The 55792-nt window shown below is 68.8% G+C and carries 48 protein-coding genes, 1 tRNA gene and 1 pseudogene (2 of these 50 cut by a window edge); 26 read left to right on the plus strand and 24 right to left on the minus strand.

Features of this window, described 5'->3' with window-relative positions; all coding sequences use genetic code 11:
- From Q368_RS0103500 to Q368_RS0103520, 5 genes are all read left to right on the plus strand, one after another.
- Positions 1–364 carry the 3' portion of a hypothetical protein gene (locus Q368_RS0103500; protein ID WP_029457346.1) on the plus strand. It extends 107 nt beyond the left edge of the window, so the window shows 364 of its 471 coding nt (coding positions 108–471); its start codon lies beyond the left edge, outside the window; its stop codon occupies positions 362–364.
- A 69-nt stretch (positions 365–433) separates the two neighbouring features.
- Positions 434–1711, plus strand: a complete 1278-nt coding sequence (gene trmD / locus Q368_RS0103505) for a tRNA (guanosine(37)-N1)-methyltransferase TrmD (RefSeq protein ID WP_029457347.1) — start codon at positions 434–436, stop codon at positions 1709–1711.
- A gap of 82 nt (positions 1712–1793) precedes the next feature.
- Complete coding sequence (gene rplS, locus Q368_RS0103510; protein ID WP_029457348.1) at positions 1794–2147, plus strand: 50S ribosomal protein L19; 354 nt, start codon at positions 1794–1796, stop codon at positions 2145–2147.
- 99 nt (positions 2148–2246) lie between these two features.
- Positions 2247–2873: a ribonuclease HII gene (locus tag Q368_RS0103515; protein ID WP_029457349.1), complete on the plus strand. Its 627-nt coding sequence runs from the start codon at positions 2247–2249 to the stop codon at positions 2871–2873.
- Positions 2874–3013: 140 nt separating this feature from the next.
- Positions 3014–3436, plus strand: coding sequence for a YraN family protein (locus Q368_RS0103520; protein WP_029457350.1), 423 nt, complete (start codon positions 3014–3016; stop codon positions 3434–3436).
- 104 nt (positions 3437–3540) lie between these two features.
- Here Q368_RS0103520 and Q368_RS0103525 read toward each other — a convergent pair whose 3' ends face one another.
- Positions 3541–3975, minus strand: coding sequence for a hypothetical protein (locus Q368_RS0103525; RefSeq protein WP_029457351.1), 435 nt, complete (start codon positions 3973–3975; stop codon positions 3541–3543).
- A gap of 247 nt (positions 3976–4222) precedes the next feature.
- Between Q368_RS0103525 and Q368_RS0103530 the strand changes: the two genes are divergently transcribed.
- Both Q368_RS0103530 and Q368_RS0103535 read left to right on the plus strand, forming a co-directional pair.
- Positions 4223–4298: transfer RNA gene (locus Q368_RS0103530), tRNA-Phe, on the plus strand.
- Positions 4299–4492: 194 nt separating this feature from the next.
- Positions 4493–4801, plus strand: a complete 309-nt coding sequence (locus Q368_RS0103535; protein ID WP_029457352.1) for a hypothetical protein — start codon at positions 4493–4495, stop codon at positions 4799–4801.
- A gap of 17 nt (positions 4802–4818) precedes the next feature.
- Here Q368_RS0103535 and Q368_RS26575 read toward each other — a convergent pair whose 3' ends face one another.
- Both Q368_RS26575 and Q368_RS0103545 read right to left on the minus strand, forming a co-directional pair.
- A complete protein-coding gene (locus Q368_RS26575; RefSeq protein ID WP_169740587.1) occupies positions 4819–4959 on the minus strand; it encodes a hypothetical protein in 141 nt (46 codons plus the stop codon).
- A 16-nt stretch (positions 4960–4975) separates the two neighbouring features.
- Positions 4976–5251, minus strand: coding sequence for a nucleotidyltransferase domain-containing protein (locus tag Q368_RS0103545; RefSeq protein WP_245611277.1), 276 nt, complete (start codon positions 5249–5251; stop codon positions 4976–4978).
- Positions 5252–5774: 523 nt separating this feature from the next.
- Here Q368_RS0103545 and Q368_RS22915 point away from each other — a divergent pair.
- Genes Q368_RS22915 through Q368_RS0103570 form a run of 5 tightly spaced genes read left to right on the plus strand, consistent with a single transcriptional unit; the run spans position 5775 to position 11160 of the window.
- Entirely contained in the window at positions 5775–6362 is a 588-nt protein-coding gene (locus Q368_RS22915) for a (2Fe-2S)-binding protein (RefSeq protein WP_084158666.1), read from the plus strand.
- Positions 6363–6365: 3 nt separating this feature from the next.
- Entirely contained in the window at positions 6366–8855 is a 2490-nt protein-coding gene (locus tag Q368_RS0103555) for a xanthine dehydrogenase family protein molybdopterin-binding subunit (RefSeq protein ID WP_029457355.1), read from the plus strand.
- A 38-nt stretch (positions 8856–8893) separates the two neighbouring features.
- Entirely contained in the window at positions 8894–9898 is a 1005-nt protein-coding gene (locus tag Q368_RS0103560) for an FAD binding domain-containing protein (protein ID WP_029457356.1), read from the plus strand.
- Complete coding sequence (locus Q368_RS0103565; RefSeq protein WP_029457357.1) at positions 9895–10701, plus strand: cytochrome b/b6 domain-containing protein; 807 nt, start codon at positions 9895–9897, stop codon at positions 10699–10701. The genes Q368_RS0103560 and Q368_RS0103565 overlap by 4 nt, the downstream gene beginning before the upstream one ends.
- A 21-nt stretch (positions 10702–10722) precedes the next feature.
- Positions 10723–11160: a hypothetical protein gene (locus Q368_RS0103570; RefSeq protein ID WP_043784992.1), complete on the plus strand. Its 438-nt coding sequence runs from the start codon at positions 10723–10725 to the stop codon at positions 11158–11160.
- 144 nt (positions 11161–11304) lie between these two features.
- Here Q368_RS0103570 and Q368_RS22920 read toward each other — a convergent pair whose 3' ends face one another.
- Together Q368_RS22920 and Q368_RS0103580 are read right to left on the minus strand one after the other, a co-directional pair.
- A complete protein-coding gene (locus tag Q368_RS22920; protein WP_052360010.1) occupies positions 11305–11847 on the minus strand; it encodes a DUF6790 family protein in 543 nt (180 codons plus the stop codon).
- 61 nt (positions 11848–11908) lie between these two features.
- Positions 11909–12913, minus strand: a complete 1005-nt coding sequence (locus Q368_RS0103580; RefSeq protein ID WP_029457361.1) for a zinc-binding alcohol dehydrogenase family protein — start codon at positions 12911–12913, stop codon at positions 11909–11911.
- Positions 12914–13098: 185 nt separating this feature from the next.
- Between Q368_RS0103580 and Q368_RS0103585 the strand changes: the two genes are divergently transcribed.
- Positions 13099–13464, plus strand: a complete 366-nt coding sequence (locus Q368_RS0103585; protein WP_029457362.1) for a translation initiation factor Sui1 — start codon at positions 13099–13101, stop codon at positions 13462–13464.
- Between the two features lie 704 nt (positions 13465–14168).
- On the opposite strand, the gene Q368_RS23715 is transcribed toward Q368_RS0103585, so the two are convergent.
- The 3 genes from Q368_RS23715 to Q368_RS0103600 form a co-directional block, all read right to left on the minus strand.
- Positions 14169–15461, minus strand: coding sequence for a glycosyltransferase family 4 protein (locus tag Q368_RS23715; RefSeq protein WP_029457363.1), 1293 nt, complete (start codon positions 15459–15461; stop codon positions 14169–14171).
- A gap of 376 nt (positions 15462–15837) precedes the next feature.
- Entirely contained in the window at positions 15838–17019 is a 1182-nt protein-coding gene (locus Q368_RS0103595) for an iron-containing alcohol dehydrogenase (RefSeq protein WP_029457364.1), read from the minus strand.
- A gap of 407 nt (positions 17020–17426) precedes the next feature.
- Complete coding sequence (locus tag Q368_RS0103600) at positions 17427–19391, minus strand: sigma-54-dependent Fis family transcriptional regulator (RefSeq protein ID WP_029457365.1); 1965 nt, start codon at positions 19389–19391, stop codon at positions 17427–17429.
- A gap of 284 nt (positions 19392–19675) precedes the next feature.
- Here Q368_RS0103600 and Q368_RS0103605 point away from each other — a divergent pair, with 284 nt between their 5' ends.
- Positions 19676–20437 carry a glycoside hydrolase family 25 protein gene (locus tag Q368_RS0103605; protein WP_052360011.1) on the plus strand — a complete coding sequence of 254 codons (762 nt, stop codon included), beginning with the start codon at positions 19676–19678 and terminating at the stop codon, positions 20435–20437.
- A 104-nt stretch (positions 20438–20541) separates the two neighbouring features.
- On the opposite strand, the gene Q368_RS0103610 is transcribed toward Q368_RS0103605, so the two are convergent.
- The 10 genes from Q368_RS0103610 to Q368_RS0103655 form a co-directional block, all read right to left on the minus strand.
- Positions 20542–20994: a PPC domain-containing DNA-binding protein gene (locus Q368_RS0103610; RefSeq protein ID WP_029457368.1), complete on the minus strand. Its 453-nt coding sequence runs from the start codon at positions 20992–20994 to the stop codon at positions 20542–20544.
- Positions 20995–21096: 102 nt separating this feature from the next.
- Positions 21097–22302, minus strand: coding sequence for an FprA family A-type flavoprotein (locus tag Q368_RS0103615; RefSeq protein ID WP_029457370.1), 1206 nt, complete (start codon positions 22300–22302; stop codon positions 21097–21099).
- Positions 22303–22348: 46 nt separating this feature from the next.
- Positions 22349–22507 (minus strand): rubredoxin, encoded by a 159-nt coding sequence (gene rd / locus Q368_RS0103620; RefSeq protein WP_009109513.1) that lies wholly within the window; start codon positions 22505–22507, stop codon positions 22349–22351.
- Between the two features lie 256 nt (positions 22508–22763).
- On the minus strand, positions 22764–24785 hold the full coding sequence (locus tag Q368_RS0103625; protein ID WP_029457374.1) for a methyl-accepting chemotaxis protein: 2022 nt from the start codon (positions 24783–24785) through the stop codon (positions 22764–22766).
- Between the two features lie 111 nt (positions 24786–24896).
- Positions 24897–25403, minus strand: coding sequence for a cytochrome c family protein (locus Q368_RS0103630; RefSeq protein ID WP_029457375.1), 507 nt, complete (start codon positions 25401–25403; stop codon positions 24897–24899).
- Between the two features lie 229 nt (positions 25404–25632).
- Complete coding sequence (locus tag Q368_RS0103635) at positions 25633–28629, minus strand: AIR synthase-related protein (RefSeq protein ID WP_029457379.1); 2997 nt, start codon at positions 28627–28629, stop codon at positions 25633–25635.
- Between the two features lie 56 nt (positions 28630–28685).
- Entirely contained in the window at positions 28686–29654 is a 969-nt protein-coding gene (locus Q368_RS0103640; RefSeq protein WP_029457380.1) for a polyprenyl synthetase family protein, read from the minus strand.
- Positions 29655–29664: 10 nt separating this feature from the next.
- Positions 29665–30531, minus strand: coding sequence for an MqnA/MqnD/SBP family protein (locus Q368_RS0103645; RefSeq protein WP_029457387.1), 867 nt, complete (start codon positions 30529–30531; stop codon positions 29665–29667).
- Positions 30524–31321, minus strand: coding sequence for a futalosine hydrolase (mqnB, locus tag Q368_RS0103650; RefSeq protein WP_052360012.1), 798 nt, complete (start codon positions 31319–31321; stop codon positions 30524–30526). Before mqnB ends, Q368_RS0103645 begins: the two co-directional genes overlap by 8 nt.
- 13 nt (positions 31322–31334) lie before the next feature.
- The gene (locus Q368_RS0103655) at positions 31335–32648 is read right to left on the minus strand and encodes a nucleotide sugar dehydrogenase (protein ID WP_029457390.1); all 1314 of its coding nucleotides are present in this window, start codon (positions 32646–32648) and stop codon (positions 31335–31337) included.
- A gap of 116 nt (positions 32649–32764) precedes the next feature.
- Between Q368_RS0103655 and Q368_RS0103660 the strand changes: the two genes are divergently transcribed.
- Together Q368_RS0103660 and Q368_RS27525 are read left to right on the plus strand one after the other, a co-directional pair.
- Positions 32765–32968 carry a DUF2065 domain-containing protein gene (locus tag Q368_RS0103660; RefSeq protein WP_029457392.1) on the plus strand — a complete coding sequence of 68 codons (204 nt, stop codon included), beginning with the start codon at positions 32765–32767 and terminating at the stop codon, positions 32966–32968.
- Positions 32872–33114: pseudogene (locus tag Q368_RS27525) on the plus strand (hypothetical protein); the annotation flags it as partial. The gene Q368_RS0103660 and the pseudogene Q368_RS27525, both read left to right, overlap by 97 nt.
- On the opposite strand, the gene Q368_RS0103665 reads toward Q368_RS27525, so the two are convergent.
- Together Q368_RS0103665 and Q368_RS0103670 are read right to left on the minus strand one after the other, a co-directional pair.
- Entirely contained in the window at positions 33115–33834 is a 720-nt protein-coding gene (locus tag Q368_RS0103665; protein ID WP_084158668.1) for a ubiquinone/menaquinone biosynthesis methyltransferase, read from the minus strand.
- Positions 33827–34021 carry a hypothetical protein gene (locus tag Q368_RS0103670; RefSeq protein ID WP_029457395.1) on the minus strand — a complete coding sequence of 65 codons (195 nt, stop codon included), beginning with the start codon at positions 34019–34021 and terminating at the stop codon, positions 33827–33829. The genes Q368_RS0103665 and Q368_RS0103670 overlap by 8 nt, the downstream gene beginning before the upstream one ends.
- A gap of 326 nt (positions 34022–34347) precedes the next feature.
- Here Q368_RS0103670 and Q368_RS0103675 point away from each other — a divergent pair, with 326 nt between their 5' ends.
- The 4 genes from Q368_RS0103675 to Q368_RS0103690 all read left to right on the plus strand — a co-directional run bounded on the left by Q368_RS0103675 (position 34348) and on the right by Q368_RS0103690 (position 40367).
- Complete coding sequence (locus tag Q368_RS0103675; RefSeq protein WP_029457397.1) at positions 34348–35400, plus strand: hypothetical protein; 1053 nt, start codon at positions 34348–34350, stop codon at positions 35398–35400.
- Positions 35401–35403: 3 nt separating this feature from the next.
- Entirely contained in the window at positions 35404–38049 is a 2646-nt protein-coding gene (locus Q368_RS0103680; protein ID WP_029457399.1) for a c-type cytochrome, read from the plus strand.
- Positions 38050–38179: 130 nt separating this feature from the next.
- Entirely contained in the window at positions 38180–39988 is a 1809-nt protein-coding gene (locus Q368_RS0103685; RefSeq protein WP_162179625.1) for a tetratricopeptide repeat protein, read from the plus strand.
- 25 nt (positions 39989–40013) lie between these two features.
- Positions 40014–40367 (plus strand): hypothetical protein, encoded by a 354-nt coding sequence (locus tag Q368_RS0103690; protein WP_029457402.1) that lies wholly within the window; start codon positions 40014–40016, stop codon positions 40365–40367.
- 120 nt (positions 40368–40487) lie between these two features.
- Here the strand turns inward: Q368_RS0103690 and Q368_RS0103695 are convergent, their stop codons facing one another.
- From Q368_RS0103695 to Q368_RS0103710, 4 genes are all read right to left on the minus strand, one after another.
- The gene (locus tag Q368_RS0103695; protein WP_029457404.1) at positions 40488–41618 is read right to left on the minus strand and encodes a DUF362 domain-containing protein; all 1131 of its coding nucleotides are present in this window, start codon (positions 41616–41618) and stop codon (positions 40488–40490) included.
- 11 nt (positions 41619–41629) lie between these two features.
- Complete coding sequence (locus Q368_RS0103700) at positions 41630–44059, minus strand: mechanosensitive ion channel domain-containing protein (RefSeq protein WP_052360014.1); 2430 nt, start codon at positions 44057–44059, stop codon at positions 41630–41632.
- 43 nt (positions 44060–44102) lie between these two features.
- Positions 44103–44864 (minus strand): RNA methyltransferase, encoded by a 762-nt coding sequence (locus Q368_RS0103705; RefSeq protein ID WP_029457407.1) that lies wholly within the window; start codon positions 44862–44864, stop codon positions 44103–44105.
- A 116-nt stretch (positions 44865–44980) separates the two neighbouring features.
- Positions 44981–46315: a dihydrolipoyl dehydrogenase family protein gene (locus Q368_RS0103710; RefSeq protein ID WP_029457408.1), complete on the minus strand. Its 1335-nt coding sequence runs from the start codon at positions 46313–46315 to the stop codon at positions 44981–44983.
- Between the two features lie 114 nt (positions 46316–46429).
- Between Q368_RS0103710 and Q368_RS0103715 the strand changes: the two genes are divergently transcribed.
- From Q368_RS0103715 to Q368_RS0103740, 6 genes are all read left to right on the plus strand, one after another.
- The gene (locus Q368_RS0103715) at positions 46430–47884 is read left to right on the plus strand and encodes a dihydrolipoyl dehydrogenase family protein (RefSeq protein ID WP_029457410.1); all 1455 of its coding nucleotides are present in this window, start codon (positions 46430–46432) and stop codon (positions 47882–47884) included.
- 38 nt (positions 47885–47922) lie between these two features.
- Positions 47923–49275 carry a glycosyltransferase gene (locus Q368_RS0103720; RefSeq protein ID WP_052360015.1) on the plus strand — a complete coding sequence of 451 codons (1353 nt, stop codon included), beginning with the start codon at positions 47923–47925 and terminating at the stop codon, positions 49273–49275.
- A complete protein-coding gene (locus Q368_RS0103725) occupies positions 49272–50387 on the plus strand; it encodes a glycosyltransferase family 4 protein (RefSeq protein WP_029457413.1) in 1116 nt (371 codons plus the stop codon). The genes Q368_RS0103720 and Q368_RS0103725 overlap by 4 nt, the downstream gene beginning before the upstream one ends.
- Positions 50388–50513: 126 nt before the next feature.
- Positions 50514–54485, plus strand: a complete 3972-nt coding sequence (locus Q368_RS0103730) for a PAS domain-containing protein (RefSeq protein WP_029457415.1) — start codon at positions 50514–50516, stop codon at positions 54483–54485.
- A 64-nt stretch (positions 54486–54549) separates the two neighbouring features.
- Positions 54550–55173 (plus strand): histidine phosphatase family protein, encoded by a 624-nt coding sequence (locus tag Q368_RS0103735; RefSeq protein WP_029457417.1) that lies wholly within the window; start codon positions 54550–54552, stop codon positions 55171–55173.
- Positions 55170–55792: the 5' portion of a glycosyltransferase family protein gene (locus Q368_RS0103740; RefSeq protein WP_029457419.1), read on the plus strand. 520 nt of this gene lie beyond the right edge of the window; the window shows 623 of its 1143 coding nt (coding positions 1–623); it begins with the start codon at positions 55170–55172; the stop codon falls past the right edge of the window. Before Q368_RS0103735 ends, Q368_RS0103740 begins: the two co-directional genes overlap by 4 nt.

Raw genomic sequence — 55792 nt, forward strand, 5'->3', positions numbered from 1 at the left:
GCTGGCCTTCGGCCGGCTGGTTGCCTTGTCGCCGGGCGTCAAGCGCGCCACCTGGGAGGCGTTCGCCGGCGTCGAGGGCCAGACCGTGGTGCGTCTGGCCGCGGAATACGACCCCGCGCGCGCGGCGGCCGGCTGTCCCCCGCCGGAGGCGGGCATGGCCCGCGCGGCGCGCAGCTTCCTCCTCGTCGATCTCGCCGTGACGCCGCAGGGAAGCGTGGACTTCATCGCGGCCAAGGCGCAGGCCTTCAGCGCCGACGGCTATTTCGAGGAATACGACCTGGACATCGGCGTTATCGCCGCCCTGGCGGCCAGGGCCAGGCCCATGCCCTGCGCCGACCTCGCCTTGCCGGGCTACCTGCGCTGAGGGCGCGGCGGGCCGATTTTCCCATGCTATGTTCGCCGGGCGCGCGCCACGGCGGCGGAGGCCTTTTTCGTGCAGTTTTCGGTCCTGACCATCTTCCCGGAATTTTTCGATTCCTTCCTCTCCTGCGGGCTCATGGCCAAGGCGCTCGAGGCCGGCGTGGTGTCCGTGACCCGGATCAACCCGCGCGACTTCGCCACGGACAGGCACCACACCGTGGACGACCGCCCCTACGGCGGCGGCCCGGGCATGGTCATGGGCCTGCCGACGCTCGTTTCCGCCCTGCGCAGCCTGCCCCGTCCGGGCCGCATGCTCATGCTCTCCCCGGCCGGCCGGCCGCTTTCGCAACGCTTCGCGGCCGAACTCGCCGGCGAGGAGGCGCTCACGCTCCTGTGCGGCCGTTACGAGGGCATCGACGACCGGATGTTTGATCTCTTCGACATCACCCCGGTTTCCGTGGGCGATTTCGTGCTCTCCGGCGGCGAATCCGCGGCCGCCTGCCTCATGGAGGCGGTTTCGCGCCTGGTGCCGGGATTCATGGGCAAGGACGCCTCGGCCGAGGAGGAGAGCTTCGCCTCGGGCCTGCTCGAATACCCGCATTACACCCGGCCAGAGGTCTTCGAGGGCCTGCCCGTGCCGCCGGAGCTGCTGTCCGGCCACCACGCGGCCATCGCCGCCTGGCGGCGCCAGCGCTCCCTGGAGACCACGCTTGCCCGGCGGCCGGACCTGTTCGACGCCGTGGCCCTTTCCCGCGAGGATGCGGCCTTCGTGCGCGGCCTGCCCCGGGCGCGTGCCGGACGCAACATGCACCTCGGGCTCGTGCACGGGCCGGTGGTGCTCAAGGACGGGAAAGTCGGCACGGTGTCTTTGACAAACCTTGACGTTCACGATATAGCGCGCGTTTCCCGTACCTACGGGCTCGGCGGGTTCGAGGTGGTGTCGCCGCTTCGGGACCAGCTGGCCCTGGCCGCGCGCATCGTGGCCCATTGGCGGGAAGGGCCGGGGTTGGCCGCCAATCCCGACCGCGCCGAGGCGCTTTCGCTCGTGCGCTTGCACGAAGGGCTCGACGCGGCGCTGGCCGCGGTCACGGCCGACCATGGGCGCGAGGCCGCGCTTGTGGCCACGAGCGCAAAGGGGCCGGCGACCCTGTCCTTTGCCGCGGCGCGGGAGCTTATCGCCGCGCGCCCCACGCTGGTGGTCCTCGGGACCGGGCATGGGCTGGCGGACGAAGTGCTTGCGAGGGCGGACGGGATTTTGCCGCCGCTGCGGCCGTTTTCGGATTACAACCACCTCTCGGTGCGGGCCGCGGCCGGCATCCTCACCGACAGGCTGCTCGGCGACGTTCTCTAGGAACGGCCGGCGGCGAAGAAACGACATTCCAAGGCCGGGGGGACGCGGGGCGTCCGGCGGCCTTACCTGAGGAGAAAGCGTCATGAACGTGATCAAGCAGATTGAAGGGGAGCAGATGCGCCTGGACATGCCGGCGTTTCGTCCCGGCGACACCGTCAAGGTGCACCTGCGCATCATCGAGGGCGAGAAAGAGCGCATTCAGGTGTTCCAGGGCGCGGTGTTGCGGTTGCGCAAGGGCGGGGTGAACTCCACCTTCACCGTGCGCAAGGTGTCCGACGGCGTGGGCGTGGAACGCGTGTTCCCCATGCATTCGCCGTTCATCGAGCGCGTGGAAGTGGTTTCCCAGGGCAAGGTGCGCCGCAGCCGGCTGTACTACCTGCGCAGCCTCCGCGGCAAGGCCGCCCGCATCAAGACCAAGACCGCCTGGGAATCCTAGGCCCCGGCGTTTCGCCGTGGACCTTCGCGGACTCCTTTTCCCGGCCGTCGCCTGTCCGTCGCCGCTTACCCGGCCGGACAGGCGCGGCCGTCTTTTGTCATGTCCGAAAATGATCTCTTCCTGACGGCCGGCGTGGACGAGGCCGGGCGCGGCTGCCTGGCCGGGCCGGTGGTGGCAGGAGCGGTCATCCTGCCCGAGACCTACGACCTGCCCTATCTGACGGACTCCAAGAAGCTCTCCGCCGCAAGGCGCGAGACGCTCGCTCCGGCGATCAAGGCACAGGCCGTCGCCTGGGCCGTGGGCATGGCCTGGCCGGCGGAAATCGACCGCATCAACATCCTGCAAGCCACGTTCGCGGCCATGGCCCGGGCCGTGCGGGCGCTTGGGGCGCCTCCGGGTGCGCTCGTCATCGACGGCAACAAGTGCATTCCGGCCGCGCATCTGGCCATCCTGTCCGCCGCGCCCCGCCAGAAGGCGGTCGTCGGCGGCGACGCCAGCGTGCCGGCCGTTTCCGCGGCCTCGATTCTCGCCAAGACCAGCCGCGACAAGCTCATGGTCGTTTTCGAGCGCCGCTATCCCGGCTACGGCTTCGCCTCGCACAAAGGCTACGGCGCGGCGGCCCATCTCGCGGCCCTCTCGCGCCTTGGCCCGTGCCCCATCCACCGCCTGACCTTTCGCGGCGTCCTGCCCGAAACCTCCCGTCAACTGGGACTACCCGGGCTCTAGTCTATGGGCGACGTCCCCGATCCTCTGGCGCCACAGCAGAGCATCTTTTTGTCCCTTCCAGGGGGGCCGGGGGGGATGATCCCCCCCGGCGGAGAGGCCCAGGAGGGGCCACGCCCCTCCTGGCCGCCGGAGGCGTCCCCATGACCCCGCCTTCACCGTCGCCCACAGCGCCGCATCTCCGCCTCGGACGCGCGGGCGAGGCGGCGGCCGAGACGCTGCTCGCCGGCAAGGGCTTTACGGTGCTTGCGCGCAACTACCGCACGCGCAGTGGCGAGGTGGACCTTGTCTGTCAGGACGGCGGGACGCTGGTGTTCGTCGAGGTCAAGACGCGCGGCGCGGGAAGCCTCGCCCGGCCGGATCAGGCCGTGACGGCGGCCAAGCGCGGGCGGCTCGTGCGCGCGGCTGCGGCGTTTTTGTCCGAGCGCGACTTGTGGGACCGGCCGTGCCGCTTCGACGTGGTGACCGTGGTCGCCTCGGGAAAGGCGCTGACGGCCACGCATCTGCCCGATGCCTTCGTACTGGAGGACGGCATGGGCACGGGGAATTTCTACCAGCCTGGGTAGGGGCGCAACGCACGCCGTGTCCCGGCATGCCGCCGCAAAAAACGCCCCTCGGTCCTTCGGGACTCCACGGGGCGTTTTTTTGCGGGCACGCGCCAGGGCGGCGCTTAATCGTTGACGTCGACTTCGGCGCAGGAGTCGTCTTCCGAGAGGGAGAACGAAGCGGCGGCCTCGAAAATGCGGGCTTCGACGTAGCTGACGTCGGCGTCGTCGCCGGAATCGAGGTCGAAGCAGTAGCCGTCCTTGGAGAGCAGGCCGCCGGGGATGAGGTCGCCGCGCTCGTCGGGGTCGGTGATGGTGTCGGCGTAGAAGCACACGGACAGGAAGCGTTCCCCGTCGAGGGCGGCCACGTCGACCATGGTGATAACGGGGCGTCCACGCGGGGGTTCGGCGCGCAGGCTGTAGCTTGCGGGCGGGCGCGGGACGAAGCTGACGGTGGCTTCATTGAGGCTTTCGAGCACTTTTTTGAGGCGCAGGAAAGCGGCCTTGACCCCGTTGGGGTCGTCTTGCCAGTCGGCGATGAAGGCGTCGAGTTCGGACATGTCGGCTCTCCTCGTGTGGCGTCCCTTAATGAATACAGCAGTATTATTTAAGGGAATTTGGCTAGTTGGAGTGGCTGTGCGCAAGGTGGAAACACGCTTCGCGAACCGCCTGCTAGAGGTAGAACAGGACAAAGAGATAGAAGGATAGCCCGAGAAGGGAAAAAACAAAATCGCTTCTTGGCATGGGGAACTCCAAAAAAAAGGTTGCCAAGCCCAGGGGCGTGGGATAAATACCGTCTCTCGCCGCGCCGAGGTAGCTCAGTCGGTAGAGCAGGGGACTGAAAATCCCCGTGTCGGCAGTTCAATTCTGTCCCTCGGCACCATAGAAATCAAGGGCTTACAGTTGAAAGACTGTAGGCCCTTTTTCTTTTGGCTCATTTGGTCCCGCCCTGGTCCCGCTGTTGAAGGTTCTGGGGAATGAACTGAGGTGAAAATAGCCCAGGCCCGCAGGGATGGAAAGTGGCGGCAATCCCGTGTTAGGTGGCAGGGAAATTTGTTTGAATTTCGAGGAACGATCATGGCAACGATCAAACACGAAACACAGATCTTCATCGGCAAGGTCAGGCGACTTTTCGCGGTCCACTTCCGCAAGGGCTACGTGGCCCGGCAACTGCGCGACCGCCAGGGGGACTGCCACCAGTGCGGGACATGCTGCCACTTCACCATCGCTTGCCCGATGCTGACCCGGGACCATTTGTGCCGCGTGTACGGCAAATGCCGGCCCAAGGCCTGCCGTCTGTTTCCCCTCGACCAGAAGGATATCGATGACGTGGCCCGGTGCGGCGGGGTTTGCGGCTACGGCTTCGACACCCGGGCAAGGCCCTAGGCCGGGGAAATGTTGGTTTAATCCTTTTTGCGCCCCTTGCCCTTGAACAGCCGCCAGTCGAACTTGCGGTGATTGATGCCGGGCCACCAGCGCATGGCGACGATGGCCGCGAGGACCAAGGCAAGATAGATGAGGTGGAGTGCGTCGGATTGGTCCATGGTGGTCCTGCCGGGGCTATACGCCGCCAATGATTCCCGCCCGCCGCAGAACGGCAAGCGTGGTGTCGAGGTCCCCATCGGCTTTACTGGCCGAGGCAACCAGCTCCTTCACCCATTTCTTCTGCAGCCCGTCCGCGATGCGCTTCACGTCCTCGACCACGGCGGGATCGGACAAGATGGCCTTGGCCACGGCTTCGACCTGCCGGTAATCCTTGAGGCGCTTGTCTTCCTTGCGGCGTTCCGAGGCCACCAGCAGCTTGTGGAGAAAGAAGGCCGCCATGGATGGAACCACTACCCGGCCGAGGTCCCGGGCTTGGGCTGAAAATAGCCCAGGCCCACGGGGAAGGGAAGGCCGGCCCGTGGAGGCTGCCCCCAGCCCCTGTCCCCGTGCATGGTCCCACCGAACACCCTCCTCCGTGCCGGTTCGCCCGACCGCGGGGGGTATCCGTCAACATAATGAAAATTCCCGCGCGCTTGAGGTGGCGATTGCTCAGGCGGCCCGGAGTGGAATCGTGCCGCTCCCCACCCCTCGTCGCCGACCGCCACGAGCGGCGGGGGAGGCCCCTGGCGGATGTGCGTGCCGTCGGCGGCCGATTTGCATGAATCAGGCAAATATTGAAGAGGATCGTGCTATCCGCGTTTTTCGGGATCACGTAAAGGAGAGCTTGAGTGATTTCTCTTCGGTTCTCGGGACTGCGGCCTGTCGCGTCCGTTCCCGGAGCCCGGGCGAGATCCTCGTACCCTGATGGAACACTTTGCGGAGAAACGAGGTTGTGATGTGCGATTGTGAAACCGGAGCGAACAGGCCCGGGGGCATGACCCGACGCCAGTTCATCAAAAGCGTGATCGCCGCGGGAGTGGTCTCGTTTTCGGGCTCGCTTTTCGCGGGGCCGGCCGGGGCCGGGCCCAAGGCCACGTCTGGCGGCGTGGAACGGCTCCTCACCTTGAACGTCAACGGCCAGCAGCGCCGGGTGGACGTCATGCCCAATGAAACGCTGGCCCAGACGCTGCGTGGCAAACTCGGGCTCACGGGGCTCAAGATCGGCTGCGACCGGGCCGAATGCGGGGCCTGCACCGTGCTGATCGACGACGTGCCCCAATACTCCTGCTCGCTCCTCACGCACAGCGTCCGGGGCCGGAAAATCCTGACCGTCGAAGGGCTGGCCCGGGCCGACGGGACACTCCATCCCCTGCAGCGGGGAGCCCTCGAGGAACAGGCCTTCCAGTGCGGCTACTGCGCGCCGGGGTTTCTTCTGGCCACGCTCGGCTATCTCAAAACCAATCCCGCGCCGACGCGGCAGGAACTGGCCCACGGCATCTCGGGCAACCTCTGCCGCTGCCAGGATTACGACAAGATCCTCACCGGCCTCATGCGCGGGGCCGCGTACATGAGGGAGGGCTAGGCCATGGCCGCATACGACGCCCTTTTCACCCCAAAGCTGACCGGGCGCGATTACGTCACGCCCGACCTGCGCGCCAAGCTGACCGGCCAGGCCCGCTACGCCGACGATTTCCGCGCCGAAGGCATGCTCGTGTGCCGGCTGCTCACAAGCCCCATGCCCCACGCCAAGGTCACGCGCCTGGACACGCGGGCCGCCCTGGCCCTGCCCGGGGTGCGGGCCATCCTCACCGCGGACGAACTGCCGAAGCCGGCCGACAGCGTCACCGACAGGGGCGAGGTCATCAAGGCAAGCCCCTGGGCCGAACCGGCCCTGACCATGGAGCCGCTTTACCAGGGCGAACCCATCCTGGCCGTGGCGGCCGTGGACGAGGCGACCGCGGTGGCCGCCCTCGAGGCCGTCGAGATCGACTTCGAGCCGCTGCCCTTCGTCGTCGATCCGCTGGACAGCCTGCGCCCCGACGGCCCCAACGCCCGCCTCGGCGGCAACGCCTGGCTGCCGCCCGGGAAAGGTACGCCGCAAGCGGCGGTCGGCGAATGCAAATGGACCCGAAGCGATTTCGCGGCCGCCGGACCCGGCCAACTGCCCATGGGCAAAACACCCGGGGATTGGTCTTACGGCGACGTCGAAGCGGGGCTAAAAAAGGCCGACCTCGTCCTCGACGAAACCTTCGTCACGCCCAACGTCAGCCATCAGGCGCTCGAGACCCGTTCGACCCTGGCCTGGTGGGAAAACGGCAAGCTCCATCTCGCAGCCGGCACCCAGAGCACCATCCAGACCGTGCCCGCCATCGCCCGCTGGATGCACATGGACCCAAGCGACATCGTTTTCGTCAGCGAATACACGGGCGGGGGATTCGGCGGCAAGATCACGGCCTCCATCGTGGTCATCATCCCGGCGCTTCTGGCCAAAAAGGCCAAGGCCCCGGTCATGATGCGCATCACCCGCGAAGACGAGCAAGCTGTCGGCCGGGCCCGCCCGAGCCTGATCGGGCGCATGCGGGCGGGGTTTTCCAGGCAGGGGCGGCTCACGGCCCTGGATATGCTCGTGGTCATGGACAACGGCCCCTATGAGGAGCAGTTCGACGCCCGCAGCAGCGGGCGCATGGCTTCGCTGCTCTACCAGCCCCAGGCCATGCGCTGGCGCGGCGTAAGCGTGCTTACCAACACGCCGACCCGGGGCGCGCAGACGTCGCCCGGGGGGCTGCAGGCCCAGGCCTTCATGGGGCCGGTCCTGGCCAAGGCCGCCCGCCGCCTCGGGCTCGATCCTTTGGCCGTGTGCCGCATCAATTCCCCCGAAGGCCGGGCGCCGGTCGGGCCTCCCGAACCTGATGGCAGCCGGAATACGGCCACCAGCGCCTTCGTCAAGGAGGCCCTCGACCAGGGGGCGAAAGCCTTCGACTGGCAGGCGCGCCGCAACCGTCCCGCGCCGCAGGGGTCGCTGCGGCACGGCATCGGCGTGGCCACGGGCTGTTTCGTGGCCGGCACCATCGGTTTCGACGGCCTGTTCGTCATCACGCCCGAAGGCCGCCTGCGCATCCATTCCGGCGTCGGCAACCTCGGTACGGAATCGTTTTCCGACGTGCAACGCGTGGTGGCCGACGCCCTGGACGTGCCCTGGGAAGCCTGCGAGATCCTCTGGGGCGATACCGGGAAGCATCTGGGCTGGAGCTGCGTTTCCGGCGGCAGCCAGACCATCCACGCCATGTCCCGGGCCGCCCTGGCGGCCAGCCTTGACGCCAAACGCAAGCTCGGGGAGATCGCGGCCAAAACGCTCGGCGGCAACCCCGAGGACTATACGGTCGGAGGCGGCCGGGTCTTCCGGGCCGCGACGGGACAGGAAATGAGCTTCGCCGAGGCGGCCAGGCAGGCCATCGCCCTCGGCGGGGCGTACGACGGCCACGAGTGTCCGGACGACGTGCACAAGCTGACCAAGGCTTCCGTGGCCGCACTGGCCGGCCAGGGCCTCGTGGCCGTGGCCAAGGACACCTTCGGCCGCGACGGACAGACCTTTTCCTATGTCGCCACGTTCGCCGAGGTCGCCGTGGACATCGAGACCGGCATGTACCGGCTGGTCGACTTCCACGTGCAGGCCGACTCCGGCCGCATCGTCCATCCGCGGGCCTTTGGCGGCCAGGTCTTCGGCCGTTCCATGCTCGGCATCGGCCATGCCACCACGCAGAAATGGTTTTATGACCTCCACTATGGCCTGCCCGTGTCCAGGCGCTTCTACCAGACCCGGCCGCCGACCATCCTGAGCGTCCCGGAAAAGAGCAGTTGGGGCGCGGTCGGCATTCCCGACCCGCAAACGCCGGTCGGCGCGCGCGGCATCGGCGAACCGCCCACCGGCGCGGCCTGTGCGGCCGTGCTGTGCGCCCTGGCCGACGCCCTGGGCGAGGACGCGTTCCTGCGCGCCCCGGTCATGGCCGACGCGGTCCTCGCCGCCGTGACCCCCGGAACCCGGCTGCCCGTGGACGGTCTCGCGGCCAATGTTTGAACACGCAAGTCGCAGGAATAAAGCGGCAGGAGCATACCATGGCGATCGTACGTGACGGCATGCCGCCGTTTGCCCTCTACCAGCCCGCAAGCATCGAGGACGCCCTGGCCCTGGCCGGACGCTTCGGCGCGAACGCCTGGGTGCTGGCCGGCGGCCTGGACAGCCTGGAACGGTTCAAGGACCGCAGCATACTGCCCGGGGCGGTCATCGACCTTGGCCGCATCGACGCCCTGCGAGGCGTGTCGCAGACCCCGAACGGAGACGTCGTCCTCGGCTCCCTGACGACGCTCACCGAGGTGGCCGGCCACCCGCTGCTGCGCGAACGCTTCGGCGTGCTGGCCGTGGCGGCCGGGGAAGTGGCCTCGCCGCAGATCCGCAACCAGGGGACGCTTGGCGGCAACGCCTCCCAGGACGCCCGCTGCTGGTATTACCGCGGCGGCTTTCAATGCTACCGGGCCGGCGGCAACCTCTGCTACGCCGACACCCCGGAGGGCATGAACCGCGAGCACGCCATTTTCGGGGCCAGCCGCTGCGTGGCCGTGTCGCCGTCGGACACCGCGCCGGCCCTGGTCGCCCTGGACGCGCGGTTTGTCATCCGAAACGGCGGGGGGACGCGGACGGTCGCGGCCGAGGACTTTTTCGTCGGCCCGGCTGACGACATCACCCGGCTCAACGTGTTGGGGCCCGGCGACATCCTGACGGAAATCCGTCTGCCCCCGACCTGGGCCGGGGCGACACACTATTTCGAGAAGGTCCGCGACCGGCCGGTCTGGGATTTCCCGTTGGTCGGCATCGCGGCGGTCATACGCACACGCGGGGAGCGCATCGAGCAGGCCCGGTTCGTGCTGAGCGCCGTGGCGGCCAAGCCCTGGCGGCTGCACGGGGCGGAGGCGGCCGTGGCCGGCAAGACGCCGCGCGACGCCGCCGCGGCAGCGGAGAAAATCGCCGCCGACGGGGCCGTTCCCCTCACCCACAACGCCTACAAGGTGACGCTTGTCCGCAATCTGGTCAAACGCGCCATCCTCGGCAAGGAGGCGGCATGAACCTCGTCACATGGGGCGCTTCCCCCTTGGGGCAGCCCGTCATCCTGCACGCGGCCTGGCAGCTCTTGTGGTACTCCCTGGCCGCGGGCGTCGTCTTCGTCCTGGGCCACGCCGCGTGGGCGCGGCTGCGTCCCCACGCCCCGGCCCCGGCCGTCTCGCCCGAGGACGCGTCGCGCTACCCGGCGCGCATCGCGCGGCACTCGCTGCCGGCGCGTCTTTTCCACTGGCTGATGGCCGCGTGCATGCTGACGCTTCTGGCCACGGCCTTCCTGCCCAAGGCCGGGCTGCGTTTCGACTGGCTGGGCCTGCACGTCCTGGCCGGAAGCATTCTCGTCGCAGCCATCGTCTTCCACATCGCCCACGCCCTGTGCTGCATGGACTTCCGGGCCATCTGGCCCGCGCCGGCCGACTTGGCCGAGCTGCGCAGCCTGTCGGGGACGGCCGCGCCGGTGCGGCCGGGCAAATACCCGCTCGGCAACAAGCTCTACCACCTCGCCCTGGTGGTCCTCGGGCTTACCATGGCCGTTACCGGCGCGTGCATGCTGACCCGGGTGCGCACGGACCTGATGCTCCGCGATCCCTACCGGTTTTTTGGCGACGGCGGCTGGGGCGTGGTCTACGCCCTGCACGGGCTGGCCGGACTGTCCCTTGTCGCCCTGGTCCTCATCCACGTCTATTTTGCGGTGCGGCCCGAAAAGCGCGCCATCACCAAGGCCATGTTCACCGGTTCCATGGACCGCGACTTCTACCTTTCCCACCACGATCCCGCGCGCTGGCGCGTCGGAATCCGGGCCGTGAAATAAGGCCCCACGGAGACAGCACCCATGACGGAGTTTGCCGCTATCGCCGCGCGTTGCGACGCCATCGAGGAATGTTACGAGTTCATGCTGGCCTATGCCGCCCAGGGCGTTGCCGATGACCGGGAAAGCCGCAGCGGCGGACAATTGCGCGCACTGCTCTCCCGGGCCGTGGACGCCGCATCCGGGCTGCCGGAAGCCTATGCCACAACGGTCGTGGCTCTTGGTTGCGAACCCGGGCAGGCCTACAAGGACTTTCTCGACGTCCTGGACGCGGACGTGCGCAAGGCGCTGTCCGCCATGCGACTCGTGCTCGCACAGCCGCGCATCTCCTCCCAGCTCGTCGACAACCTCAACGCTTCGCACCATGTGCGCACGCTGTTGACGGACGTCTTCCTGCTCGATGCGGTTTTGGGCCGGCAGGAGGCCGATGCACCCCACGCGGAACCGGTCCCGGCCGCTTGACCCTTGCGGCGTCACGTCGCTGCTTTCGGCGTTTGCGCGCCGCGACGCTGCCGTCGCCTTGCGGGCGCGGCAGCGTCCTTTTCAGCACCCGGGGCCGTAAGCCGTTCGAAAGTCCGTGTCGTCCACACTCGAAACCGGCCGCGCCTACGCGTGCCGTCGCGTGTCGGCGCGTCGCCAGACGCCGTACAGGGCCAGCATGGCCAGGGGGCCAAGGATGTCGGTGTAGAAGATCACGCCGGCATTGTTGGGCGCGAAGTTGCCGGCCCGCATGGAGGCGATGTGCCCGCCCGCCGCACCGAGCAGGAAGACGGATTGGGCCGTGATCAGGCCAAGCCAGGAGCGCGGCCGGGTAAAGGGCGCGAGCAGCCCGGCGATGCCAAAGCCGAAATTGGCCATGCCCACTTCGAACTGGAAGGGGCTCGGCGCCCAGCCGATGGACGCGGCGATTTTATCGGCGAAAAAGACATGGCCGATGCCGCCCCACACGCCGCCGACGCCGACGAAGAAAAAGACGAGATACCTGAGGACGTCTTCCAGCAGTGCGGCGTTGCGCGCCTTTTTCCGCGCGGCCGCGGCCAGCCCGAACAACGGGCCGGCGACAAGCAGGATGCCGCTGCCGGCATCGGGCAGGGCAGAGGCGGCGCAGAGCGCGACCAGGGCCAAGAGGAAGGCGATGGGACGTTCCATGGCGACCTCGGCGGAGCGGTGTGGCGGCAGCGAAAATCCGGCTTGAGGCAAGCGCCGGCGTTTAGAGCATGATGACCTGTTTGCCGACCATCTTGCCGGTCAACTGGCGCAGGTGCGCCTCGCGCACGGTCTGCGCCGAAAGTCCCTCGACCGTCTGTCCCACGGTCGTGCGCAGCCGGCCCGCGTCGATGAGCCGCGCGACGCTTTCCAGGATTTCGCCCTGGCGCGCCATGTCCCCGGTTTGAAACAGCGACCGCGTATACATGAATTCCCAGCAGATGCGGGCACTTTTGGACTTGAACAGCGTGATGTCCAGGGGCTGCGCCGGGTCGTCGATCAGGCAGATCGCGCCTTGCGGGGCCAGGATTTCCGCCATGGCCTGCCAGTGCTCCTGGGCGTGGGTGGTGCAGAAGATCGCCTGTGCGTGGGGCATGCCGGCATCGGCCATGCGCCGGGGCAGGTCCGTCCTGTCGACGACAAGGGCCGCACCGAGCTCCCGGCACCAGGCGGCCGATTCCGGGCGTCCGGCCGTGGCCGCCACGGTGATGCCGGCCCAGGCCGCAAGCTGGATGAGCATGGACCCCACCCCGCCGGCCCCGCCGATCACGAGCAGGCTCTTGCCCGTATTGGCGTTTTCTGCGGGCGTGAACCCCAGGCGGTCGAACAGGCCTTCCCAGGCCGTGACGCTCGTCAGCGGCAGGCCGGCGGCCTGTGCCGGCGGGAGGCTGGCCGGGGCAGGGCCGACAAGGCGCTCGTCCACCAGCTGGTACGCGGCATTGCTGCCGTCGCGGTTCAGGTCGCCGGCGTAGAATACGGCCCGGCCCGGAGAGAACCGCCGCGCCTCGGGGCCGCAGGCGGTCACAATGCCCCGGGCGTCCCAGCCCAGGATCTTTTCCTGCCCCGCCGCGAGCCGGGAAAACACCTTGGTGTCCACCGGGTTGACGCCGACCGCTTCGATGCGGACAAGGATGTCGTGTCCTGCGGGCTCGGGAACGGGCCGGTCTTCTTCGCGGAAGGCCCGGGGATCGGTAGCGGCGAAGCCGCCTGTGGCGATGATGGCTTTCATGCGTTCACTCCTCGGGGCAGGCCGGGAAGGGCGCTGGCCTGCTTTCCCATGGTGCCTCCTTGATAGTCCCTCCGGCGCGGCCGGGCAAGCGCGCGGACACGCGCACTGGACAGGGCGGGCGGTCTCGGGCAGGAGGGGCCGATGCTGCGGTGCGCCCAGGCGCGCCGGGAGGGGGAGGCACTTTCATGGCGCTTCGCGAAAACGGCAATTCCCGCTTGGTCTATGCCACGGACCAGGGCCGGATGTGTCCCGGCTGCGGCAAGCCCGTGGCCGCGTGCGCCTGCGTGTCCCGCCAGGGCAGGTCGCAAGGCGACGGCATCGTGCGCATTTCCCGGCAGACGAAAGGCCGCAAGGGCAAGGGCGTGTCCTGCGTGACCGGCATCGCCCTGCCGCCGGAAAAGCTCGAAGCCCTGGCCAAACAGTTGAAGCAGCGTTGCGGTGCCGGCGGGACCGTCAAGGACGGCGTCATCGAGATCCAGGGCGACCATCGGGAAACCCTTGCCGCGGCACTGCAAAAACTCGGCTATACGGTGAAGCTGGCCGGCGGCTAGGGGCTCGCCGCGCGCACGGCGGGAAACTGCCATCGTTCGCCTGCAACGCCCCTGGGGCAAATGTCTTTCGCCAGGATTGCAAAAGGGCGGAAAGATCTGCGCCGGCGTGGACATCCTGCCGCGGTTCGGGCAAGAGTTAATCCGTATTGATGTCCCGCGCTCCTGGCCGGCGTAGACTGCCCTCCGCGTCGGCCAGGGCCCTTTCACGGACCGTTCGCTTGCTTCCCCCTTCCTTCCCTTGACTCAGGCCGCTGCCGGGTCCCCTCGGTCGGGCCGAACCATCGACCGCACCGGGCGTTTTCGGGCGGATGGCCGCCGGGTACAAATCCTTGCCCCACTTTTCCGGGCGCGGCCGGCGCGGTACAGAATTCTGTACGCGGTTGGGCTGCATGGGCGGTGACACTCGCGGCGAGCGTTGTGTTCAATATGCTGAAAAACAAGGTCAAATCGAAAAATTACCGTGCGTTTTTGTTTTGGCATGGCTCCTGCATAAGCTAAATTATCCTTCCTCTGATCAACACATTTCGAAAAAGGCTTTCCGGGTGGCTCCCGGGAAGCCTTTTTCATTTGGCGCATGCCGCGACCACGCCACAGGCCTGTTACGGTGCTGTTACAGGCGCTTTGCCGGCAGGGCGCTGCCATGGCGCGCGGTCGCAAGTGCATGCGGCGGCGTTCGCGGGCGGGTATAAAATTTTGTATGCGGCCTAGGCCTGCGGCGGCAACGGGTAGAGCGCGGCCAGGCGTTTGCCGAGCGTGGCGGCAAGCGGCGCGTACCCCGCCTGGGCAATGGATGTGAAAAGCGACAGCAGCATGGCGCGGCACGTCAGCCAGTACGCGTCTCCCGGTTCGCCCAGGGGCGTGAGGGGGGTGGCGAGGGTGTCGAGCCAGGGCGCGAGGATCGCTTCGATGTCCAGCCGCGCCTGCATGGCCATGATGGTTTCCCCGAGGAGTCCTTCGGCGCTGCGGCGCAGGCAGGGGGACGTGCGCACGGCGTCGCGGACGCCGTTTTCCCGCGCGCAGCGGGCATAGAGCGCCTCGTAGGCTTCGATGCACGTTTTCATGGAGAACCGCTTGCGGATGACGCGTCGGCTGCGGCGGCGCATGGCGGCCGTTTCCCCGGCAGCCTCGAGGGCCAGGGCCTCGCGGACCGTGGCAATGAACGCGCCCGGGTCCTTCGGATCGAAGAGCCAGCCCGTGCGCCCGTGTTCCACGATCTCGGCCATGCCGCCGTCGGCCGCGACGATGGGCAGGCAGCCGCAGGCCATGGCCTCGGCGCAGGCCAGGCCGAACGCGTCCTCTTTCGAGGCGAGCACCAGGAAGTGCGTCCCGGAATAGAGGTCGGGCATGTCGGTGCGAAGGCCCAGGAAACGCACCCTGCCGCACGGGGAGTCCGGCCCGGTCTGGCCGCTGCCGGCCAGCCGGAGCGCGATGCGCCCATCGAGCGCGAGCAGGGCGTCGGCGACGTCGTCGAGATGGAAGTGCACGGCTTTGCCGCGCTGGGCGACTTCCAGGAAGATGATCCTGTCGGCGGGACGCGCCACGGTCGGGGAAAACGTCCCGACATCGATGCCGTTCGGGATGACCAGGGTCTTTTCCGGCACGGGCTGCACGCGTCGGACTGCCTGCGAGACGCAGACCGTGGCGTGTATTCGGGGCGAGCGTTGTCCCCGGTCGCATTGGTGCATCACCTCGAGCAGCGTGGGAACCTGCGCCGCGGCCGCCGCCTCGCAGGCGACGGGGTCGAAACCGCCGTTGAACTGCACGATGTCCGCGTCGGCGAACAGGGCGCACAGGCGCTCGAAGCGGCCGGACGCGGAAACCGGCACGTACCAGTCGCCGCCTCCGGCGGTTTCCGGGCGGGCAATGTCGGTATGGCAACAGGTGTAGTGGAACCGTTCCCGGTCCACGCCGCGGGCGAGCGCCTCGTCCATGCGGCTGATTCCGTTTCCGGTCCCCATGGACAACGTGCAGGCGACGATGCGGAGCGGTCCGTTCATGGCATGGGGGAACGCCGCAAGCGCCTGTCGGCGTCGCGGGCCTGCGTGTCCGTGCGGTTTCTGGGGCGTGCCGGTTGCATGTGCCGGCACGATCTTTGGCCGTTGCCGGCGGCGCTGTCAAAGGCAAAGGCGCGGCCACGGCCCGCTGCGGCGTGGCTTTCCGAGGGAATGCCGGCGGTCTGGAACATGCCATGAAAAAGGGCTCGTCAACCACCTCGAAGCGAACGGTCTTCCATCGGTTGGCGCCATGGCAGTTCGCGCGGGAGGCGGGGCGACGAGCCCTTTGGCGATGGCAGGGGCCAAGCCCCGTCATCCGTTGCGGAACCCGCGTGTCCCGGCAGGAAGAGGCCTTCCGGGACACGCGGGGAAGCGTCCGTTACAGGGCGCCGGTGTAGATGGCCGCGACTTCCTTGTCCGTGGCGCAGCGCGGGTTGGTGTACTTGCAGATGTCCTTTTGCGCGTTGGCGGTCATGGTCGGGATGTCGCCGGCCTTGACCTCCTTGCCGTAGCGCTTGCCGAGCTCGACCAGGGTGGCCGGGATGCCGACGTCGGTGGAGAGCTGGCGGATGGCCTTGAGCGCCAGTTCGGCGGCGTCGCGCGGGGCCAGGCCTTCCGTGTTCTCGCCCATGATCTTGGCCATTTCGACGAACTTCTCCACGTTGGCGATGAGGTTGAACTGCTCGACGTGGGGCAGGAGCAGCGCGTTGCATTCGCCGTGGGGCAGGTTGTAGAAGCCGCCGAGCTGGTGGGCCATGGCGTGCACGTAGCCGAGGCTCGCGTTGTTGAACGCCATGCCGCCGAGGTACTGGGCGAAGCACATGCCTTCGCGGGCTTCCAGGTCCTGGCCGTTGGCCACGGCCTTGCGCAGGTACTTGAACACCAGCTTGATGGACTCGATGGCGCAGGCGTCGGTCATGGGATTGGCGATGGTGGAGACGAAGGCCTCCACGGCGTGGGTCAGGGCGTCCATGCCCGTGGCGGCGGTCAGCGCCGGGGGCATGCCGACCATGAGCACCGGGTCGTCGATGGCGATGCCGGGAGTGATGCGCCAGTCGGCGATGGCCATCTTCACGTGGCGCGAGGTGTCGGTGATGACCGCGAACCGGGTCATCTCCGAGCCCGTGCCGGCGGTGGTGTTGACCGCGAGGTAGGGCATCAGGGGCTTGGTGGCCTTGTCGATGCCTTCGTAGTCGTGGATTTTGCCGCCGTTGGAAACGAGGAGGCCGATGCCCTTGCCGCAGTCGTGGGAAGAGCCGCCGCCCAGGGTGATGAGACTGTCGCAACCGTTTTTCTTGAAGATCGCGACCCCGTCTTCGACGTTCTTGTCCGTGGGGTTGGGGACGGTCTCGTCGTAGACCACATAGGGCATGTTCGCGGCGTCGAGCAGGTCGGTGACCTGCTTGCAGATGCCGACGGCCACGACGCCTTTGTCCGTGACGAGCAGGGGTTTGCTGCCGCCGAGCGCCTTGATCTTGTCGGGGATCTGTTTGGACGCGCCGATGCCGATCAGGGTCACGCTGGGGATGAAGAAACCGTACACTTGTTCTTGAACCGCCATGACGTCCTCCGGAGTCGTTTGTGCAAGTTGTGTTGTTCAGACAGCGCCGGTTGTTGGATGCAATGCGCGCGATGCCTGGCGGCTGTCCCTTTGTCGCGCCCTCAGTATCCGGCGATGATGCGTAGCGTTGACCCCATCCGTTGAAGCCGCAACGGAAATTGTCTGCCGGATAGGCTCTTGTGTCTGTGCGCAGCATCCTGCATCGCGTCCAGACGTTTAGCAAAAGCCGGACCATTACCCGGGCGGCGGGAACGGCATGTGCCTATTGTTTATATTTCAACAGGATAGCTTGCGCCTGTGGGCACGGGCAGACGGCGATATGTTCAGGAACTGGACATGTGAGGTTGACATGTCATCCGTCTGGACAGTCGGACGGCCAGGGAAGCGAACGCGAAGGCGTTGCGCGGTCAGGACGCGCGGAAGGTGTCCGCGGTGATGCCGTATTGCTTGATTTTGGCGTAGAGCGTGGTGCGGGAGATATTGAGGATCGAGGATGTGCGCCGGAAATTGCCGCCGGTTTCGCGCAGGGTTTCGAGGATGAGCGCCTTCTGGATGCGCTTGAGCGACATGGCGGCTTCGCCGGGCGCGCCGAGCGGCCCCCGGGCCATGTCGGCCATGATGTCCTGGGGCAGGTCCGCGATGTCGATGCGCTCGTCCGGGGCGATGTTGACCAGGCGCTCGATGCAGTTTTCCAGCTCCCGCACGTTGCCCGGCCAGTGATGGGCCTCCAGGGCGGCCATGGCCTCCCGGGACAGGCGCAGGCGCGGCTTGCGCAGGGTGGCGGCGAACTTGTCCAGAAAGACCCGGGCCAGGACCGCGACGTCCCCCTCGCGCCGGCGCAGGGGCGGGATGCTGATGGTCAGCACGTTGAGCCGGTAATAGAGGTCGCCGCGAAAGGCGTTGTTGCGCACGGCCGCGGACAGGTCCTTGTTGGTGGCGGCGATGATGCGCACGTCGATGCGCTTGGCCTGCTTGCCGCCCAGGCGCGTGACCTCGCTTTCCTGGAGCAGGCGCAGCAGGCTCACCTGCGCCTCGAGCGGCATCTCGCCGATTTCGTCCAGGAAGAGCGTGCCGCCGTCGGCCAGCTCGAACTTGCCGGGGCTGCCTTCCTTGAGCGCCCCGGAAAAGGCCCCGGCCACGTAGCCGAACAGCTCGCTTTGCACGAGGTTGCGCGGCAGCGCCCCGCAGTTGACCACCACGAACGGCCCCTTGCGCCGGTTGCCGGCGTTGTGGATGGCCTGGGCGAACAGTTCCTTGCCCGTGCCCGATTCGCCGAGCAGCAGGGTGGTGGTTTCGCTTTGCGACGCCGCCCGGGCCAGGCGCAGGGCTTCGTGCAGCGGCGCGGCGTTGCCGATGATGTTTTCGAACGTGTACACGGCCTTGGCCCCGGCGACCCGGGCGGCGTATTTGCGCATGCGCCGGCCTTCGCGCAGCGTGAGCAGCACGCCGTCGTCGCCGAAGGGCGCGCAGGAAAGCGCGCAGGAAAGCCTGCCCTCGGGGAGCTGGAAGGCGATCTCCCGGTCGTAGAAAGGGATGCGGTCGGTCAGGATGGCGCGCAGGGTCTCGTCATCCGGCAGGAAGGCCCGGATATTCTCGCCCGCCGGGGGGCTGCCGTCCAGGCCGAGCATGGCGCAGGCCTGGCGGTTGCTGTTGACGATGCTGCCGTCGCGCGCGAGCACGAGGACGCCGTCGTCGAGCAGCTCCAGGATGACCTTCTGGTTGCGCACGAGGCTGCGCAGGCGCAGATGCTCCTCGATGGCGTGGGAGGCCGCTTCCACGAGGCCCAGGGTGTGCTGGTGGAAGCTCTCGGTGTTGATCGCAAGGTTGAGCGCGCCGATGAGCTCCCCGGCGACGTTGCGGATGGGGGCCGCGGCGCAGCTTAAGTAATGCAGCGAGGCGTTGTAGTGCTCCGAGGCGATGACGTGGACGGGCCTTTTCTCGATGATGCAAAGGCCCATGCCGTTGGTGCCGATGGTGGCTTCGTCGCAGCTCCGCCCCGGCACGCCGTAGGGCACGTTCTCCAGGTCCTGGCTTCGGGCCGAGGCGTGCAGGACGAGGCCTGCGGTATCCACGAGGGTGACCACGCTTTTGGAGAGGTGGATGGAGCGCACAAGCTTGTCCATCAGGTGCTTGGCGCTTTTGACGAGATCCAGGTTTAGCGTGGTGGCGCGTTTGAGGGCCGCGGCGTCGATGGGGCAAAGCATCATGGCGTCGCCCGGGAGCTTGCGTTTGCGGCAACGTTCCCAGGACGCCAGGATCATAGGGCGCACGTCCGCGGGGGATACGGGTAATCCGGCCTGGAACTGCCGCCATTGCAGGGCCATGTACGCCATGCGTTCCTTGGACAGGGGAGGGGTGAGTGGGCTTTCCATACGCTGCCGTTGCGGCGCCTGGCGCGGCGAAGCGCCGTCCGCGAAGGTTCTCGGTTCGGGCGGAGCAATCCTGGAAAATGGTTCCGCACGCTAGCACGAAAAACGCCGGAACGTAAGGCGGCCGGCCGCAGTGCCGGCGCGACGGGGCTCACGCCGCGCCGAATCGACGCGGCCTGGCGCGGATACGGTTGTCAATCGGCCCTGGCCGGGCGATAACGCGGACAAGGTGTGCGCGGTAAGGGCGGAGAGTGGTTCCCCATGCCATGGCCAAAAGGATGGTTGCAATGCGAATCGTCTTGTTGCTGCTCGCGAGCCTTTTTACTGTCGGTTGCCAGCCAAAGGTGCAACTGCCGCCTCCCGCGGAGCCGCCCGCCATTGCCCAGGAGCGGACAGGCGAATTCGACCGGCAATGGACCCATGCCGGCACGCCGCTTGTCCTTGATATCTACTGTCAAAACGATGTGGATTGGCAGGCCCTCGGGCAGGAGCAGCGTGTCGTCGGCGTGATCCACAAGGCCACTGTCGGGACCAGGGCCCTCGACCCCAAGTATGCGCAGCGCAAGGCGGAAGCGAAGGCGCGGGGCTACCTTTGGGGGTCCTACCACCTGGGCAAGGCGGGCAATCCCGAACAGCAGGCGGATTACTACATCGATACCGTCAAGCCTGCGCCGGACGAACTCGTGGCCCTCGACCTGGAGGATGTGACATCCGGAAAGTATATGCGCGCCGGCGAGGCGTTGCGTTTCATCAAGAGGGTGAAGGAACGCCTCGGCAGATATCCCGCCGTCTACGTCAACCACAAGAGCGCGGCCTACATTGCGAAGCATTACAAGAACACGGAATTTTCCCTGACGCCGCTGTGGTATGCGCGCTACAAGGAAACCGTGAGCGATTTTCCGGACGGGGCCTGGAGGACGTATGCCTTGTGGCAGTTTTCTTGTGAAGTGAACAACCAGATACTGGTCAAGGGCGTGGGCCCCGATGCCGACATCAATGTCTACAACGGCACGGTGGAACAGCTCAAGAAGGCTTGGCCGCTCTTGTGAGGCAGACCCGGTGAGCCGGGAGCGCGGCCGCGTCTGCGCCGCGCAGGCGAAAGGGGGATCGGCGCGACCCGGGCCTGTACGCCCGGGGCGCGCCGCCTGCCGCGCTACAGCGGCGCCCAGCCGAGCAGGTTGAAGCCCGTTTCCGGATCGTGGGCGCGGGCGAGCTCGATGCCGAGGATCTCGATCACCACCACCTCGAAGATCTTCCAGACATCGAGGCCGGGCCGTACGCAGCCGGCACGGGTTTCCTCGCCGCGCCCGAGCACGGCGTGCATGTGCAGCGTCGGCTTGCCGTGGTGGGCCGTGGGGAAAAGCGTGCCCACGGCCGCGGCCTCGTGCACCGCGCCGATGGCCGCGAGCATGGGATTCGGCGGCAGCACCCGGCCGTCCTCGGGGCCGACCACGAGCCTGCCGTTTTCCAGGCCGCCCAGGGCGAGCACCACGGCGGAGGTCACTTCGCGCGAGGCGGCGAAGGCCTCGATGGCGTCCGGGATGCGGTCGCCGTCGGAAAGGCGCAGCACGAACACGCGGCCGATATGGCCTTCGGAAACGATCATGGGGACCTCCTTGCCCGGCCGGGGCGCACGCCGGGGCCGCATAAAAAAGGGGGAATCGCGGATGCCCGTCGATTCCCCCGTAACGTACGTACGCCGTGCGGGCTAGCCGAGCTTGTCCGCGATGGCCTTGCCGATGGTGCGGCCCATTTCGACGCAGGCCGCAAGCTGTTCGTGGGTGGGCACGTAGAGGATGCGCACCCCGTCCACGGGCATGTCCATGCCCATGGCCTCGAGCCAGCCGGTAATGTCCTTCACGGCCTCGCCGCTCCAGCCGTAGGAGCCGAACGCCGCACCGATCTTGCCCTTGGGCTTTAGGCCCTTCATGTACGTGAGCATGTCCGCCACCTTGGGCAGCATGCCGTTGTTGTGCGTGGCCGAACCCACGAACACCGCCGCCGCGTCCCAGACTTCCTCCATGACGTCGGAGTGGTCGAAGACGTGCAGGTTCATGAGCTTGAACGACACGCCGTGCTCGGCCAGTCCCGTGGCGATGGCGTGCGCCATGCGCTCGGTGGAGTGCCACATGGTGTCGAAGACCAGCACCGCTTTTTTCTTCTGCTTCTGGGCGGCCAGTTCCTTGTAGCGCGATACCACCCAGGCGACGTCTTCGGGGGTGCGGAACATCAGGCCGTGGTCAGGGCAGATGTAGCGGACGTCGAGGCCCATGGATTCGATGGTCTCGATGGTCTTCTGCGCGATGGGGCTAAAGGGGAGCACGATGTTGGCGAAGTAGCGGTCGAGCTGCTTTTGCAGCAGGTCGTGGTTCACTTCGTCGGCGAAGCGCTCGCTGGTGGCCCAGTTCTGGCCGAAGGCATCGGAGGAGATGAGCACACCGTCCTCGGCGATGTAGGTGGCCATGTTGTCCGGCCAGTGCAGCATGCGCGTCTCCAGGAACTGGAGGGTACGCTTGCCGAGCGAGAGCGACGTGCCGGTCTTGACCACCTCGATGGGCCAGTCCGTGCAATCGAAATGGGCGCGCATGGCCCGTTCGCCCATGGGCGAGGTCAGGATCTTCTCCGGTCTGGTGCGCGCCACGAGTTCGGGCAGCGAGCCGGAGTGGTCCATTTCCACATGGTTGACGATGAGGTAGTCGACCTTGTCCAGGGGCGTGACATGGGCCACCCGGCACAGCATTTCGTCGCCATGGCCGGCCTTGACCGAATCGAACAGGGCGATTTTCTCGTCCTTGATCAGGAACGCATTGTAGGTCGTCCCGGTGGGGGCCGTCATGTAACCATGGAAGTCGCGACACTCCCAGTCCACGGCACCCACCCAATAGACATCCTTGCAGATTTCCACGGGTCGCATGGGATTCCTCGAAAGCCGCCCGAACGCGGCGGCGGGAAGGGATTGGTTAGGCTTTGTTGAATTCGCTCTTGGGCGCGCCGCAGACAGGGCAGACCCAATCCTCGGGGATGTCTTCGAACTTGGTGCCGGGCGCGACGCCGTTGTCGGGATCGCCGGCGGCGGGGTCGTACACGTAACCGCAGATGCTGCACTCGTATTTGTCCATGGGAAGCTCCTTTTGGGGTTTCGGCGGCGTCCTTATTTGCCCTCAGCGCCGGGTCCGCAGATGCGCCCTTGCCTGAGCGGCAACAAGGTCATATCCCCATGGCGCGGCCGCCCCTGTCCGGGAGCGCCGCTATGCCGCCACGGCGGACAACGCCTTGCCGACAGTGGCGTGGCCGAACGTAACGACCGCGCCTGCCCGAGTCTATCCTTTAGTTTGGACTAAATTGTCAAGTCCGGCCTTTTCGCGGGGTTGTGCTTTATTCCTCCCGGAACTGCTCCACGAGTTCCGCCAGATGGTGGGCCATGGAACGCACCTCGCCGATACGCGTGTTGGCGTCGGCGATCTGGCGGGCGATGTCCTGGGAAAGGGCGTTGATGTGGTTCACGCTGCCATTGACCTCTTCGCTGGTGGCGGATTGCTGCTCCGAGGCGGCGGCGATGTTGCGCACCATGTCGGCGATGTGGTTGGACTGCTCCACGATGCGGGCGAGCACCGCCCCGGACTGCTCGGCCATGTCCGCGCTGCGCTCCACGCGGGTCTTGGTTTCGTTCATGCCGGCCACGACCTGGTGCGTGCTCGCCTGGATGTCGGTCACGGCCGTGGCCACTTCGCCCGTGGCGGTCATGGTCTTTTCCGCGAGCTTTCGCACCTCGTCGGCGACCACGGCGAAGCCGCGCCCGGCCTCGCCGGCCCGGGCCGCCTCGATGGCGGCGTTGAGGGCGAGCAGGTTCGTCTGGTCCGCGATGTCGGAAATCACGCCGATGACCGCGCCGATGGCCTCGGCCCGGGTTTCCAGGGTGCCCAGGGAGTTGGCGAGGTCGGCGGTGCGGGCCGAGACCGCGCGGGTCTCCTCCACGGTGCGCGTCACTTCGCGGCCGCCGTCGATGGCCGCCTGGGAGGCCGAATCCGAGGCCTGCGCCGTGTCGCCGGCGTTTTGCGCCACCTCGAGCACGGTGGCGTTCATCTCTTCCATGGCCGTGGCTACGCGCTCGGTTTCCTGGGCGGTGTTTTCCACGCCGCCCGTAAGCTCGCCCATGCGCGCCGTGAGCATGTCCGAGGCCTCGGACAGGTTGCGCGCCACGGTGGTGACCTCGTCGGCCACGGCGAGCAGCTTGGCCCGCTGCGCCCGGATGTGGTCCTTGTCCTTTTCCTCCTGGGTCAGGTCGATGAGCACGCCGATGACGCCGACCGTCTCGCCGGAGGCGTTTTTGAGCGGGCTGATCTCGTAGTGCAGGGGAAAGACCTGGCCGTCGGTGCGCGTGAAGCGGGTAAATCCGCTCGCGCATTCCCCGGAATCGAGGACGCCGGCGCAGCCCGAACGGCCGTCCTCGCGCCGGAAGCTGTCCGCGACGAGTTGGCCGAGCATCTCGGCGTCGGATTTGCCGAGGATGTGTTGCAGGGGCGTGTTGACGAACTCGAAGCGCCGCTCCCTGTCGGCCACGAAAATCGGGATGATGACGCCGTTTAGGATGCCGCGGTTGTATTCGAGCTGGTCCTTGATGTTGCCGACCATGGCCGAGAGGTTCTTGGCCAGGACCGCGATTTCGTCCTCGCCCGGCACGTTGAAGGCGATGTCCAGGGAGCCGTGGCTGATGGCGTCGGAGATGGCGGCCAGTTTCCGGACGCGGCCGACCACGGAATGCTTCATGAAAAGGAGCAGCGCCGCAAGCAGGGCGACCATGCCGGCCAGGGACACGCCGGCGCTTTTGAACTGGTCGGCGGCGAGGCGGTCGAGTTCCGGGGCGATGTCCTGGACCACGACCATGGCCCCGAGGATGGGTTTCGAGCCGCCGTGGCAGTGGTGGCATTCGGGCTCGTTTTTCACGGAGTTGACGGCGACGAAAGAGGGCTTGCCGTTCCAGGACAGGACCTTCCCGCCGTGGAACGCGCTGGCGAGGCTCTTGGCGGCCAGGGCGGCCACGTCGGCGTCGCCGGATTGGGCGGCGACGGCGGCGAAATCCTTGCGCGCCACGCCCGTGTCCGTGGCATAGGTCACGTTGCCCCGGAAGTCGGTGAGATAGACCGTGGTGTCGCCGTGCGCGGCCGCCACCCTGGCGAACTGCGCCGCGGTCTCGGCATTCTTGCCCAGGCGCATGGGTTCCTCGATGGCCATGCGCACCATGGCGCTCATGCGCGACGCGGTGCTGTCGATCTGGGCCATGGAACCCTGACGCTGCCAGTGGGCGTTGGCCAGAAACAGGCCGGTGAAGGCCAGGACGGTCAGGCCGGAGACGAGCAGCAGCACCTTGAGGCCAAGGGAACGGGAAAAGACACCCATCACGACACTCCTCGCATCGCGCCTCCGGAATCCAAACGGCGATATCCGGGGGCGTTTACCTTGAAAGGTTGGAACGCGGGAAAATACTTGCGTAGAGTATGGGGCGCATGGCTAGTGCGCTCCGGCGAAGAGCATGGGCTTGAAGTTGAAGTTGCGCACGCGCTCGGCGTTGTGACAGCCTTCGCAGTCGGCCATGGCGAGCTTGTTCTTGATCAGCGCGGGATCGCCGCCGGCATCGACATGGGCCGAGCCCGGGCCGTGGCAGACCTCGCAGCCGGCGTTGGCGAGCGCCGGGGTCTGCTCGAAGCTCACGAAGCCGCCGGGTTTGCCGTAGCCCGTGGTGTGGCAGGCGAAGCAGCCCGCAAGCTCCTCGGGCGTGAGCTTTTTCGCCATGATCTTGACCGACTCCGAGGAATGGGCTTTTTTGGAATAGCGGGAGTAGGACGCGTATTCCTTGGCGTGGCAGTCCTTGCAGGCTGCCGAGCCGACGTAGGAGGCGTCCTTCGCCGCAGCGGGAGGCGTTGCGGCGGGTGTTTGGGCTGAAACGGGCCCGGGAATCCAGAGGCAAAGGCCGGCCGTGAGACAAGTCGACAGAAAAGCGCGCCAAAGGACCGCCATGGACAGGGCTCCTCCGCTACAGGTGGGAAATAAAGAAAGCATATCCCATTCACGAGGCCGGAGCAAGGCGGTATCCCGCGAGGCGGGGAGGAGTCACGCCTTTTTGCCGGAAAAGACTGTCCGGAAGCGGTGGCTGGGGCAGACCGGGCGTGGCGGCGCGCATTACAAAAAGCCCGGCGGGCAAGCCCGCCGGGCAAAGGTGTCCGGGGTGGGAAACGCGGTCGGGAGGCTACCAGTCGAGGGTGGCCTTGAAGGCGTGGGCCAGGTCCTCGGCGTATTCGGCGCAAAGCAGGTGCGCGCCGCGGCGCAGGACCAACTCCGAACCGTCGGCGACGACGCCGAGCAGGCCCAAGGCCTGTCCCGCGAACAGCGCCTCGAACGCGGCCCGGTTTTCCGGGGCCACCGTGACCACGAGGCGGCTTGTCGATTCGCTGTAGAGGAGCTCCAGGTCGGTGAGCCCGGCCTCGGCCGGCGCGGCGGCGAGGTCCAGGTCCGCGCCGAGCCGGCCGCCGATGGCCATCTCGGCCAGGGCCACGGCCAAACCGCCGTCGGAGCAGTCGTGGCAGGCGGAAACCAGCCCGCGGCGCATGGCCGCGTGCAGGCTGCGGTAGCGCTCGCGGGCCGGCAGGGCGTCCACCTGCGGCACGTCGGGGGAGGTGAAGCCGAGCTCGCCCGCCAGCTCCGACGCGCCCAGTTCGCGGCGCGTGAGGCCGAGCACGTAGACGAACTCGCCCGCGGCCTTGAAGTCGGACGTCACGACCCCGGCGACGTCGGGCACGAAGCCCATGACGGAAAAAAGCACCGTCGGCGGGATGGAGATCTTGGCCCCGCCGCCGGAGTAGTCGTTTTTCATGGAGTCCTTGCCCGAGACGCAGGGCGTACGGAACGCGCGGCAGAAATGGGCCAGGGCCATGTTGGCCCGCACGAGCTGGGCCAGCTTGTAGCGGCCGTCCGGGGTCTTTTCCGACTCCACGGGGTCGCACCAGCAGAAGTTGTCCACGCCGGCCAGGCGCGCCGGGTCGGCCCCCACGGCCACGGCCCCGCGCACGGCCTCGTCGATGGCCGCGGCCATCATCCAGTAGGCGTCGATGTCGGAGTAGCGCGGGCAGATGCCGTGGGAGAGCGCCACGCCCTCGGGGCGCGACAGGTCCGGACGCAGCACGCCGGCATCGGAAGGGCCGTCGCGGCGCGCGCCGCAAAGCGGCTTGACCGCCGAGCCACCTTTGACCTCGTGGTCGTACTGCCGCACCACGTATTCCTTGCTGCAGATGTTGAGCCGGCCGAGCATGCGCTTAAGCAGCGCGCCGTGGCCGCCGGCGGGCATCGCCGGTTCGGTGCGGGCGATCTGCGGCTTTGTCCATGTCGCGGCCAGACGCATGCGCGGCGTGCCGTCGTGCAGGAAATCCATGTCGATGTAGGCCACCGTGCGCTTGCCGTGGTAGACGCGCAGGTAGCCCGAGTCGGTGAAGTTGCCAAGTTCCGTGGACTCGACGCCCATTTCCCGGGAGAGCTTCATGAAGGCCGCGAACTGCGCGGGCGGCACGGCCACGGTCATGCGCTCCTGGGCCTCGGAGGTGAGGATCTCCCAGGGCACGAGGCCGTCGTACTTGAGCGGCACGCGGTCGAGGTAGAGCTCGCATCCGCCGCAGTCCCGGGCCATCTCGCCGACGGAGCTCGAAAGCCCGCCCGCGCCGTTGTCCGTGATGGCGCTATAGAGCCCCAGGTCCCGGGCGCGCATGAGGAAGTCGTACATGCGGCGCTGGGTGATGGGGTCGCCGATCTGCACGGCCGTGGCCGGGGAACCCTCGTGGAGCTCCTCGGAGGAGAAGGTCGCGCCGTGGATGCCGTCCTTGCCCACGCGGCCGCCGACCATGACGATGTAGTCGCCGGGCCGGGCCTTTTTGACGTAGCTCGGCTTGCCGCCAAGCGTCGCGGGCAGCATGCCCACCGTGCCGCAAAAGACCAGCGGCTTGCCGAGGAAGCGCTCGTCGAACACGATGGAGCCGTTGACCGTGGGCACGCCGGACTTGTTGCCGCCGTGCTCCACGCCCTCGCGCACGCCCTCGAGCACCCGGCGCGGGTGGAGCAGGCGCGGCGGCAGTTCGCCGCTGAAAAAGGGCGAGGCGAAGCAGAAGACGTCGGTGTTGCATAAAAGGTTCGCGCCCATGCCCGTGCCCATGGGGTCGCGGTTGACGCCGACGATGCCGGTCAGCGCGCCACCGTAGGGGTCGAGCGCCGAGGGGCTGTTGTGGGTCTCCACCTTGATGCACAGGTGCATGTTTTCGGTGAAGCGCACCACGCCGGCGTTGTCGGAAAAGACCGACAGGCAGAAATCGTCGTCGCCGAGCGCCTTGCGGATGTCTTTCGTGGAACCCTGGATGAACGTCTTGTACAGGCTGTCGATGACCTGTTCCGTGCCCGCTTCCTCGTCGCGGTAGTCGATGACCGCGTTGAAGATCTTGTGCTTGCAGTGCTCGGACCAGGTCTGGGCGATGCACTCGAGCTCGACGTCCGTGGGGTTGTGGATGAGCCCCCAGACCACCCGGCGCATCTTGAAGCCCGGGCGGCCGAAATATTCGCGGATGGCCCACCATTCGGGCAGGGACAGGGCCAGGGTGCGCTCGCGGCCGAGTGCGAGCATCTGGTCCTCGAGCATGTTGAAGATGTCCGGGGTCTCGACGGTGGCGCTGGCCTGGCCCGTGACCTTGGCCGCGCGGGGAGCGAACCCGGGCGCGGCGCGCCAGGCGTCGCCCGAGGCGATCTCGTGGCGCTGGAGCAGGTCGTTGCCGAGCAGGTCCACGGCCACGCGCGTGGCGGCCGCGGCGTCGGGCAGGCCCGCGACATGGTACTGGGCGGCGGTGTAGACGGCGAGGCTCGCGCGGCGCGCCTCGGAAAGCCCCAAGGCCAGGGCCACGGCGTCCTTGGCGGTGCGCGCCTCGTTGTCCGTGACGCCTGGGCGGAAGGCGATCTCGATGACCCAGTCGGTCTCGGCGCCGCCCGGGGAAAGCGGGGCGAGGGAGGCTTCCTGGACCACGGGGTCGTGCAGCACGCCGGCGTCGGCCACGGCGCGGACTTCTTCCTCGCTTAAGCCGTCTATGGTGAAGATCTTGACGATGCGCACGAAGCGCACGGGCATATGGAGTTCGCTGTCGATCTTGCCGGCCACGCGCTGGCCGACCGTGTCGGTAACGCTCGGGCGAAGGCCCACGGCGAGGCGGGTGAGCATGGCGTTTCCTATCCTGGGGTCCGAGGGTGCGCCGGCCAGCCGCCGGCGAGGCTGGCCTATTTGTCCCGGGCGAGCATGGGCGCCAGCACCTGGCCGATCAGTTCGGCCTCTGGCGAGGGCGGGAACAGCGCCAGGGCGGCCTGGGCTTTTTCCAGGTATGTGGCGGCCATCTCCCGGGTTTTTTCGGCATGGCCGCCGGCGACGATGTTGCCGCGCAAATATTCGATGTCCTCGGCGGAAAGCTGGTCCTGGCGGAAGTCCTCGGCCAGGCGACGCCTGGCGTCGAAGGGCAGCTCGGAAAGATAGAGGATCAGCGGCAGCGTGACCTTGCCTTCCTTGAGGTCGCCACCGGTGGGCTTGCCGGACACGGTGGCGGGGGAGGTGTAGTCCAGGGCGTCGTCCACGAGCTGGAAGGCGATGCCGCAGTTGACGCCGAGGTTCCTGGCCGCCTCGCAAAGCGTTTCGCCCGCGCCGGCCAGGACCGCGCCGCAGTGGCAGGCCGCCTGGAGCAGGTAGGCCGTCTTGCCGGTGATGATGGAAAGATAGGTTTCGAGCGGCAGGTCCACGTCGCGCAGGTGGGCGATCTCGAGGATCTCGCCCGTGGCCGTCTGGAGCAGGGCCTCGGAGAGGATGCGCGTGAGCTCGGGATTGTCGTATTCGGCCACGGTGCGGTTGGCCAGGGCGAGCAGCACGTCGCCGGCGAGGATGGTGTGCGTCGCGCCGAAGCGCATGTGCGCGGATTCCCGGCCGCGGCGCAGCGTCGCGCCGTCCACGATGTCGTCATGCAACAGCGTGGCCGAATGCAGAAATTCCAGGGAGCAGGCGAGGGGATAGCCGTCGTCGCCACGATGGCCCAGGGCGCGGGCCACGAGGATGGTGAGCAGCGGACGCAGGCGCTTGCCTCCGGCCAAAAGCACATGGCGCACCACCGGCTGGACCAGGGGGGAGAGCGTGTCCGCCTGCTCCTCCAGGTAGCTGTTGATGGCCGGGACTTCCCGAGATAATATGTCCGCGAAATCGCTCATCCGCTGGCGTTTAACAGCATTGGTCCGGGGCTGGCAAGGGGGGATCGGCCGGGAAACGGCCTTGCGACGCCAGCTTTTCCAGTTCCGCCAGCGCGAGTCTGCCCGTTTCCCCCATGGCGAGGCTCAATTCCCCGACATAGGCCTTGATGTGGGCCGCGATCACGGCCTCGTTCTTCTCCCGCGCCAGCAGCCGGGCCAGGGGCGCGACCGCCTGCGGCTGCGCCTGGGCGGCAAGCAGACTCTCGCGCACCACGTCCCCCACGGCGGCGATGCGCGCCTCCCCCAGGCTCCGTTTGGCCAGGATCACGCCGAGCGGCACGGGCGAGGCCGGCACGCGCGCCTGCCACCAGGCCCCGAGGTCGAGCACCAGACGCAGGCCGTGGTCGGCCGCGGCCAGGGCGGTTTCGTGGATGAGCAGGCCCGCCTCGGCGCGCCCGTCCAGCACGGCCGTGACGATTTCGTCGTAGCGCACCGGAACGAACGCGGCATCCGGAACGGGCAGGTCGTCTTTGCCGTGGTTTTCGGCCAGGGCGGCGCGCAACAGCGTCGCGGCCGTGGTGCGAAGCCCCGGCACGGCCACGCGCGTCGGCCGGCCGCGATAGCCCTGCGCCACCACGAGCTTGGGCCCCGCGCCGAAGCCGAAGGCCGCGCCCGCGGGCAGCACGGCGTACGTCCCGGCCAGGGGCGCGGCCATGGCCGCCGAGACCTTGATCACGTCGAAGGTCCCGGCGAGCGCCGCTTCGTTTAAGGTCTCCACATCCTCGAAGGCGAAGGCGGCGCGGACGTCGGGCAGGCCGACCATGCCGAGAATCCAGCCGCCGAAAATGCAGACGTCGTTGGGACAGGGCGAAATGGCGACGGTGACGACGTCAGGCATGGCGTGAGGCTCCGGGAAACAGGGCGGCCACGGCCCGGCCCAGGGCGGCGAGCGCCCCGGGCAGGTCCCAGGCGTCGGGCGGGCGGCGGCCGACCTGGTTGGAAACGGTGCGCAGCTCCAGAAACGGCAGCCCGGCCGCGGCCGCGGCGAGCCCCAGGCTGAAGCCTTCCATGGATTCGGCCACGGCCCGGTACTTGCGGGCCAGGACCAGCGCCCGCGCGTCGTCGCCGGAGACCCCGGCCACGGTGACGCAGGGGCCGCACAGCGCGCATTCGGGCAGGCGCAGGCCCATGGCCGCGGCGGCCCCGGCCGGGTTAAGGGGCAGCAGGTCGCGCACCGGCGAGCCGCCCGGGGAGAGCTGGGGAAAGGCCAGCCCCGCGCCGTCCGTGCCGGCTCCGGTGCGGATGCCGTATTCGGGCAGGGCTTCGCAGCTCGCCGCGACCAGCGAGGAAAGCGGCGCGGTGGCGGTGTCGTAGCTGCCGGCGATGCCGCAGTTGACGATGCCGGCCAGGGCGTCGCCGTGGCTGCCGAGCATGCGCCCGGCGGCCAGGGCCGCGGCCACCGGGCCGACGCCCGTGACGCACAAAAGCGTTTCGCGCCCGCCGCGCGTCCAGGCCACTGCCCCGCCGGGCTCGGGCGCGGCGGGCGCGCCGAGCGGGCCGAAGGCCGCGGCGTATTCCCTGGCCGTGGCCAGGCAGAAAAGGAGAAGGGACGGCCTCCGGCGTCCGGGAGGGACGTCGTCCCTCCCGGACCTTTCTTCCGGAGGCGTCGTTGCGTTGGCGGTGCTCATCGGAGGCCGGGGGTTACAGGCTCCAGTAGCGGAAGCCGGCGGCTTCGGCGGCGGCGCGTCCGTAGAGCCCCTTGACGTCCACGAGGATGGGCTCGGCGCTCGGACGGAACCACGTCGCCAGTTCGTCAAGCGACAAGGCCTTGAAGGCGTCGTGGGACACGGCCACGATCAGGGCGTCGAGGTCGCGCAGCTCCTCGACCGGAGCCAGCGTCAGCCCGTATTCCTCGCGGGCTTCCTCGGGCGAGGCCATGGGATCGTGGACCAGCACCCGGATGCGGAACTCGCAAAGCTCGCGTACGATGTCCACGACCTTGGTGTTGCGCAGGTCCGGCACGTTCTCCTTGAACGTGAGTCCGAGCACGCCGACCCGGGCGCAGCCCGCGCGGCAGTCGGCGCGGATGATCATCTTGATGGTGGCCTCGGCCACGTGCTTGCCGATGGAATCGTTGATGCGCCGGCCGGCCGGGATGACCTGCGGATGCAGGTCCAGGCTCTGAGCCTTGTAGAGCAGGTAGTAGGGGTCCACGCCGATGCAGTGCCCGCCGACCAGGCCCGGCCGAAACGGCAGGAAGTTCCATTTGGTCTCGGCGGCGCGCAGCACGTCGATGGTGTCGATGTCCAGGCGTTCGCAAATGAGCGACAACTCGTTCATGAGCGCGATGTTGATGTCGCGCTGGGTGTTCTCGATGACCTTTGCCGCCTCGGCCACCTTGATGGAGGGGGCCTTGTGGATGCCGGCGGTCACCACCGTGCCGTAGAGCTCGGCCAGGAGGTCGGTGACTTCCGGCGTCTGGCCGGCCACGACCTTGACCACGGTCGTCAGCGTGTGGACCTTGTCCCCGGGGTTGATGCGCTCCGGGGAGTAGCCGATGAAAAAGTCCTTGCCGGCGCAGAGGTTCGAGCCTTTTTCCAAAAGCGGCAGGCAGACCTCTTCGGTCAGGCCGGGATAGACCGTGGATTCGTAGGCAACCACCGCGCCCGGGCTCAGATGCTCGGCCAGAAGGCGGGACGCCCCGACCAGCGGTCCCAGGTCCGGGACGCGGTTGGCGTTTATCGGCGTGGGCACGGCCACGATGAAGAACTTGCAGGCGTCGAGGTCGGCGGGCTCTGCGGTGTAGCGGATGGAAACCGCGGTCAGGTCGGCCGGATCGACTTCCAGGGTGCTGTCCTGGCCGGATTTGAGCTCCTCGATACGGGCGGACTTGACGTCGAATCCCACCACGTCGAAGTGCCGGGCCAGGGCCACGGCCAGAGGCAGGCCCACGTAGCCGAGGCCGATGACGGCCACAGGTGCGCGTTTGGCGCGAATATCATCAAAAGTGATCAATGAAGGGCTCCTTCTTCATGGAAACAGCAACACGCTTAGGGCCCGATAGCGCAAAGCGCGCGGCCCGGCAAGAAGGGCGTATTTACATGTCCCGGCCAAGCCCGTATCCTCAAGGAATGCACTTCGACTGGAAGATTTTTCTCACGGCTCTGGGCTTGGCGTTCATTCTCGAGGGATTGCCGTATTTCCTGGCGGCGGAAAAAATGCCCGAGGTGCTGCGCGCCCTGTCCGAGCGCAAGCCGCGCGAACTGCGCGTGCTCGGCATGACCGCCATGCTCGCCGGGCTGTTGCTCATCTTCGTGCTGCGCGCGAACGGATAACGCAGGGAGAGACGCCTCCGGCGGCCAGGAGGGGCCGGGGCCCCTCCTGGATCATCCCGAAGAGGGGAACATTCGCATCCCCGAGTGGTTGTGCAGGTGCGCGGCAACGCGCGCCAGGGAAGAGGCCTTGCGCAAGAATGCGGTGATTACAGGGCCTTGACTCCGGCGTGCAGGAATACGATGCCGCCGGTCATGGCCCGGTAGCGCACCTCGTGAAACCCCGCCCGGCGCATCTCCTCGGCCAGCGTCCCCTCGTCCGGGAACTCCCGGATCGTCTCCGCCAGATAGCGGTACGCCTCGTCGTCGCCCGAAACCAGCTTGCCGATTTTGGGCAGCACGTTGCGCAGGTAGAAATTGTAGGCCCCGCCCCACAGCCGTCGCTTGCCCGTGCCGAATTCGAGCACGACCAGGCGACCGCCGGGCCGTATGACCCGGGCCAGCTCGGCGAAGGCGTCCGGCCGGGGCCGGATGTTGCGGATGCCGAAGGCGATGGTCGCGCCGGCGACCGATGCGTCCGGCAGCGGCAGGCGCAGGCCGTCGCCGAGCACCGGGCGGATGGCCGCGCCCGGTCCGTCCCCGACCTTGGCCTTGCCCGCGAGCAGCATGGGCAGGCAGGGGTCCACGGCCACGACCGTGCGCCGGCCCAGGCGCGTAAGCAAAAGCGACACGTCGAGGGTGCCGGCCGCCAGGTCGAGTACCGGTCCGACCGGCAGCCCCGGGGCCAGAAGCGCCCGGACCATGGCCCGGCGCCAGGCGATGTCGAGCCCGGCCGAAAGCACGTGGTTGAGCAGGTCGTAGGAGCCGGCCACGCGGCCGAACATGCCTGCCACCCGGCGCGCGTCGCCGGGAACGGGCAGGTCAGCCATCGTCGCGTCCGCCCTTGCCGGCATCGTCGCCGGCGGCGGCTTCGCCGCGGCGGAGCACGCGCAGCACTTCCTCGTAGATGGGGCCGAAATGCTCGCTGAAGTTCCCGGGCGAGATGCGCCCGGTTTCCACGAATTTGACCACGATTTCCTTGGTGACCTGCAAGGCCAGGTTTTCCCGTTTGTCCATAAGGCTGCGTCCTCCGAAAGAAAAACCCGCCCGGGTGGGGAAATGGCCTTGGACCGTCCAAGGGCAAGGGCCGGGCGGGAAAAGGGAAAAACCAGGGGAGGCACTCCCCTTTTTTGCGCAGGCCCTAGCATGGCCGGGCGCGGACGTCGAGGGGCCGGCCGCGTCAGGCCATGCCAGAGCCTGCGCCCGGGAACGTCATGTTTTGTAAAATTATTGTTTATGATGTATCCTTCCTGTAGACTGATCGCAAAATACCGTCCTCGTCGCGCAGGCAGGCCGATCCTGACCGGCCTGCGGCCGCTTCGCGCGCAAGGAGTCCGACCGCCATGCATCCGACCCTTTCCACGGCCCCGGGGCTGGCCCTGCCGTCGCCCTGGGGAATTTTCGAAATCCTGCTGCTCGTGACCCTTGCCGCCCACCTGTTGGCCGTCAACGTGGCCTTCGGCGGAACGCTCATCGCCCTGCTAAGCCCCGGCGCGACCCGGGACGCGGCCACGGCGCTCGGCCGCAAGCTGCCGACCACGGTGGCCGTCGCCGTCAACCTGGCCATCCCGCCGCTGCTTTTCGCCTCGGTGCTCTACGGCCAGCACCTCTACAGCGCCGCGGTGCTTTCCGCCGTGACGTGGCTGTCGCTTTTCATGGCGGTCATGGTCGCCTACGCGCTGCTCTATTACGCCCAGCCGCGCCTGGCGCTCGCGGCCTCGCGCCCCGCGCTCCTCGTCGCCGCCTGCCTGCTGCTCGCGGCAAGCCTCATTCTCGTCAACGTCTCCACGCTCGCCATCCGCCCGGCCGCCTGGATGGCCTACTTCGACAACCCGAGCGGCACGATCCTGAATTTCTCCGACGCCACGTTTTGGCCTCGCTGGCTGCACTTCGTGACCGCCTCCCTGGCCGTGGCCGGGCTGTTTCTGGCCTTTGTCGGCGGCAGGGGGGCCATCCCCGGGGACGGGTCCGCGGCCGCGCGCAAGCGCCTGGGGCTTGCCTGGTTCACCCGGGCGACCATGGCGCAGTTCCTCGTGGGCCTGTGGTTTCTCTTTTCCCTGCCGCACGAAACCCGTTTCGCCTTTCTCGGCGGCGACGGGCTGGCCACGGGCATGCTGCTCGCCGGCGTGTGTCTGGCCGGCGCGGCGCTGATTCAGGGCGTGAGGGGCCGCACGGGCGCGGCGGCCCTTTTCACCGTGGCCGTGATTCTGGCCATGGTCGTGGTGCGCGAATTTGTCCGCATGTTCGCGCTCGCCCCGGAATATTCCCCGGCCAGGCTGCCGGTCGCGGCGCAGTACGGGCCGTTTGTCATGTTCCTGATCGCCTGCGCCGGCGTCGCGGCGGTCGTCATCTGGGCCGTCGGCTGCTACCGCCGCCAGGCGGGGAAGGGGGCGTAGGCCATGGAATATCCCGTCTGGCAGCTTTCCGCCTTCGGCGGCGGATTCTGGATCATCGTCATCGCCGTCTTGCACGTGTTCGTGGCCCATTTCGCCGTGGGCGGTGGCCTGTTCCTGGTCATGACCGAACGCCGGGCGCGCAAGCTGGGCTCGCAGCCCATGCTCGACTACCTGCACCGCCACACGCGTTTTTTCCTGCTTCTCACCATGGTCTTCGGCGGGCTGTCCGGGGTCGGCATCTGGCTTACCATCTCGGTCCTCGCCCCCCAGGCCACGCTGCTGCTCGTGCGCACCTTCGCCTGGGGCTGGGCCACGGAATGGGCCTTTTTCGCCGGCGAAATCGCGGTACTGCTCGTCTACTACTACGGCTTCGACCGCCTGGACCCGAAAACCCACCTGCGCGTGGGCTTTTTCTATTTCCTGTTCGCCTTCCTGTCGCTTTTCACGGTCAACGGCATCATCGACTTCATGCTCACGCCCGGGCAGTGGCCGGTGACGCTCGATTTCTGGGACGGCTTCTTCAACCCCACCTTCTGGCCGGCGCTCGTGCTGCGCCTGGCGCTCGGACTGCTGCTCGCGGGACTGTTCGGCTTCGCCACCGCCCTTGGCATCCCGGACGCGGACACGCGCGAGAACGTGCTGCGCGCCTCGCTGCGCTGGGTGGTGGCCAGCGCCCCGGTGCTGCTCATGTCGGGCTGGTGGTACGTGGGCGTGCTGCCGCCTGCGGTGCGGGATTTCGTGTTGCGCCGCTCGAGCGAGATCGCCGCCTCCCGCATGGCCTATCCCTTGCTGCTCGTGGCCGTCGCCGTGGGCTCCCTGGCCCTGGTCTCGCAGCTTCCCCTCAAGGTGCGCCGCGCGCTGGCCGTGCTGCTGCTTCTGCTCGGGCTCGGCATCGTCGGCGTCTTCGAGACCGTGCGCGAGGCCGCGCGCAAGCCCTGGCTGGTCTACGGCCAGATCTGGTCCACGGACATCCGCCCGTCCCAGGCCGCGCCCTACGACGCGCCGTTTCTGCCCCGGGCGAAATTCGCCAAGGTCAAGCTGGTCACGCCGCAAAACGGCAAGCAGGCCGGGCGCGAACTCTACGCCATGCAGTGCCTGGGTTGCCACAGTGTGGGCGGCCCGTTCAAGGACATCCGCGACTACACCGCCCATGTCGGCGCGGCGGGCATCGAGGCCTATCTCACCGGCCAGGGCAAACTCTTCACCCAGATGCCGCCCTTTCTCGGCAGCCCCGAGGAACGCGCCGCCCTGGCCGCGTACCTCGCCGAGGACGTCAACGGCCGCAAGCCCGTCCCGGCCAAGCCCGCGAACGTGGCCCCGGCCGAGGTCGCGCTGCCGCCGTTCGAGGCCACAACCGCGCCCTACCTTCTTATCGGCTGCAACAGCCTGGGCGTGGTGGCCATGGCCGGCTGCGACGGTTCCTTTTCCCTGGCCGTGCCCGGCAACACCCTCAATGCCGTGCTCATCAAGCGCGACGTCATGCCCGAAGTGGTCACCAAGGACGTGACCATCGCCTACGAGGCTCCGGAAGGCTTCAAGCACCCGGCCAAGCGCCTGGATTTCTGGAAGCACGCCGTGACGCTCTCGGGGCGCACGCTCGAACCCGACGTCTCGACCACCGGGCTCAGGCCCGACGGCGTCATGACCGCCGGCGACAAGCTCTTCAGCGCCGCGGGCGTCCCCGTTTCGCCCTATCCGGACACGGGCGGGGTCAATCCCTATCCCGTCTTCACGCTCACGGCCAAGGACGCCAAGACCGGCGAGACGCTCGCCGTGACCAAGGCCGTGGCCCCGGTGTCCACGGAAATGCGCTGCTTCACCTGCCATGGCGGGAGTTTCGCCGTGGACGGCGAAACGGGTGTTTCCGGCGCGACGGCCGGGTCCATCCTGGCCCTGCACGACAAGCGCAACGGTACGGACCTCGCCGCCAGGGCCGCCGCAGGCGGCCCCGTGGCCTGCCAGGGCTGCCACCCGAGCGAAAGCCCCAACGCGGGCCTTGCGCCCAGGGACGGCAAGGACATGCTCTCGCTTTCCGCCGCCATCCACGGTTTCCACGCCTCCTACCTGTCCGGGGAAAACCCGAAAGCCTGCGGCAACTGCCACCCGACGGCCCCGGACGGCGTGACGCAGGCCCAGCGCGACAACCACAGCGCCGCCGGCATTGGCTGCGTGCGCTGCCACGGCTACATGGAAGACCACGCCCTGTCGCTTTTGGTCCACGAAAAAGCCGCCGGCAAAAAGGCCGCCGCCTGGCTCATGGCCCCGCTTGCGCCGCGCAGCGTGGCCACGGTCGCGGACGTAAGGCCCCGGGCCGCCTGGACGCAGGAGCCCGATTGCCTGACCTGCCACAAGGACTTCACCCTCCCGGGCAAGCACGCCACGGCGTTCAACACCTGGACCGAGGACGCGGCCGGGCTTTTCCGCAACCGCAAGGAAGACACGGGCAACATCCCCTGCGCGGCCTGCCACGGCAGCCCCCACGCCACGTTCGTCGCCGCCAACGGCTATGGCCTCGACATCAACAACATCCCGGCCATGCAGTACATGGGCTTCCCGGGCGTCATCGGCTCGTCCAAGCGCTGCGACGTCTGCCACACCGTGGAAATGCAGGGCGGCGAGGTGCACCACCCGAACATGGAGCGGGAGTAGCGCAGCGCCTTGCCTGAAGGTTCGATCGGTCGGGCCGCTTCCGCCTTGGCGGGGGCGGCCTTTTTTTGTGCGCCATCGCATCCGTTCGGGCGGTTGACGCGCTGCGGGAAAGGCGGCACGGGGAATGGTCATGAAACCTTGTCGCGCCCAAGCACCGGACGCGTCCGCTGTCGGGCGCATGGAGGCTGCGGAGGCGGCCTTGCGCGAGGGCCGTTTCACCGCTGCGGAGGCGGCCTATCGCGTGGCGCTGGCGTACGCGCCGCAAAGCGTTGCGGCCTGTCTGGGCCTGGGGGACGCGCTGTGCGGCCAGGGCCGCCTGCAGGAGGCCGGGGCGGCCTATGCCTGCGCCGCGCGCCTGGACCCCGCTTCGGCCGCCGCCTTGCGCGGCCTCGGGCTGACCGCTTCGGGCCTTGGCCGCCACGACGAGGCCGTGGCCCTGCTCGGGCGCGCCGTGCGCCTGCATCCCAGGGACGTCCAGGCCCATTTTCTGCTCGCCGAAGCGCTTCGCGCGCTGGGGAGGCCCAGGCAGGCCGCCGCGTATTACGGACAGACACTGCGCCTTGCGCCGGGCCATGCCGCAGCCACGCTCCATTATGGCCTGGCGCTCGTCGCGGACGGGCGCGTCCGGGAGGCCGTGACGTGGTACGAGCGGGCCTTGCAGGAAAATCCCGGCGACGTGCTGCTGCGAAACGACCTGGGCCACGCCCTGCGGCGGATGGGCAGTTCGGAGGCGGCACGGGAACAGTTCGCCGCGCTGCTCGCACAGCAGCCGGGTTTCGTCCCGGCCCTGGTCAATTACGCCGTAACCTGCCGGGATCTGGGCGACGGCGCCGCGGCCGAGGCTGCCTGCGACGAAGCCCTGGCACGTGCTCCCGACTATTGTCCGGCGCTTTTCACGCTGGGCGTGTTGCGCCAGGACGTGCGGCGGCACGAGGAGGCCCTCGCGCTTTTCGACCGCGTGCTGGCGCAAGCGCCGGACAACGTGCCCGCGCGCTGGAACAAGGCCTTGTCCCTGCTCGCGCTGGGGCGGCTGGCCGAGGGCTTCGCCCTCTACGAAACGGGACTCGGGCACAAGGACCTGCGTGGCATGCCGCCCGATCCGTCCCGGCGGCTCGCGGGCAGACCCCACGCCGGGGAGCGGCTGTTGCTTTGGGCCGAACAGGGATTTGGCGATGTCATCCAGTTCATCCGCTACGCCGCGCTGTGCAAGGCTTGCGGTGCCGAAACCGTGGTCGCCTGCCCGCCGGCCCTGCATCGCCTGCTTTTGCGCTGTCCCGGCGTGGACGCCGTGTGCGAAGAGCCGGCCGAGGCGCAATACGACCGCTGTGTCGCGCTCATGAGCCTGCCGCACTGTTTCGGCACGACGCTTGACGACATCCCCGCCGAGATCCCCTATCTGTCCGTGAGCGAGGAGGCCCGCGCCGCCTGGGCGTCGCTGCTGCCATGCGACGGCCGGCCGCGCGTGGGCCTGGTCTGGGCGGGCGGCCTGCGCCTGGACATGCCCGAGGCGCGGCTCGCGGACAGTCGCAGGAGCCTGCCGCTTACGCGCCTGCTGCCGCTTCTTTCTCGCGAGGATATCGCCTTCGTCAGCCTGCAAAAGGGCGAGGCGGCCGGCCAGATCCGGGAACTCGGGCTGGAAGGGAGGCTCGCCGACCCCATGGATGGCGTGCGGGACTTCATGGATACGGCGGCCATCGTGGCCGGGCTCGACCTTGTGATCTCCGTGGATACGGCCGTCGTGCACCTGGCTGGCGCTCTCGGGCGGCCGGTGTGGGTACTGTCGCGCTTCGACGCCTGCTGGCGCTGGTTGTGCAACCGGGAGACGAATCCGTGGTATCCCGGGGTGCGGGTGTTCGGCCAGCCCGCGCCCGGGGACTGGGACGCGGTCGTGGCGCGGGTCGCGGGGGAACTGGCGCGCTTTGCGCTGGAGCGGGAGTGAAAATCATGCGGCAAAGGAGGCGGGGATGCGCGGGATGATGCTGGTGGCGCTCGGCGTCGTCGTGGTTTGCGCGGCGTTGTGCGGACAGGCGGCGGCGGCCGGCAAGGTGCAGGTCACGCCGCAGATGCGCAAGGTGCTGACGGAAAAGCTGACGCAGCAATGCCTGGCGCAGGAGGCGGAGTTCGCCCGCAAGGGCTACACCCGGGCGCAGACCGCCGCCATTTGCCGCTGCGCCATGCAGCAGACCGGGGCGCTTCTCAATTCCAACACCGTGGACTACATCCTGACCCACGGCGTCATGCCGCCGGACATGCAGCGCAAGGTCGCCTCGGCCACCGGAGCCTGCATCAAAGCCCACACCGGCAAGCCGGCCCCGTAGCGTATTTTCTTCCGGCTTGGGGCCTGTCGCGCCCCCCACCGAGGGGGTCCGGGGGGCATCATGCCCCCCGGCAGGGTTCGGGGCAGCGCCCCGATTCTCTCCTCTTCCCTTCTTCTCTCCCTATTCCACCTTCACCAGCTCGTACTGCGGCGTGCCGAGGCCGACGGCCGCGCCGTGGGCGAAGGTCACGTCGCCGCGCGTCCATTTCCACAGCGCCGCGAACTTGTCCTCGCCCGGGTCCGGGCCGTGTTCGAGCTTGCAGTCCGGGCAGGCCGCCTGGGCGTTGACGAGGTCCAGGCAGGCCCTGTCCAGGGCGACGGGGTCGGTCGAGGCCAGAAAGCCGATGTCCGGCACGATGGGCGCGTCGGACCAGGGCACGCAGTCGCAGTCCGGGGTGACGTTGGTGAGGAAGTTGAAAAACGCGGTCTTGCCCGGTTTGCCGCTGACCGCGCCCAGGGCGTATTCCACCAGCCGCTCCATGAACGGCACGATTTCCGTGTGCCAGTCGATGCGCATGGCCTTTTTCGGGCACACGGTCAGGCATTCGCCGCAGCCGACGCACAGCGCCTTGTCGATGGCGGCCTTCTTGTCGTCCATGGCCGCCGCGCCGGTCGGGCACACGCGCACGCACTCGCGGCAGCCGATGCATTTCTTCGGTTCCACCACGAAGCGCACGCTGTGCTGGTCCTGCTTGCCGGCGCGCGTCGCGCAGCCCATGCCCAGGTTCTTGACCGCGCCGCCGAAGCCCGCCAGTTCGTGTCCCTTGAAATGGGACAGCACGATCAGGCTGCCGGCGCGCGCGATGTCGCCGGCGACCTTCACCTTTTCGAAGTGCTTGCCCGGGATGGGCACCTCGATGACGTTGCTGCTGTCCAGGCCGTCGGCGATGATGACCGGCGCGCCGAGCACGGCGTAGTCGAAGCCGTGCTCCACGGCCGTGGCGATGTGGTCCACGGCGTTGTGGCGGCTGCCGGAATAGAGCGTGTTGGTGTCGGTGACGAAGGGCCGGCCGCCGCGCGCTTTGACCAGCTCGACCACGGCGCGCACGTGGCTCGGGCTTATGTGGGTGTCGCAGCCGCGTTCGCCGAAATGGACCTTGATCGCCGTCAGGTCGCCCCTGGCGACGGTTGCGGCGAATCCCGCCGCCTCGAAGAGCTTTTTGATCTTGGCGGTGCGGTTCTTGTTGGCCGCGCGGGCGCGCAGGTCGGCGAAATAGACCTTGGCGGGCTCGCGCGTGGCGTCATTTGACATCGGGTACGTCCTTAGTCGGTCGCGCCGGCCGCAGACGGCGCGCCCGCTTTGCGCTCCAGGGCGTCGAGGCGCTCGGAAAGCCGGGCCAGGGCCTCGTGCTGCTCCCGGCGCTGCGTTTGGAGAAATTCCTCGAGCACGGGTGCCGTGCGCAGGTGCAGGTCGGCTTGCGGGAAGGCGATCTCGATGCCCGCCTCGCGGAAAAGCCGGTCGATGGCTTCGCGGATGGCGCAGGTCTGCGTCACGGCGTTCGAGACGTCGGCCAGCCATACGCGCAGCCGGAAGTCCAGGGTGCTCGCGCCGAAGTCCCAGTGCAGCACGGCCGGGGCCGGATTGCCGAGTACGGCCGGGCACTCGGCCGCCGCGGCAAGGAGCAGTTCGCGCACCCTGGCCGTGTCCGAGCCGTAGGCCACGCCCACGCAGATGTCGCGGCGCACGCTCGGGTCCTTGTGGCTCCAGTTGACGATCTTGCCGGAGATGAGCTCGGAATTGGGCACGAACACCGTGGCGTTTTCCAGGGTGAGCACCTCGGTGTTGCGGATGTTGACTTCCTTGACCACGCCCCAGGTGTCGCCGAGCTGGATGGTGTCCCCGGCCTGGACGGAGCGGCCGAAGAGCAGGATCAGGCCGCTGATGAAATTGTTGACCATGGTCTGCATGCCGAAGCCGATGCCGACCGACAGGCCGCCGGCCACCACGGCCACGCTGGTCAGGGAGAGCCCGAGCACGGACATGACGTACAGGACGTAAAGCCCCCACCAGGCGTAGCTGTTGATGGTCAGAAGCGAATCCTTCGCCCCGCGCTCCACGGCGCGGCGGCGGCTGGCCACCTCGGCGATGAAGGTGGCCGTGAGCGCGATCATGGCCTTGGTGACGTAGAAGCCGATAAGCAGCAGCGCCAGCTTCTTGAGGCTGATGCCCACGGATTCCACCTGCGTTTCCGTGGTGAGGATCTCCAGGAACACGTTCTCGCCGCCGAACTGGGTGGAGAGCAGCCACAGGAAGCAGAACAGGAAACACAGGAAGAAGAACGGGTAGCCCGCGCCCGCGGCGATGCCGAGCAGCACCGGCGTTTTGCCCTTGTGGTGTTCGACCATGCGCTGGCCGAGCAGGCCCGTGGTGAGGCTCGAGAAACGCAGGGCGAGCGTCACGTAGAAAAGCGCCGAGGCGCACAGGATCGCGGTCTGCGGCAGGCCGCACAGGGCCACGACGGCCACGGCGGGCAACAGCAGGGTCTGCGCCCGGGTGATGCCCCGGTCCAGATGCTGGTTGGGCGGCGTCCGGCGGTGCCGCCGGTTGCAGATCAGGGTCGCGATCAGGAGCCAGACGACGAGGATCGGCGTCATGAGCACTTCGGGCACACGCACCGCCTCGAGGAACAGCCCCAGGGCGAAAAGTCGCCAGGTGGGCCAGAGCACGGGCGGATGGTAGGTCCCGGGGCGCGTCTGGCGCAGCCGCGTCACGTGGACCAGGGCGGCGGTGAGCGCGATTTCGCCGATGGAACTCAAGGTGGTGAAAAGGAAAAACGGCGCGCCGTGCGAAAGCGCCATGAAAAAAACGCCTCCGGCCACGCAGATCGCCGTCTTGGGCAGGCTGCCCCGGGCGGGGCCGGACAGGCGGCCGCGCCGGGCGGCGAGGAAGATCGCGCCGAGCGAGACGACAAGGACCGCCAGCGCCGAAAACGCCGCCGCCCACAGCGCCTTGCGCATCACTTCCTGGTTGTGGGGCGTGGCGAGCAGTTCCGAGCCGAGATTGCGCCACAGTTCCCAGTCCTCCATGTCCTGGTCCAGGATCTTGAGGAAGCGGGGCGAGAAGGGGGTGGGGAAGGTCTCGGTGTAGTAGCCCTTCCAGGCCGGGGTCAGGGAGGCGGAGAGTTCCGTTTCCGCGGTCCTGACCTGGGCGTCCAGTTCGCGCAGCGGCGCGGTCTGGGCGGCGATGGCGTCGCGCATGGCCGTGACCTGGCCGCTCAGTTCGGCCATGGAGTCGCGCGAGGGCTCGATGTCCTTGCGGAAGCGTTCCGGAATCTCCTGGTTGGCCAGCTCCGTGAGCCGCTCCTTGAAGCTGTCGAGCAGGGCCACGCTCTGCTCGAGGTTCGCCCAGGCCTGTTCGGGCCGTTGGGAGAGCCTTGTCACGTCCTGGCGCAGGCGCGAAAATCCGGCCAGCGCGTCGCGGATTTCCCAGGGGTCCGAGGCCGTGGCCTGCCACAGGGCGAGCCGGGCGCGCTCGTGGGTCAGCCGTTCCATTTCCAGGGTTTCGCTGGCGGCTTCGGCGAGGTAGCGCGTCTTGTAGGCCTCCAGCCGCTGGTGGATGAGCTGGTCCTGCTTGCGCAGCGTGTCGAGGATCAGTTGCCAGTCGGTGTCGTCGAAGGCGAAAAGCGCAGTCCCGCCGGCAAAAACCAGCGCGAGAGCGCAAAGGAACGTGAAGACGGCGCGGCGGGGCGTCATGTCACGCTTGATACGGGCAAACGGCCCCGGCTGTCCATGGGGGTCAGCGCGGCCCGTCCTTCCTGCCGCCGCGGCCCACGGCCCAGTCGATCTGGCGGCACACCCCCATGAGCAGGTTGAACTCCTGGCGCTTGAGCCCCACGCGCTCGATGAAACGGCGCACGGGCAGCATCCAGTAGTCCGGGTTGTCGGGCTTGATGAAATCGATATCGAGCAGCGTGCGGCGCAGCGCGGCGAAAAGCGCCTCGCGCTCGGCATGGGTGGCGGCGCGGGAGGGAGTGGGGCCGGCGGCGCGGCCGTCCGCGTCCCCCTTGGCATGGGCCGCCTTGAAGATCTCGTAGCACAGCAGGAGCACGGCCTGGGCCAGGTTGAGGGATGTGGCCTCGCCGGCCGTCGGGATGTTGACCAGGCGCGAGCACAGCTGCGTTTCCCTGTTGGAAAGCCCGGCGTCCTCGGGGCCGAAGACCACGGCCACCTTGCCGCCGTCGGCCAGGGCGCGGCAGGCCTCGGGCGCCGCCTGCTCGGGGGTGATCACACCCGTGCGCCAGCCGCCGAGGCGCGCCGTGGTGCCGTAGACCACTGTCGCGCCGGCCACGGCTTCGCTGAGCGTGGGCACGATTTCCAGGGTGTCGAGCAGAAGCCCCCCCTTGCTCGTGGCCATGGGCCGGGCGCGGTCGAGGTCGAAGGCGGGCGGATCGACGAGGATCAGGCGCGACACGCCCATGTTGGCGCAGGCCCGGGCGGCCGCGCCGACGTTTTCGGAAAATTTCGGCCTGAAAAGCACGATGGACAGGGCGTCGAGCATGGCGGGTCCGCTTGTTCGCTGGCGTAGGCCGGCGGCGACGCGCGCCGTCGCCGGCCCCGGGCGGGCTTGTATCGGAGGCGGCGCGGCCCCGCAAGGGAACAAGGCCGCGCCGCGGTCTAGAACATGTAGCGCAGGTAGTACCCGGCCGTGGGGTAGGCCCAGATGCCTTCGCGCAGCGCCTTGGCCGGGATGCCCTGGCGCATGGCCAGGGCGACCACGTTGATGATCTCCTCGGCGGCGTGGCCGAGGATGTGCGCGCCGAGGATGCGGTCGTCCCCGGGCGAGACCAGGGTCTTGGCGTAGCCGGCCGTTTCCCCAAGGCGCTTCCAGGGGAACGAGGAGGCGAGGTCGGTCTCTTTTTTGACGCACGACAGGTCGCGCGCGCGACACTCCTCCTCCGTGAGCCCCGCCATGGCGAGCGGCGGCAGGGTGAAAAGCACGCTCGGCGTGCCTGTGCGGTCGATGGTTTCGCTGTCGCCCGAAACCATGTTTTCGCCCGCGACATGGCTTTCCAGATCCGCCGTGGGGGTGAGCGCATAGGGCGCGTCCAGGCAGTCGCCCGCGGCGTAGACGTCGGGATTTCCGGCGCAGCGCAGGTGCGCGTCGACCGTGACGCCGCGCGAGGTGGCCGCGATCCCCGCCGCGTCGAGCCCCAGGCCCGCGAGCGCCGGCGGCCGGCCGGCGGCGTTGACCACCATGTCCGCGGCAAAAACGCCCCGGGGCGTCTCCACGGCAAGGCCGGCCGCGTCGCGGCGGATGGCCGCGACCGGGGCATCGAGCACCACTTCCACGCCCATGGCCCGGGTGGCGGCGACGAGCCGCGCGACCGCGTCCTGGTCGAACCGGCGCAGGGCCGCGTCGCCGTGGGTGAGGATGGTCGCCCGGGCCCCGCACACGGCGGCCACGTGGGCCAGCTCGAAGGCGATGAAGCCGCCGCCGAGGAAGGCCACGCGGCCGGCCAGGGCGTCCATGTCCAGGAAGGCGTCGCTCGTGGACAGGTGTTCGGCGCCGGGAAACGTGAAATGCTTGTGGGTCGCGCCCACGGCGATGAGGATTTTTTTTGCCGTCAGTTCCGTCTCGCCCACGCGCACGCTGCGCGGGCCGGTGAAGACGCCCCGGCCGCGCACCACGTCGATGCCGGCCTCGCGGTAGGACGCTTCCACGCGGGCGTCGATGGGGGCGGTGAACGTGCGCTTGAAGGCCATCAGCGCCGCCCAGTCGAGGGCCGGCCCGCCGGTGAGCCCCTTGCCGGCCAGGTGGGCGGCGGCGGCCATGGCCTCCGGCGCGGCCATGAGCACCTTTTTGGGATTGCAGCCCGTGTGCGGGCAGACCCCGCCGAGGAGCCCGGCCTCGATAACGGCCACGGACCAGCCCGCCTCCCGGCAGCGTCTGGCCGCCGGACCGCAGGCCGGGCCGCCGCCCAGAACCACCAGATCGTATGCGCGCGTCATGACGTATCCTTTGCCGGGCGAAAGCCCGGGCTTTGGCTTTTTTCAGGACACAGGCTACCATGATTCGCCCGGCGGGGTAAGGGGCGGACCCTTCAAACGCATACGGAGGCGGACATGGGAACGCACTACGAGTACGACCTGCTCGTCCTCGGCGGCGGCGCGGCCGGGCTCACGGTCGCGGCCGGGGCGGCGCGCCTTGGCGTGAAAACGCTCCTCGTCGAGCGCGAGGCGCGCCTGGGCGGCGACTGCCTGCACTTCGGCTGCGTGCCGAGCAAGACCCTTCTCGCCACGGCCCACGCCCGCAGCCTCCTTGCCCGGGCCCGGGACTTCGGCCTGCCGGAGGTGCCTGCGCCGCCGGTCGATTTCGCCGCCGTGCGCCGACGCATCGAAACGGTCATCGCCGCCATCCAGGAGCACGACTCGCCCGAGCGCTTCGCGCGCCTGGGCGCGGACGTGCGTTTCGGCGAAGCCCGTTTCTGCGACGACCATACGGTGATCCTGGACGGCAGGCGCATAAGCGCCGACCGCATCGTCGTGGCCACGGGCTCGAGCGCGGCCGTGCCCGCCATCCCGGGGCTGGCGGAGGCCGGGTATCTCACCAACCGCGAGATTTTTTCCCTGGAAGCGTTGCCCGAAAGCCTGGTCATCCTCGGCGGCGGGGCCGTGGCCGTGGAGATGGGGCAGGCGTTTTCGCGCCTGGGCAGCCGCGTGACGCTCGTGCAGCGAAGCGCCCGGCTGCTCACGCGCGAGGACCCGGACCTGTCTGCCGTGGTGGCCGCGCGCCTGGCCGCCGAGGGCGTGGAGGCGCGCCTCGGGGCCACGGTCACGGCCGTTTCCCGCGCGCCGGACGGGACGCGCGCCGTGGCGCTCACCCGTGACGGCCGTCGCGAGACGGTCAGCGGGGCGGAAATTCTCGTCGCGCTCGGGCGCACGGCCAACCTGGACGGCCTGGGCCTTGACGCGGCCGGGGTTGCCCGGACAAAAAAGGGCCTTGCGCTGGATGCGCGGCTGCGCACGTCGCGGCCCCACATCTTCGGCGCGGGCGACGTCACGGGCGAACACCTCTTCACCCACGCCGCAGGCTACGAGGGCGGGGTGGCGCTGGCCGGCGCGGTGCTGCGCCTGCCGCGCCGGGCCGACTACCGGCATCTGCCGCGCTGCGTCTACACCGAGCCGCAACTGGCCGTGGTCGGGGCGACCGAGGCCGAGGCCCGGGCGCGGGGAATACTCGGCGACGTGGTCGTGGAGCCCTTTTCCGGCAACGACCGGGCCCGGGCCGAGGGCGAGGACGCGGGGTTTGTCAAACTCGTGCGGGACCGCAAGGGGCGGCTCGTCGGCGTCGGCATCGTCGGCCCGGCCGCCGGGGAACTGGCCGCGGCCTGGGCCGTGGCCCTGGCCGGCAAGGTGGGCTGGGGCAGGCTCGCCGGCGCGGTGCTGCCCTATCCGACCCTGGCCGAGACGGGCAAGCGCGCCGCGGGCAGGGGGCTCGAGGCGAAACTTTTTTCCCCGTTCGTCCGACGTGTCCTGGGACTGCTTTGCGGCTACCGGGGACGCGGGCCGCAGCCGTGAGGCGCGGCGGCCGGGACGGCAACACGAAAGGAGCGAGGATGCCGGCGCAAGCCGCAAAACCGGTGCTGGTCATGGTCCTCAAGGGCTATCCGCGCCTGTCCGAGACGTTTATCGCCAACGAGATCGCGCTGCTCGAGTCCCTGGGCTTTCGCGTGCGCATCGTCTCCATGCGCGATCCACGCGAGGCGCTCCGCCACGCCGCCATCTACCGCATCAAGGCCCCGGTGACCTATCTGCCGGACCGCATCCTGCCGGCGCTCGGCGAGCTTCTCTACGAAAACGTGCGCGCGGCCCTGGATTCGCCGGCCGGCTACGCCAGGGCGTTCGGGCGCATGCTGCGCCATTTGGCCGCCACGCGGCGCTCGGCCACGCTCAAGCACCTGCTCCAGGCGGGGTTCCTCTGCCGCCGCGCCCTCGCCCCGGGCGAAAACGTCCATTTGCACGCCCACTTCGCCCATTCCCCGACCTCGGTCGCCCTGTACGCCGGGCTGATCAAGGGCCTGCCCGTGAGCTTCACCGGCCACGCCAAGGACGTCTGGACGCAGGCCCCGGAAAAGCTCGCGGACAAGATCGGCAAGGCCGCCTTCGTGGTCACCTGCACGCAGGCCAACGCCGCGTACCTGCGCCGGCTCTCGCCGAACGGCACGCCGGTTTTCGCGGTGTACCACGGCATCGACCTCAAGCTCTTTTCCGACGCCCATGCCGCGCCCGAGGCCGGGCCGCCCTGGCGCGTGCTCAGCGTGGCGCGGCTGACCGCCAAGAAGGGCCTGGACACCGTGCTCGACGCCCTGGGCCGGCTGGCCGGAGAGGGCGTCGCGTTCACCTACGACCTCGTGGGCGCGGGCGAGGACCGCGAGGCGCTGGCGGCGCAGGCGAGGCGGCTCGGCATCGCCGACCGCGTCACCTTCCACGGCGCGCTCCCGCACGAGGCGGTGCTCGGGCTCTACCGCCGCGCCCATGTCTTCGTCCTCGGCTGCCGCGTGCTCGCCAACGGCGACCGCGACGGCGTGCCCAACGTGCTGGTCGAGGCCATGGCCATGGGCGTGCCCGTGGCCGCGACCGACGTCTCGGCCCTGCCGGAGCTGGCCCGAAACGGCGACACGGCCCTGACCTGCCCCCCGGACGCTCCCGAGGCCCTGGCCGCTGCCGTGCGCCGGCTGCTGGAGGACACGGCCCTGCGCGCCCGGCTGGTTGCGGCGGCCAAGGCGGCCGTGGCCCGTGATTTCGACAACACGGCCAACACGCGCGCCCTGGCCGCCGTCTTCGCCCGCCACGCCGGCCGCCCTGCCGGGGCGTTCGCGGCCACGGTCGCGCCGCCCGGCCCCGCGTCTGCCCCCGCGTCCGGCCCTGTGCCCGGCCCCGCGTCCGGCGTTTCGGACGCCGCGCCGTGAAAGTCGCTCTGTATGCGCCGCTCAAGCCCCTGGACCACCCCGTGCCCTCGGGCGACCGCACCATCGGCCGGGAACTGGCCGCCGCCCTGGCCGGGCACGGCATCGAAACCGTGGTCCCCACGCGGTTCCGCGCACGCTGGTTCTCGGCCCGGCCGCTGCTGTGGCTGAAAGCCCTGGCCGCCCGGCGCGAGGCCCTGGCCACGGCGCGCCGGGAGGGGACCCGCGCCTTCGTCACCTACCACGCCTACTACAAGTCCCCGGACGTGATCGGCCCGTACGTGGCGCGCGTGCTCGGCATTCCCTACGTGATCTTCCAGGGCATCCATGCGACGAAAACGCGGCGCAGGCTGGCCACGTGCCTGGGCTATGCCCTCAACCGCCGGTCGCTTTTGGCCGCGGACGCGGTTTTTTCCAACCGGAAGCTGGACGTGGCCAACCTGTTGCGCCTTCTGCCGCCGGAGCGCGTGGTCTACGTGCGTCCGGGCATCGACCCCGGGGAATTCGCTTTCGACGCCGCGGCCCGGCGTCGTCTGCGCGGCGCGTGGGGCGTGACCGACGCGCCCGTGGTGGTCACGGCGGCCATGTTTCGTGACGACGTCAAGGCGAAGAGCCTGGCGTTTCTCTTCCTGCGCCTGGGCGAGCTGGCCCGCCAGGGAGTGCCGTTTTTCCTGGCCGTGGCCGGGGACGGGGAGATGCGCGAGCCCCTTGCCGCCCTGGCCGCGCGGGAGTTGCCGGACCGGCACGTGTTTCTGGGGCTCGTGCCGCGCGGCGAACTCGGCGCGGTCCTCGGCGCGGGCGACCTGTTCGCCTTTCCCGGCATCGGGGAATCCCTCGGCATGGTCTACCTGGAGGCGCAGGCGGCCGGGTTGCCCGTGGTAGCCCTGGCCGACGGCGGCGTGCCCGAGGTGGTCGTAAACGGCCGCACGGGCTTTCTCACGCCTCCGGGTGACGCCGCGGCCTACGGCGACGCCCTGGCGCGATTGCTCGACGACAAGGCCCTGCGACGCGCCATGGGCGAGGCGGCCGCCCGGTACGTGCGCGCGGAGCACGACAGGGCGGTCAATTACGGCGCGGTGGCCGAGCGCCTGTGCCGGCTGGTCGGGCGGCGCTGAAATTGTTGCTGGCCGGATTGTTTCTTTTCGATTATTAAGAAATCGTTCTGACTTTTAAATATAGGCGAATTGATGCGGTCTTCCGGAAGGGGTGAAAGCAGTCCCGGGAGGCCTGGAGTCATGGCCATGGGCAATCTCTGCGAAACCCTGCTACGCGATCTCCCGCCCGCTGCGCCGCTGACGCTTGGTCTGTGGACCTCCGCCGCCACCGCCGCCCGGACCCTTCTCGACGCCGGCTCCGGCGAAGCCCTTGTTCTCGACGCCGGCCGGCCGCTTGGCGTGGTCACCACCCGCGGGCTGACGCGGGTGCTCGTCCAGGCCCCGGACAAGGCCGCGCACCTGGCCGTGCGCGATCTCATGGAACCCGTGGCCGTCACCCCGGACGGCGACGCCCTGCCGGCGGCCGTGCGGCATCTTTTGGCCGCGCCGTCGCGGCGGCTGGCCGTGGTGGACGCCACGGGCAAGGCCGTCGGCATCCTGGCGCCGTTTCACGTGGCGCGGCTGTGCGCCGGGCTCGACGAACTGTGCGGTCGCACCGTGGCCAGCGCCATGGCCCGGGCCGTGGTCACGGCCGGGCCCGGCGAGATGCTGCGCGCCGTGCTCGACCGCATGGTGCGCATGGGCGTGGGCGGCGTGGTGGTTGTCGAAGCGGACAAACCGCGCGGCATGTTCACGGCCCGCGACGCGGTGGCCCTGCTCGCCGGGGGCGAGGACGTCCAGGAAGCGCCGGTTTCGGCGGTCATGCGCGTGCCGGTCGTGGCCATCTCGCCGCAACTGGCCCTGACCGAGGCCGTGCGGGGCATGGACGGGGCCGGCGCGGGCCGTCTCGCCGTCACCGACGCCGCCGGCTATCTGGTCGGCCTGCTCGCCTGGACCGACGTGGCGCGGTCCCTGTCCTCGGTCCTTGCCGAAGCCGAAGGCGCGGCCCTGCGCGAGCGCGCGGACCTCTACCACGACCTCTACGACAACGCCGCGCCCGGCCTGTTCCGCCTGGATCCTTCGGGACGGCCCCTTGCCGCCAACAGGACCCTGGCCCGGCTGCTGGGCTACCGGGACGTGGCCGATTTCCTGCGCCAGGCGCGAAATCCTTCGCATCCCCTGCGCCTGGACGTGGCCGAGCGCCGGGATCTGCTCGTACGGGCGCTGGCCGAGCCCGGGCCCGTCGCTTTCGAGACGCGGGCCTTTTCACAGGACGGCACGGCGACGCGGCTTTTTTGCTCCCTGCGCGTCAAGCGCGATGCGCTGGGCGGTCCCCGCTACCTGGAAGGGACGTGCGCCGTCCCCGCCGCAGGCGCGGGCGACGCCGGGCGCGGGGAGGACAACGGCTACCGTTCCATCGTCGAACACCAGACCGAGCTGATCTGCCGCCTCGACGCGGACATGCGCCTCCAGTTCGTCAATGCCGCTTTTGCCCGCTACTACGGGCGCACGCCCGAACGCTGCGTGGCGGAAAATTTTCAGCCCGACGTGCCGGAAGAGGATGCGGCCCTGCGCCAGTCCAGGATGCGGGCGATTTGCCCCTCGCGGCCGACCACGGGGTACGAGCACCGCGTGCGCCGCCCGGACGGGCGGGAACGCTACCAGCGCTGGACCTGCCGGGCCATCTTCGACGCCGCCGGCAAGGTGCTCGAGTACCAGTGCGTCGGCCGCGATGTCACGGCGCGCCGCCGCGCCCAGCACAAGCTGCGCGGCGAGGCCCTGCTCGCCCGGACGCTGCTCGATGCCCTGCCGGTTCCCGTATATTCCAAAAGCGCCGACCGGCGCTACAGCGGCTGCAACCAGGCTTTCGAATCCCTGGTCTCGGTGCCGCGCGAACACCTCGTTGGCAAGCGTTTCGAAGAGATCTTCGAGGACAGGGAGGCCGCTGCCTATGCGGCCCTCGATACGCAGTTGCTGGCCCGCGGCGGCAGGCAGGTCTACGAGGCCACGCTGGCCACGACGGGCGGGGAGCGGCACCTCCGCTTGTACAAGGCTTGCGTGCGCGACGCGGATACGAGCGAGCCTTATGGGCTGGTTGGCGTCGCCCTGGACGTGACCGACCGCCACCGGTCCGAAGCCGCGGCCGCCGCGTTGCGCGCGGACCTGGAGGCGGACGCGGCGCGTCTCTCCCGCGAACTCGAAGCGGCGCAGGCCGAGAGGGACCGGGCGCTGTCCCGGCAGCGCGAGGATGCGCAGTTTCTCGACACGGTCCTGTCCGCCGTGGGCGAAGGCGTGTGCGTGCTGTCGCCGGACATGACCGTGCTGTCGGTCAACCGCGCCATGCGCAGCCTGTACGCCGAGGAAGGGGAAATTGTCGGCCGCAGCTGCCACGAGGTGTTCCACGGCCTGGCCACGCCCTGCCAGGACTGCCCGTCGCTGCGGGCCCTGGCCACGCGCAAGCTCGCCATGAGCGTGGTGCCGCGGGTCGTCGACGACCGGCAAAGCGGTTGGGTCGAGCTTTTCTGCTATCCGCTTCTCGGCGACGACGGCGCGGTGCGGGCCATTATCGAGATCGTGCGCGATGTCACGGCCGGGCGCAAGATGGAGGCGGAACTGGCCGCCGCCCTGGAGCGCGCCGAGGCGGCCAGTCGGGCCAAGGGTGCCTTTCTGGCCAACATGAGCCACGAGATACGCACGCCGCTCAATGCCGTGCTCGGCTACGTCCAGCTCATGCGCGGCGACAGCCTCGAGGCGCGCCAGCGCGAGCGCCTGGCCGTGGTCGAGGAATCCGCGGCCACGCTGCTTTCGCTTATAAACGACATCCTCGACTACTCGAAGATCGAGGCCGGGCGCATGGAACTCAAGGCCGAGTCCTTCGACCTGCCCGCCTGTCTGGAGGCGGTGCTCAAGGAACAGGAGGTGCTCGCCCGCGACAAGGGCCTGTCCCTGGCCCTGGAAATCGCGCCCGACGTGCCTCGCGACATCCGGGGCGACGGCCTGCGCCTGCGCCAGGTGTTGCGCAACCTCGTCAACAACGCCGTCAAGTATACCGACCAGGGCGGCGTGACGCTCCGGGCCGGCCGTGTCGGCGAAACCATCGGGCCCGGCGGCGAAGGGCGGCGCGTGGTGCTGCGCCTGACCGTGAGCGATACCGGCGTGGGCATCCCCTCCGACCAGCAGGCCGCCATTTTCGAGAGTTTCACCCAGGTGGACGGGGGCCTGACCAAACGGCAGGCCGGAACCGGGCTGGGGCTGGCCATCTGCCGGCTCCTGGCCGGGCTCATGGGCGGCGAGGTCCGCATGGAAAGCGTTCCCGGGCGGGGCAGCTCCTTCTGGCTCGAATGTCCCTTCGCCATGGCCGCGCCTGTGTCCCGGCCGCAGGAGGCGGTCCTGCCGTCGCGCACGGGCGCGTTGCCGCCGCTTTCCATCCTCCTGGTCGAGGATAACCGCATCAACCGCGTCTTCGCCACCGACCTTCTGGAGAGCCGGGGACACCGGGTCGTCGCCGCCGAGAACGGCCGGGCCGCCCTGGAGTGCCTGGCCGTGTCCCCGGTGGACGTGGTGCTCATGGACATCCAGATGCCGGTCATGGACGGGCTGGCCGCCACCCGCGCCATCCGGGCCGGGCATATGGGCATCGACCCCGCCGTGCCCGTGATCGGGCTTTCCGCCTACGCCCTGGACCACGAACGCGAGCGCTTCCTGGCGGCGGGCCTTGACGACTACATCGTCAAGCCCATCGACGTGGAGCTTTTTTTCGAGGCCGTGCGCCGCGTGTTGTCCCGCCATGGACGCCCGCCGGCCAGGGCCGGCGAGACGGTCGGGAGAAGCAAGGGCGTGCTGGACACGGCCGCGCTTTTTGCCCGCTACCGCAACAAGGCCGGCCTGCTCATCCGCGTGGGACGGGAATTCATCCGTTCGCTGCCCGAGCAGCTCGCGGCCATGGACGCCGCCCTGCGCGAGGGCGACATGCGGGTGTGCGAGCGCGTGGCCCACACGCTCAAGGGCAATGCGGCGATGTTCGGGGCCACGGCCATGCGCGAGGCGGCCGCGGCCTTGGAATCCGCCGCCGCTGCGGATGATGCGACCAGGGTCGATGCCCTCGCGCCCGGGTTTCGCGAGATCTGCCGGGAGGCGCTGGCGGGCATGGACGCCTTTCTTGGGCGCATGGGCGGCTAGGCCGCGTGCCTTTTCCCGGAATTTCTGGCAGGATCTCCTCCATGCCGACGGGAAGGGCCTCGTTATGGGACGCACGGTATTTTATCTGCTGCGGCACGCCGCCACCTACTGGAACAGGGAAAAGCGCATCCAGGGCCAATGGGACAGCGAACTTTCGCCCGCCGGCAAGGAGGCCGCCGCCGCCCTGGCAGCGCCGTTGGCCACGCTCGGGTTTTCCCGTGTCGTCGCGAGCGACCTCGGCCGGGCCAAGGCCACGGTCGGCATCCTCAACCTGCGCCTGCGTCTGCCCGTGACCCTCGACAAGCGGCTGCGCGAGCAGCATTTCGGCCAATGGACCGGCAAGCTCTGGCGCGATGTGCCGGCTGACGCCCTGCGCGCGGCCGAGGCCGCCGGCTGGGGCTTCACCCCGCCGGAAGGGGAGTCGCGTGAGGAAGTGCGGCTGCGCGCCGTGCACGCCCTGAGCGACGCCGCCCGGGCCAACACCGGCAGGACCGTGCTCGTCGTTTCCCACCAAGGGGTCATCAAGGCCGTGCTTTACCATCTGCTCGGCCGGGCCTACCTGCCCGAAGAACCCCGGGCCTTCGATCCCGACAGGCTCCAGCGCCTTGTCTGCCAGGACGGCGTCCTGTCCGTGGACGCCCTGGACGTGGCGCTGCCCGAAGCGCCGCAGGTGTCCGCAGCGCCGTGAGGATCGCCGTCTACTGCCAGCATGTCCTCGGCATGGGGCACCTTTTCCGCACGCTCGCCATCGTCGAGGCCCTTTCCGGCCACGAGCGCCTGCTCGTCCTCGGCGGCCCGCGCACGCCCGCGTCCGTGCCCGAGGGGGTTGCCCTGCTGCGCCTGCCGGAACTCTCCATGGACGCCGCGTTCGGCGCGCTTTCCCTTGCCGGCGAGGCCCTCGAGGCGGTGCGCCGCGCGCGCCGGGAGGCGCTCACCGGGGCGCTGCGCGATTTTTCCCCGGACGTCTTTTTCGTCGAGCTCTATCCCTTCGGCCGCAAGGCCTTCGAGTTCGAGCTTCTTCCGGCCCTCGAGGCGGTGCGCCGCGCGGGGGGGCGCGCCGTGTGCGGCGTGCGCGACATCCTGGTCGAGAAAAAGGACCAGGCCGGCTACGAGGCCCGGGTGCTCGACCGGCTGGGGAAATATTACGACGGCGTGTGCGTGCATGCCGATCCGGCGCTCTTCCGGCTCGACGCCACCTTTTCCAGGGCGGCGGACATTCCCGTGCCCGTGCGCTACACGGGCTACGTGGCCGGCGCGACCGCGAACGGCCGCCCGGTTGCCGCGGTGCGCCGGCAGCTTGGCGTGGC

Origin of the sequence: Solidesulfovibrio alcoholivorans DSM 5433, assembly GCF_000702665.1 — a bacterium.
GTDB lineage: Bacteria > Desulfobacterota > Desulfovibrionia > Desulfovibrionales > Desulfovibrionaceae > Solidesulfovibrio > Solidesulfovibrio alcoholivorans.

Excerpts from the sequence above, each read along its gene's own strand:
- rplS (WP_029457348.1), top strand. The coding sequence starts at position 1,794 with ATGAACGTGATCAAGCAGATTGAAGGGGAGCAGATGCGCCTGGACATG.
- Q368_RS0103515 (WP_029457349.1), top strand. The coding sequence starts at position 2,247 with ATGTCCGAAAATGATCTCTTCCTGACGGCCGGCGTGGACGAGGCCGGG.
- Q368_RS0103520 (WP_029457350.1), top strand. The coding sequence starts at position 3,014 with ATGACCCCGCCTTCACCGTCGCCCACAGCGCCGCATCTCCGCCTCGGA.
- Q368_RS0103525 (WP_029457351.1), bottom strand. The coding sequence starts at position 3,975 with ATGTCCGAACTCGACGCCTTCATCGCCGACTGGCAAGACGACCCCAAC.
- Q368_RS0103535 (WP_029457352.1), top strand. The coding sequence starts at position 4,493 with ATGGCAACGATCAAACACGAAACACAGATCTTCATCGGCAAGGTCAGG.
- Q368_RS26575 (WP_169740587.1), bottom strand. The coding sequence starts at position 4,959 with ATGGACCAATCCGACGCACTCCACCTCATCTATCTTGCCTTGGTCCTC.
- Q368_RS22915 (WP_084158666.1), top strand. The coding sequence starts at position 5,775 with ATGACCCGACGCCAGTTCATCAAAAGCGTGATCGCCGCGGGAGTGGTC.
- Q368_RS0103555 (WP_029457355.1), top strand. The coding sequence starts at position 6,366 with ATGGCCGCATACGACGCCCTTTTCACCCCAAAGCTGACCGGGCGCGAT.
- Q368_RS0103560 (WP_029457356.1), top strand. The coding sequence starts at position 8,894 with ATGGCGATCGTACGTGACGGCATGCCGCCGTTTGCCCTCTACCAGCCC.
- Q368_RS0103565 (WP_029457357.1), top strand. The coding sequence starts at position 9,895 with ATGAACCTCGTCACATGGGGCGCTTCCCCCTTGGGGCAGCCCGTCATC.
- Q368_RS0103570 (WP_043784992.1), top strand. The coding sequence starts at position 10,723 with ATGACGGAGTTTGCCGCTATCGCCGCGCGTTGCGACGCCATCGAGGAA.
- Q368_RS22920 (WP_052360010.1), bottom strand. The coding sequence starts at position 11,847 with ATGGAACGTCCCATCGCCTTCCTCTTGGCCCTGGTCGCGCTCTGCGCC.
- Q368_RS0103580 (WP_029457361.1), bottom strand. The coding sequence starts at position 12,913 with ATGAAAGCCATCATCGCCACAGGCGGCTTCGCCGCTACCGATCCCCGG.
- Q368_RS0103585 (WP_029457362.1), top strand. The coding sequence starts at position 13,099 with ATGGCGCTTCGCGAAAACGGCAATTCCCGCTTGGTCTATGCCACGGAC.
- Q368_RS23715 (WP_029457363.1), bottom strand. The coding sequence starts at position 15,461 with ATGAACGGACCGCTCCGCATCGTCGCCTGCACGTTGTCCATGGGGACC.
- Q368_RS0103595 (WP_029457364.1), bottom strand. The coding sequence starts at position 17,019 with ATGGCGGTTCAAGAACAAGTGTACGGTTTCTTCATCCCCAGCGTGACC.
- Q368_RS0103600 (WP_029457365.1), bottom strand. The coding sequence starts at position 19,391 with ATGGAAAGCCCACTCACCCCTCCCCTGTCCAAGGAACGCATGGCGTAC.
- Q368_RS0103605 (WP_052360011.1), top strand. The coding sequence starts at position 19,676 with ATGCGAATCGTCTTGTTGCTGCTCGCGAGCCTTTTTACTGTCGGTTGC.
- Q368_RS0103610 (WP_029457368.1), bottom strand. The coding sequence starts at position 20,994 with ATGATCGTTTCCGAAGGCCATATCGGCCGCGTGTTCGTGCTGCGCCTT.
- Q368_RS0103615 (WP_029457370.1), bottom strand. The coding sequence starts at position 22,302 with ATGCGACCCGTGGAAATCTGCAAGGATGTCTATTGGGTGGGTGCCGTG.
- rd (WP_009109513.1), bottom strand. The coding sequence starts at position 22,507 with ATGGACAAATACGAGTGCAGCATCTGCGGTTACGTGTACGACCCCGCC.
- Q368_RS0103625 (WP_029457374.1), bottom strand. The coding sequence starts at position 24,785 with ATGGGTGTCTTTTCCCGTTCCCTTGGCCTCAAGGTGCTGCTGCTCGTC.
- Q368_RS0103630 (WP_029457375.1), bottom strand. The coding sequence starts at position 25,403 with ATGGCGGTCCTTTGGCGCGCTTTTCTGTCGACTTGTCTCACGGCCGGC.
- Q368_RS0103635 (WP_029457379.1), bottom strand. The coding sequence starts at position 28,629 with ATGCTCACCCGCCTCGCCGTGGGCCTTCGCCCGAGCGTTACCGACACG.
- Q368_RS0103640 (WP_029457380.1), bottom strand. The coding sequence starts at position 29,654 with ATGAGCGATTTCGCGGACATATTATCTCGGGAAGTCCCGGCCATCAAC.
- Q368_RS0103645 (WP_029457387.1), bottom strand. The coding sequence starts at position 30,531 with ATGCCTGACGTCGTCACCGTCGCCATTTCGCCCTGTCCCAACGACGTC.
- mqnB (WP_052360012.1), bottom strand. The coding sequence starts at position 31,321 with ATGAGCACCGCCAACGCAACGACGCCTCCGGAAGAAAGGTCCGGGAGG.
- Q368_RS0103660 (WP_029457392.1), top strand. The coding sequence starts at position 32,765 with ATGCACTTCGACTGGAAGATTTTTCTCACGGCTCTGGGCTTGGCGTTC.
- Q368_RS0103665 (WP_084158668.1), bottom strand. The coding sequence starts at position 33,834 with ATGGCTGACCTGCCCGTTCCCGGCGACGCGCGCCGGGTGGCAGGCATG.
- Q368_RS0103670 (WP_029457395.1), bottom strand. The coding sequence starts at position 34,021 with ATGGACAAACGGGAAAACCTGGCCTTGCAGGTCACCAAGGAAATCGTG.
- Q368_RS0103675 (WP_029457397.1), top strand. The coding sequence starts at position 34,348 with ATGCATCCGACCCTTTCCACGGCCCCGGGGCTGGCCCTGCCGTCGCCC.
- Q368_RS0103680 (WP_029457399.1), top strand. The coding sequence starts at position 35,404 with ATGGAATATCCCGTCTGGCAGCTTTCCGCCTTCGGCGGCGGATTCTGG.
- Q368_RS0103685 (WP_162179625.1), top strand. The coding sequence starts at position 38,180 with ATGAAACCTTGTCGCGCCCAAGCACCGGACGCGTCCGCTGTCGGGCGC.
- Q368_RS0103690 (WP_029457402.1), top strand. The coding sequence starts at position 40,014 with ATGCGCGGGATGATGCTGGTGGCGCTCGGCGTCGTCGTGGTTTGCGCG.
- Q368_RS0103695 (WP_029457404.1), bottom strand. The coding sequence starts at position 41,618 with ATGTCAAATGACGCCACGCGCGAGCCCGCCAAGGTCTATTTCGCCGAC.
- Q368_RS0103700 (WP_052360014.1), bottom strand. The coding sequence starts at position 44,059 with ATGACGCCCCGCCGCGCCGTCTTCACGTTCCTTTGCGCTCTCGCGCTG.
- Q368_RS0103705 (WP_029457407.1), bottom strand. The coding sequence starts at position 44,864 with ATGCTCGACGCCCTGTCCATCGTGCTTTTCAGGCCGAAATTTTCCGAA.
- Q368_RS0103710 (WP_029457408.1), bottom strand. The coding sequence starts at position 46,315 with ATGACGCGCGCATACGATCTGGTGGTTCTGGGCGGCGGCCCGGCCTGC.
- Q368_RS0103715 (WP_029457410.1), top strand. The coding sequence starts at position 46,430 with ATGGGAACGCACTACGAGTACGACCTGCTCGTCCTCGGCGGCGGCGCG.
- Q368_RS0103720 (WP_052360015.1), top strand. The coding sequence starts at position 47,923 with ATGCCGGCGCAAGCCGCAAAACCGGTGCTGGTCATGGTCCTCAAGGGC.
- Q368_RS0103730 (WP_029457415.1), top strand. The coding sequence starts at position 50,514 with ATGGGCAATCTCTGCGAAACCCTGCTACGCGATCTCCCGCCCGCTGCG.
- Q368_RS0103735 (WP_029457417.1), top strand. The coding sequence starts at position 54,550 with ATGGGACGCACGGTATTTTATCTGCTGCGGCACGCCGCCACCTACTGG.